This window comes from Longimicrobium sp. (assembly GCF_035474595.1).
Lineage (GTDB): Bacteria > Gemmatimonadota > Gemmatimonadetes > Longimicrobiales > Longimicrobiaceae > Longimicrobium.
In genome coordinates this window covers 57,672-114,482 of the sequence record NZ_DATIND010000091.1, presented here as the reverse complement: position 1 = coordinate 114,482, position 56,811 = coordinate 57,672, and the positions used below count along the sequence as shown (strand labels likewise).

Sequence of the window (56,811 nt, the reverse complement as noted above, 5' to 3'; positions counted from 1 at the left end):
CCGCCGAAGCTTTCCTTCTGGCAGAAGCTCCGCGGCGGCCAGATGCGCAAGCTCCTTCCGCGCCTCCGCCCGCACAAGGGGGCGCTCGCCATCGCCACCGTGATGCTGCTGGCCAGCACCCTGCTGGGGCTGGCCTTCCCGTACGTGGTGGGGCAGATCTTCGACGGCGCGTTCCTGCGCGCCAGCCGGGTGCAGCTGAACTCGGTGGCGCTGCAGCTGTTCGGGCTGCTGGCCATCCAGGCGCTCGCCAACTTCCTGCAGAGCTACCTCCTGAGCGCCACCGGCGAGCGGGTGATCGCCAAGCTGCGCAGCGACCTGTTCGGGCACCTGCTGAGCCTGCCGCCGGCGTTCTTCGCCGACCGCCGCACCGGCGAGCTCACCAGCCGCCTGGGCGCCGACGTGCAGATGCTGCAGGGCGTGCTCACCATGGCGGTCACCTCCATGGTGCAGTCGGTGCTCACGCTGCTGGGCACGGTCATCATCCTCTTCACCATGCAGCCGTTCCTCACCCTCGTCACCCTGGGCGTCGTCCCCGTCGTCGTGGGGAGCGGGCTGTGGCTGGGCGAGCGGCTGAAGAAGAACTCGCTGGGGGTGATGGACCAGGTGGCCGAGGCCACCGCGGTGGCCGAGGAGGCGTTCTCGCAGATCCGCGTGGTGCAGAGCTTCGCGCGCGAGGACTTCGAGCGCGCGCGCTACCGCTCGCGCATGGACAACGCGGTCACGGTGGCGCTGCGGCGCGCCGTCACGCGCGGGCTGTTCAACAGCGTGAACTCGTTCGCGGTGTTCAGCGCCTCGGTGCTGGTGCTGTGGCTGGGCGGGCGGATGGTGCTGCAGGGCACGCTCACGCCGGGAACGCTGGTCTCCTTCCTCCTGTACGCCGGCTCGGCGGCGGGCGCGGTCGGGGGCATCGGGCAGCTGTGGGGGATGTACCTGGAGGCGATCGGCGCCGCCGGGCGCGTCTTCGAGATCCTGAACTCGCGCCCCAACCTGCGCGACCCCGACCACCCGAAGCCGCTCCCCGTCCCCGTCCGCGGGGGCGTGGAGTTCCGCGACGTGTGGTTCCGCTACGAGAAGCCCACCGAGCTGCCCATGCTGAACCAGGGCGGCGGGCAGGTGGCGATGGCCTTCCTGCGCATGCTGGGCGCCGCGCCGCTCGAGTCCGACCCGGCGGCCGCGGCCACGCCCGAGTGGGTGCTGCGCGGCGTGTCGCTGCGCATCGAGCCGGGCGAGACGGTGGCGCTGGTGGGGCCCAGCGGAGCGGGAAAGACCACGCTGGCCGCCATCATCCCACGCTTCTGGGACGTGCAGCAGGGAAGCGTGTCGGTGGACGGGATCGACGTGCGCGAGCTGCGCCTCGCGGAGCTGCGCAACGCCGTGGGGCTGGTGCCGCAGGAGACGCTGCTGTTCAGCGGCAGCATCCACGAGAACATCGGCTACGGGCGACCGGAGGCCAGCGCGGAGGAGATCGTGGCGGCGGCGAAGGTGGCGCACGCGCACGAGTTCGTGCAGCTCCTTCCCGACGGGTACGACACGCGCGTGGGTGAGCGGGGGATCAAGCTGTCGGGCGGGCAGCGGCAGCGCATCTCCATCGCCCGTGCGATCCTGAAGGACCCCACGGTGCTGATCCTGGACGAGGCCACCAGCAGCCTGGACAACGAGAGCGAGGCGCTGATCGAGGACGCGCTGAACCACCTCCTGCGCGGCCGCAGCACGCTCATCATCGCCCACCGGCTGTCCACCGTGCGGCGCGCGGACCGGCTGCTGGTGCTGGACGGCGGCGAGATCGTGGAGGAGGGAACGCACACCGAGCTGCTGGCCCGCAACGGCCTGTACGCGCGCCTCTACGCCCACCAGTTCCGCGAAGACGACGCCCGCCCGGTGGACCTGCTCATCTCCAACGAGACCCTCCCCGCGGACGAGGATTCGGCCGCGACGGTCGTCGGCTGAGGGGCCGGTAGCCAGGATCTGGTGAGGTCGTCGCCCAGGGTGGGGGCCCTCACCCGAAAAATCGAGGGGGAGAAGACAAAACCGCCGTCTTCTCCCCCTCGATTTTTCGACCTCTCCCAAAACAGCCTGGGGCGCTGCACGCGTCGAGGGAGCATGAAACGAGAGGCGTCCTCTGAACCCCGGGGCCAGCTTCCGGGCTGAACAGCCTCGCGCAGTTTGCGAGGCTTCCCGTGGTTGTTGCTGCGACTTCAGTCGCCGGTGAAGAGCCCTGTCCAGCACGTCAGGTGGGAAGCGCGTCGGGGTTTCCTCCGATCCGGTGGCCACGGACGGTGAGACGGGGATCGGGAGATGCGGATTCAGTAACCCGCATCCATCCAACCATTTGAACGCGGAGATCCGCGCCGGTGGCAGGCTCCCGGCGCGGATGGTTATATTGCCACGCTTCGCACCCGCCCCATCGCTCGGGAGACGCAGAGGAATGAGCTCCGCAGGGAACAGCAGCAGCAAGGCCGAGACGCTGGTGATCATCGGCTCCGGGCCGGCCGCGTGGACCGCGGCCATCTACGCCGCGCGCGCCAACCTGGACCCGCTGGTCATCGAGGGCGAGCCCTCGCGGGAGATGATCCCCGGCGGCCAGCTGATGTACACGACCGACATCGAGAACTTCCCCGGCTTTCCCGAGGGCGTGGGCGGGCAGGAGATCATGGAGCGGATGAAGGACCAGGCGGTCCGCTTCGGCGCGCGCACCATGATGGAGAACGTCGCCTCGGTCGACTTCTCGCGGCGTCCGTTCGTCCTGCGCCCCTCGTGGTCGCCGGAGATCCGGGCGCAGGCGGTGATCGTGGCCACCGGCGCGCGCGCCAACTGGCTGGGGCTGCACAACGAGGAGCGGCTGGCGCAGGCCGGTGGCGGCGTGAGCGCCTGCGCGGTGTGCGACGGCGCGCTCCCCGCCTTCCGCAATCAGCGCCTCGTCGTCGTCGGCGGCGGCGACTCGGCGATGGAGGAGGCCACCTACCTCACGAAGTTCGCCAGCGAGGTGGTGATCGTGCACCGCCGCGACAGCTTCCGCGCCTCGCAGGTGATGCAGGACCGCGTGCTGGCGCACGAGAAGATCAAGGTGCGCTGGAACACGCAGGTGCTGGACGTGCTGGGCGACGACGCGATCACCGCCGTGCGCCTGCGCAACACGGTGACGGGCGAGGAGGAGGACTTTCCCGTGGGGGGGATGTTCGTCGCCATCGGCCACACGCCGAACACCGCGTTCCTCGAGGGCCAGGTGGAGCTGACGCACAACGGCTACGTCCGCCTCCCGCACGCGTGGCGCACGGAGACATCGGTCCCCGGCGTGTTCGCCGCGGGCGACGTGATGGACGACTACTACCGCCAGGCGATCACCGCCGCTGGGACGGGGTGCATGGCCGCGCTCGAGGCGGAGCGCTGGATGGCGCACCACGGCGTCACCGAGGCCGAGCCGCCCGTGCTGGAGACGGCGGAGAGCTCCATCGGCCTCGGCGAAGGCGAGTAGGCGCGATCTCCATCCCGACGAAAGAAAAAGGGGCCGCAACCCAGCCGGGTCGCGGCCCCTCGTTCTTCATCTCCGTCCCCCATTCGTTACCGCGGCACGGGGACGGGCGGATAGTTCTTGCTCCGCGGTTTGTCGCGCGGCGCGGGCGGCGGCTCCTGCTGGCCGTCGTCGCCACTGCCGCCGAAGAGGCCGCCGACCGCCTGCACCGCCTGCCCGAACCAGCCGGGCTCGCCGCCCACGCCGTCCAGGTGCACCGGGCAGCTTTCCGTGGGCTCCGTGCCGCTCAGGAAGTACTCCGTCACCACGTCCTCGCGCGGGCACATCGGCGTGGCCAGCTTGCCCGTCGTCCGGTCGATCTCGCGCGCCTGCAGGTCGGGCGGCGGGCTCCACGCCACCGGCGCCGGGTGGCGGCGGTAGTAGTCGGCCACCACGCGCCCCCACACCGGCGCCGCCAGCCCCCCGCCCGACGCGTCGGCCAGGATCGCCTGCGGCCGGTCGAAGCCCATCCACACGCCGGCCACGATGTCGGGCGTGACGCCGATGAACCACACGTCGGCGCCCTCGTCCGTCGTCCCCGTCTTCCCCGCGGCGGGGATCGTGGCCGGGAGCGCCGCGCGCACGCCGCTGCCGGTGCCGCGGTCCACCACGTCGCGCAGCAGCGAGGTGGTGAGGTAGGAGACGGCGGGAGAAAGGGCGAAGCGGCGCGTGGTCGTGGCCCGGTAAACCTCCTGCCCGTCCGCGTCCACCACCCGGCGGATGAGGCGCGGCTTCACCAGCGTTCCTCCGCTGGCGAAGACGGAGTACGCCGCCACCAGCTCCATCGGCACCACCTCGGCCGCGCCGAGGAACGACGACGGATAGGGATGGACGGGCGTGCTGATCCCCAGGTCCTTCGCCTCGGCGGCCACGCGGGTGACGCCGATCATGTTCCCCAGCACGACGGTGGCGCGGTTGGACGAGAGGCGGAGCGCGTCGCGCAGGTCCACGTCCACCGAGTCGGAAACGTGGTCCGCGGGGCGGTAGTCGCCCAGCTGCCCCGTGGCGTCGGGCCCCAGCAGCGGCGTGGTGACGGGGATCCCCTGCGCGATGGCGGCGGCGTAGACGATGGGCTTGAAGGCCGATCCGGCCTGCCGCCTGGCCTGCGTGGCGCGGTCGAACTGGCTCAGCGCGTAGTCGCGCCCGCCCACCAGCGCCAGCACGTCGCCGCTCGCGGGGTCCATCGCCACGAACAATCCCTGCAGGCAGTTGCCGGGATACGCGGGCGGGCGCGCGGAGCAGGAGACGTGGCGGAAGCGCCCCATCCGCCCCGACTCGACGGCCGCCACCTGCCGCACCAGCTCGCGCTCGGCCGTGGCCTGCAGCGCGGGATCGAGCGTCGTGTACACCTTGTATCCCCGCGTCTCCGCCTCGGGCCCGAAGCGCTGCAGCAGCTCGCGGCGGACGGCGGCCACGAAGTACGGCGCGGCGCCGCTGGCCTCGCGCGGGGCGGCCAGCTTCAGCGGCTCGGCCTTCGCGCGCGTGGCCTCGCCGGCGTCGATCACCCCGGCGTGCGCCATCTGGTCCAGCACCAGGTCGCGCCGCCTGCGCGCCGCGTCGGGGTTGCGGCGGGGGTCGTAGAAGCTGGGCGCCTTGGGGAGCGCGGCCAGCGTGGCCGCCTCGGCGTTGGTGAGGTGGCCGGCGTCCTTGCCGAAGTACCCTTGCGCGGCTGCCTGCACCCCGTACAGCCCGTTCCCCAGGTAGATCTGGTTCAGGTACATCTCCAGGATCTGGTCCTTGGAGAACGACGCCTCGATCTTCCGCGCCAGCACCACCTCGGCCAGCTTGCGGCGCACCGTCTTGGCCCGCGACAGCTGCTCGGGAAAGACGTTGCGCGCCAGCTGCATGGTCAGCGTGCTGAACCCCTCCTTCCACGACAGCGAGCGGACGTCGCGGGCCAGCGCGCCGAACGCGCGGCGCCAGTCCACGCCGTGATGGCGGTAGAAGCGCTTGTCCTCGACCGCCAGGAAGGCGCCGGAGACGTGCGCGGGGATGCGGTTCAGGGGGACCACGAAGCGCCGCTCGGGGGCCAGGTTGGCCACCAGGCGGCCGCGGCCGTCGAAGACCTGCGTGGCCTGCGGCGGCGTGTAGGTGCGCAGCGCCGCCACCGACGGGCAGCCGCCGCCGGAGCAGCGCGGCCACATCCACGCCAGCGCCGCCGCCACCGCGGCGAAGCCGATGCCGGCGGCGATCAGCGCGGCTTTCAGCATCCCGCGCAGAACCGGGCGCCCGCGCGCCCTGCGGCCGCGGGAAGGGCGTCGCTTTGCTGCTGCCACTTCGATTTCGGGGATCGGGGATGAGTGCACCCGCGCCTTCGGGGGCCGCGGTGCGTACCGCAGCAATATAACCGAAGTTCCGGCGCGCGCGCAGCTTTCGTCGCTCGGCCCCTGCTTCCGCTGGTCTCACGCGGAGACGCGGAGCCGCGGAGCCGCCGGGACATTTCTCCGCGCCCCCACCCGGCATCGGGATGGAGACGCCGCCGAGGCGCGGGGAGCGCGCGAAGATGCCGGGGTCGCGAGTCCGCAGGCGGACTTCGGGCCGTTGTTGCCGCGAATTCATTCGCCGGGTGGCCTCGGGGAGCGCAGATGCTGGCGGGTGGATGGGAGATCGAGTCGCGGACGATTCCCGAACGCCGGAGCGCGCAACGAGTTAGCACAACGGCGGGGCGGAATGCCGCCGGTCCGGTACGGGATATGCCCCTTCCGCTGCCGCCCCGGTGAGGTCTGCCGGAGGCGGGCGCGCTGCCGCGCCCGGCATGTTTTCGTGTACGGAGGCGAGAGATGCGGATCCTGGTTGCCGACGACGAGCCCGCGAGCGCAGAGGCGTTGAAGGACCTGCTGGAGATCATCGGCCACCAGGTGGTCGGGCCCGCGTGCGACGGCGCCGAGGCGGTGCGGCTGGCCCGGTGCGAGCACCCGGACCTGGCCATCCTCGACATCGACATGCCGCGGCTGTCGGGGCTCGACGCCATCGACCAGATCACCCGCTCGCGCCCCATCCCCGTGATCGTGCTGACCGCGCACTGCGACGCCGAGTTCGTGGACCGCGCGGCCGAGCTCCCCGTGTTCAACTACCTGACCAAGCCGGCCGGGGCGGACCGCATCGTCCCCGCCATCCGCATGGCCACCGCGCGCTTCCGCGAGTGGAGCGCGCTGAACGGGCGGGTGAGCGAGCTGAGCCAGAAGATGGACGAGCGCAAGACCATCGAGCGCGCCAAGGGAATCCTGATGGAGGTGCGCGGGATCAACGAGGGCGACGCCTACCGCCTGATCCAGCGCGAGAGCCAGCAGCGCAGCCGCAGCATGATCGACGTGGCGCGCAGCGTCGTGGCCGCGCAGGGCGTGTTCCGCCGCCCCGCCGCGCCCGCGCCGAACGCGCCACCGGCGACCATGCCCGTGCCGCCGAACCTCACCGCGCCCGTGGAGCCCGCCGCCTGAGCGCCCCCGACGCACGCCTTCCGCGCCGCCGGCTGGAGATCGTCCCCGCCGGCGGCGTTTCCGTGGAGCTCCTCGCCCGGCTCGGCCGCGAAGTCGATCTGCGGCTCGGGACGGCGCATCACGTTGCCGCGCCGCTGGAGTTTCGGGCTTCGAAGGACGGGAAGCTCGCTTCCGCGGCGCTGCTGGACGCGCTCCTGGACCGCGCGGAAGCGGAGGATGCCGCGCCCGGCGAGCACTGGATGCTGGCCGTGGCGGACGCGCCGCTGCACGCGCCGGGGCACGGCCGCGTCTTCGGCGAGGCGGCCATCGGGAGCGGCTGCGCGGTGATGGGATTGGGCGCACTTGACGGCGGAAAGCGTTGCGATGCAATGACTTTGCTGGGGCGGGCGGTCAAGGAGGCGGTGCACGAGCTGGGGCACGCGGCGGGGCTTGCGCATTGTGCCGACCCGCGCTGCGTCATGTATCCCTCGCGCCACATTGCCGACACCGACCGCAAAGCCGAACGTTTCTGCGCCCGCTGCCGGGATGATTTCGCGCACGTAACCCTTGATGCGGCGCGGGGCTGAGGTTACGTTACCCGCAACCGCACGTGGTAATTCGTCCATCCACCCCAGCCGCAACATTGCACCGGCACCCTTCAGCATGCCGCCTGGCGGAGGCACGCCCATGAGCCTGCAATCTCCACGCTCTCTGCGCCGCGCCTACCTGGAGTGGGTCGAGGAGCAGGTGGAGGACTTCAAGGACGCCATCCCCCGTTCCCGCCTTCTCGCCATTGCGGACGAGGTGGTGGAGGAGCTGCGGCTCTCGCGCGGCGGGCAGTACCAGCTGACCGAGATCCTGCTCTGCGATGCAATGAACCGGTACCTCTTCCGCCTGCTGAAGCTTCCCGGCTACCGCGCCTGGTGCGAGCAGCGGGCCACGGACCGCGAGGAGCCGCGCGAGACGCGGGTGATCCCCTTCCGCGAGCTGGCGCCGGCGCCCACGGTGGTGGCGGTGCGCACCGCCGCCGTGGCGGACGCGGACGAGCCGGTGGCGTGTGTCGGTTAGACGCGGCGCGCTGCCCCTTTTTTGACACGGAAGGGGCAGGCCGATAGGTTTACGCGATCCGGAAGTCGTTGGCTGGATTAGACTTCCGCTGGAGCCGCGGCTGGGCACGCGAAGTGCCCCCGGCCGCGGCGTGCGCGTTTATGCGGGGCGCGCGCGTCCGGATACATCCTTGGCCGGGGCGTGACCGATGGCGAACGACGATACGAGCGGCGGCGACCTGTCCGCCGAGGATATGGGGATGATGGGGATCGTGGTGCAGGGCGGGCGGGTGGCTCCGTCTCATCCCCACCTCGATTTCGTGTGGGGCCCGCCGGAGTTCAAGGCGGCGCCCAGCCTTCCCTTCGGGCGGTGGAAGCCGGGCGCGAAGGCGGCCTGAGCAATCGGGCACACCATCACCACAGAGTGCGACAGAGCGGGGGGACTTCGGTCTCCCCGCTCTTCTTCTATGCAGCTTGCCCCTGCTGGAAGGTGCTTGCCTGGCTGGAAGGCGCTTGTCCGGCTGGAAGGTGCTTGCCTGGCTGGGAAAGGCGAATAAATTCGCGGCAACAACTGCACGAAGTCCCTTCGGGACTGCTTCCATGCTTCCTGCCGTTTCACCCGCTTCCGTGTGAACGATGCGCAGTCCATGGACACAGCTTTACCTGCATCTCGTCTGGGCTACCTGGCAGCGGGCGCCGCTCCTGGTCGAGCCGGTTCGGTCGGAGGTGTATGACCTGATTCAGGCGGATTGCACCCGGCTGCGCGCGGACGTGCTGGCGATCGGGGGCATGGAGGACCACGTGCATCTCCTCGTGCGTGTTCCGCCTACGATTGCTCCGGCGATGCTCGTCAAGCAGGTGAAGGGCTCGTCCGCGCACGCGGTGAATCATTCAACCGGCATCTACAAGACCTTCCGGTGGCAAGGGGGCTACGGCGCATTCAGTGTCTCGAAACGCCATGTGCCGCTCATCACCGACTACATCCTCCGCCAGGAGGAACATCATCGGGACCAGCGCCTCTGGCCGCTCCTCGAACCTCCCCCAGCCGAACCAGCGGAAGCAAAACCGTTGGGCTGACAGCAGGATGCCGAGGTTGCAGTCCCGAAGGGACTTTGTGCTGTTGTTGCCGCGAATTCATTCGCCTTCCCAGGCCCGGAGCCGAGTCGGCCCGGACTCGAGCGCAAGCCCGAGCCTGCGCCCGAGCTCACCACCGCTGCATCCGGTGACGAAGCAGACTGTGGAAGCAGGCCGGGGAAGCAGGCCCGGGAAGAATCTCCCCTGAAGCGGTTGCCCGGGGCCGCCTTGCCCGCCTACATTGCGGCGAATCCCCACGACAACTCGCGAGCAGACATGGCAAAGAACTCGACGTTCGACATCACCTCCAGCGTGGACATGCAGGAGGTGGACAACGCCGTGAACCAGGCGCGCAAGGAAGTGCTGCAGCGCTACGACTTCAAGGGCGCCACGGCCGAGATCGACTTCGACAAGAAGGCGGGCACGCTGAAGCTGCTGGCCGACGACGACTACAAGCTCACCGCGCTGGTCGACATCATCCAGAGCAAGCTGATCAAGCGCGGCGTGCCCATCCGCAACATGGACTACGGCGAGGTGGAGCAGGCCTTCGGCGGCAAGGCGCGGCAGACGATCACCCTGGTGCAGAGCATCAGCACCGAGAAGGCCAAGGAGATCGTGAAGTCGATCAAGGACGCCGGCTTCAAGAAGGTGAACGCGCAGATCCAGGACGAGCAGGTGCGTGTGACCTCGCCCTCGATCGACGAGCTGCAGGCGGTGATCGCGCACCTGAAGAAACAGGACTTCGGGCTGGAGCTGAGCTACGGCAACTTCCGCTCGCAATGAGCCGGCGGGAGACATCGTCCGCGCTCTTCCGCCGCGCGGTGGAGGTCACGCCCGGTGGCGTGAACTCGCCGGTGCGCGCCTTCCGCTCCGTCGGCGGCGAGCCGTTCTTCGTGGACCGCGCCCAGGGCGCGCGGATCCGGGACGTGGACGGCAACGAGTACATCGACTACGTGCTCTCCTGGGGCCCCATGATCCTGGGCCACGCACACCCGGCGGTGGTCGCCGCGGTGTGCGACGCGGCGCGGAACGGGACCAGCTACGGCGCGCCGACGGAGCGCGAGGTGGAGCTGGCGGAGCTGGTGCGCGAGCTGGTGCCGAGCATGGAGCGCGTGCGCTTCGTCAGCAGCGGCACGGAGGCCACGATGAGCGCCGTCCGCCTGGCGCGCGGCTTCACCGGGCGCGAGTTCATCCTCAAGTTCGACGGGTGCTACCACGGCCACGGCGACTCCTTCCTGGTGAAGGCCGGCTCCGGCGTCGCCACGCTTGGCCTCCCCAACTCGCCCGGCGTTCCCGCGGAGCTGTCGAAGCTCACGCTCACCGCGCCGTTCAACGACGTCGAGGCGGTCGAGGCAGTCTTCCGCGCGTACGCCGGCAGCATCGCCGCGGTCATTCTGGAGCCGGTGGTCGGCAATGCGGGGTTCATCCCCCCGGACGACGGGTTTCTTCCGATGTTGCGGCGGATCACCGAGGAGGACGGGGCGCTGCTGGTGTTCGACGAGGTGATGACGGGGTTCCGCGTGGCCCGCGGCGGGGCGCAGGAGCGCTTCGGGGTGCGGCCGGACCTGACCACGCTGGGAAAGGTGATCGGCGGCGGACTTCCGGTCGGCGCGTACGGGGGACGCAGGGAGATCATGGACCGGATCGCCCCCGTGGGCCCCGTCTACCAGGCGGGGACGCTCTCCGGCAACCCGCTGGCGATGGCGGCCGGGCTGGCGCAGCTGCGCATCCTGCGCGACGAGGATCCCTATCCCGCGCTGGAGCGGCGGACCGCGCGGCTGGTGGCGGGGATGCTGGAGGCCGCGGGGGAGATGGGCGTCCCGGCGAGCGGCGGGAGCCTGGGCTCGATGTGGGGTTTCTTCTTCACCGCGGGGCCGGTGAGGAGCTTCGACGACGCGAAACGGAGCGACGTGCCGCTGTTCAACCGCTTCTTCCATGCGATGCTGGACCGCGGCGTGTTCCTGGCGCCCAGCCAGTTCGAGGCGGGCTTCACCTCCACCGCGCACGGCGACGCGGAGATCGAGGAGACGATCGGCCGGGCCGGGGAGGCGCTGCGTGCGGCGCTGGGCTGAGGCGACGATCGTGCTGGCGCTGGCCGCGATGGCCGGGTGCCGCACGCAGGAGATCCGCTACGGGCCGGTGCCCATCCACAACCCGCCGCGCCCCGCGCCCGCGCCGGAGCCGCCCCCCGTCCCCGCGCCGCGCGACGAGCCCGCGCCGCCGCCCGCGTCCCGCGCGCCGGCGCTGAAGGTGGGCCTCATCGTCGACACCCCCGCGGGCACCGTCACCTCGCCGTCGGGGATGACGGTGGAGACGGAGGGCGGCGGGAACATCGACGAGCTGGCGGCGGGGCAGGGGCTGGCATTCTCGGCCGACGCGGACGGCGGGATCGCGATGACCGTTCTCGGCGCGAATGGCGACCCGGCCGGGCGGACGCGCCACGGCCTGGAATCTCCCGTCGTGGTGCGCGCGGCGGACGGGGGGGTGGTGGAGGTGCGCGGCGCGCCCTACCGCGGCGCCATCCTGGTGCAGAACTCCGGGCGCCGCGGGCTGACCTTCGTGAACCGCCTCGACATCGAAAGCTACCTCCTGGGCGTGGTGCCCAAGGAGCTGGGGGATGTCGGCGAGGGCGTGTTCGAGGCGATCAAGGCACAGGCGGTGGCGGCGCGGACCTACGCGGTGAAGAACATGGGCCGCCGCACGTCGCTGGGGTTCGACGTGTATCCCGGCACGCAGGACCAGGTGTACGGCGGGGTGAACGCGGAGCGCGAGCTGGTTTCCCGCGCGGTGCGCGAGACCGCGGGCGAGGTGCTGACGTACGGCGGCGAGCCGATCAACGCCTACTACCACTCCACCTGCGCGGGGCGAACGGCGGCGATCGACGAGGTGTGGAACGTGTCGCCCGTGCCCTACCTGGTCTCGGTCGTGGACGTCGACCCGCGCACCGGCGAGGCGTGGGACCGCGCCAGCGGCAAGTTCCAGTGGACCGAGCGCTGGTCGGGAACGCAACTCGTCTCCATCCTGAACCGCACGCTGGCCGATTCGCTGCGCGGGCGCCGCATCCGCGACGTGTACGATATGGACGTGCTGTCGCGCACGCAGTCCGGCCGCGTGCGCGCGATGCGGATCGACACCGACGCCGGCTCGTTCATCGTGGGGCGCGACCGGGTGCGGTGGATCCTGGCGCCGGCGCGCGGCGGGATTTTGAACAGCGCGAAGTTCGACGTGCGGGTGGAGCGCTCCGGCGGGCAGGTGGTTTCCGCGGTGGCCGAGGGCGGGGGATGGGGCCACGGCATCGGGATGTGCCAGTTCGGCGCGATGGGCCGCGCCCGCGCGGGGCAGGATTACCGCACGATCCTGGATGCGTACTACCCCGGCGCCCGGTTGTCGCGGATGTATTGAGCGGCGTCGGCGGCGACGCCGGGTGCGACACAGCGCGGGGCGGAATCCTGCTCGCCCATCCGGCATCGCGCCCTCTCCGGCCGGCTCGGGCCGTCCATCTCTCCCGTACCGGGAGAGGTAGCCCGGGCGGGATTGGTGCTCGGGGGCTGCCTTGTGCCCGCCCGGCTGGACTCCTCCGCGGAGAGGGGAGAACTCACGGCAGCACGGAACTTTGCGCCTCGTGGAAATGCCGGGGCGGGAGTCCGCGAAGGCGGACTTCGGGCCGTTGTTGCCGCGAATTCATTCGCCGGGGCCGGGCCAGCAGGGATGCTCGATGGGCGCACCTGCGTGAGGGATGCGCGCCCGGAGGGCCGGGAACCCGGCGGGGCGGCGGCGCCGATGCTTTCACGGTGCGATGATGCTCCGGCCGTGACGAATCCGCCGGGGGCCCGGCGCAGTTGGCAACGGTAGTATCGTTGCCTACGGCGCGCGCAGCCCGGTTTGGCGCCTCGGCGCCAAACACGCCCGAAACCCGCTGTTCTCCCTTTTGTTCATGCGATTCTGGACCCACTCGACGAGGAAATCGTGACCGTCCATCGTCCTCCCATCCGCGTTGCCGTGATCGGCGCGGGCGCCATCGCGCAGGTGGTGCACCTGCCCATCCTGAGCCGCATGCGCGGGGTGGAGATCGCCGCCGTGAACGACCGCGACGCCCACACCGCGCGCACCATCGCCGACCGCTACGGCTCGCGCGCCATGGACGCGGAGCGCATCTGGGGCGATGCGTCGATCCAGGCGGTGGTCGTCTGCACGCCCAGCCACCGCCACGAGGAGAACGTCCGCGACGCGCTGGCCGCCGGGAAGTACGTGCTCTGCGAGAAGCCGCTCGCGCTCACGCCCGACGCCGTGGAGCGCGTGCTGGCGGTGGACGGCGCCGCCGACCGGCTGATGGTGGGGATGAACCAGCGTTTCCGCCCCGACGCCCGCGCGCTCCGCTCCTTCGTCGTCAGCGGCGAGCTGGGCGACGTGTACTACCTGAAGACGGGATGGCTTTCGCGCACCAAGCCCACCGGGCGGCTGCGCTCCTGGCGCCAGATGCGGCACACCGGCGGCGGCGCGCTGATGGACCTGGGGCTGCAGATGCTGGACATGGCGATGTGGACCTTCGGCTATCCGAAGCCGCTGCGCGTGTCCGCCCACACGCACACGCCCGCCGGCGCCGAGGTCGAGGACTCGGCGGCGCTGCTGCTGCGGCTGGAGGGCGACCGGCTGATCAACCTGGAAGTCACCTGGTCGCTCATCTCCCGCCGCGACCGGCAGTTCATGCACCTGCTGGGCACCGCCGGCTCAGGCTCGCTCTCGCCGCTGCAGGTATTCCGGCAGATGGACAGCGGGCTGGTGGACGTGGCCCCCGCGCTGCCGCCGGGCACGGAGAACATCTTCACCGCCAGCTACCGCAACGAGCTGCAGAACTTCATCGAGGTGGTGCGCGGCGAGCAGAAGGCGGGCGCGCCCGGCGAGCACGTGCGGCTGATGCGCATCATGGAGGGCGCCTACCGCTCCGCCGCCGAGGGGCGCGAGATCGACCTCACCGGCGAGTGAGGCATCGTTCCCGCGGCTGATACCGGAGCGGCGGGGTTCACGCAGAGACGAGAGGAACACACGCGCATCCACGCAGATGGAGAAGAGGTGGGACGATGGCCGAGGCGAGCGAGCTGATCGCGGGGCTGAACGAGGACCTGGCGGCCGAGTACCAGGCCGTGGTGATGTACCGCACCTACGCGGCGCTGGTGAGCGGGCCGTGGCGGCGCGACCTGCGCGCCTTCTTCGAGGGCGAGATCCCCGACGAGCTGGGGCACGCAGCGTTCCTGGCCGACAAGATCGTGGCGCTGGGCGGCACGCCGACGGTGGACATCCCGCCCCTCCCCATCCCCCGCGACGCGCGCGAGATGCTGGAGAACGCGCTGCAGGCCGAGGTCGACACCATCGAGCGCTACACCCGCCGCATCGGCCAGGCCGACGCCTGCGGCGAGATCTCCATCCGCGTGGAGCTGGAGAACATGATCTCCGACGAGAGCCGCCACCGCGACGAGATCCGCCGCATGCTGATGGACTGGCGGTAGGGGCGCGACGGCCAGATTCGTCCGTCGAGAAAGATCGACACGGAAACGGCCGTGCTGGATGGACTTCGACGCGGCCGTCCGGCATCGCGCCCTCTCCGGCCGGCTTAGGCCGTCCACCTCTCCCGTACCGGGAGAGGTAGCTTGGCGCCATCCTGCTGGTTGACGGCGCCCCGGTCAGCCTGGCTCGGCTAGCGCGGCCTGGATTCGCCTGACCACGAGGTGTAGCGCGTTCATCACCTCGTCGTTCGTGAAGCGCAGCACGCGGAAGCCGAGGGCTTCGAGATACTCCGTTCGCGCGGAGTCGCGCTCCTGCTGCTCGTCGTGGATGGGGCCGTCCACCTCGATGCACAGCTTCTTCGAGGTGCAGCAGAAGTCTACGATGAAGCGTTCGACCGGGTGCTGCCGACGAAAGTGAAGACCGTTCTGCCGCTCCTTCCGCAGCGCGCTCCAGAGCACCCGCTCCGGAATCGTCATGTTCGCGCGCAGCTCCTTGGCGCGCTCTTCAATCTCCGGCGTCGTTCCGCGCATCCGGCGTTGCTGTTGCACACGTCCTCCTCGTTCGGGGGATGAGGCGTAGAAACCCGCAACTTTACAGTCCGGTTCGTCCGCAGGCCCACGCGCGGCACCGCAACAAAGCGCACAGATGCCGACGCGCGGATGTGGAATGCACCACAGCGTTCCGCGAGCGCGGATGCTGCCTAGCTACCTCTCCCGGTACGGGAGAGGTGGACGGCCTAGGCCGGCCGGAGAGGGCGCGATGCTGCGGCCGCGCACCGAACCTCGCTAGCGGTGTATCAAACATGCAGCCTGAGATGATGCTCGTCTCGCACGGTTCGGCCGGCCCGCCGCGGGTTGCCCGAACCGCGCGGTTTGGCTATACTTCAGGCTTCCTTAGCGCAAAGCGGCCGGGCGGCTGCGCCCGGATTCGATTGCCGAAAACCGATCTTGAGGCAGGTGCGGCATGAAGGCCGATATCCATCCCAAGTACCAGACCGTTACGGTGCACTGCGCCTGCGGCAACACGTGGCAGACCCGTTCGACGAGCAAGGACATCCACGTCGAGGTCTGCTCCAACTGCCACCCGTACTTCACGGGCAAGCAGAAGCTGATGGACAGCGCCGGCCGCATCGAGCGCTTCCGGCAGCGCTACGGCGGCGCCGAAGCCGCGAAGTGACGAAAGAGCCGGGGCTTCGACCCCGGCTCTCTCTTCATCTGCCATGGAAGACCGTCTCCGCGAAGCCCGGCAGCGCTACGACGACGTTTCGGCGCAGCTGTCCGACCCCGCCATCCACGCCGACCCCAAGCGCCTCCGCGACCTGAGCCGCGAGCACTCGCAGCTCGCCCAGATCGTGGAGGCTTCCGCGCGCCTTGACAAGGCGCAGGAGGATCTCGCCGGCGCCCGCGCGCTCCTTGCCGAGAGCGAGGGCGACCTGGAGATGGCCGCCATGGCGCGCGCCGAGATCGAGCAGCTCACGGCCGACGTGGAGCGGCTGGAGGGCGAGCTGAAGCGCCTCCTGGTCCCCCGCGACCCGCTGGACGACCGCGACGCCGTGGTCGAGATCCGCGCCGGCACCGGCGGCGACGAGGCGGCGCTCTTCGCGGGCGACCTGTTCCGCATGTACCAGCGCTACGCCGACCGCCGCGGGTGGAAGACCGAGCTCGTCTCCGTTTCCGAGGGCACCGCGGGCGGGTACAAGGAGGCGGTGTTCAACGTCCGCGGCGCCAACGCCTTCGGCGACCTGCGCTGGGAGAGCGGCGTGCACCGCGTGCAGCGCGTCCCCGCCACCGAGGCACAGGGGCGCATCCACACCTCGGCCGCCACGGTCGCCGTCCTTCCCGAGGCCGAGGAGGTGGACGTGCAGATCAACCCGGCCGACCTGAAGATCGATGTCTACCGCAGCTCCGGGCCCGGCGGGCAGTCGGTGAACACCACCGATTCGGCCGTGCGCATCACCCACCTCCCCACGGGGCTGGTGGTGACCTGCCAGGACGAGAAGAGCCAGCACAAGAACAAGGACAAGGCCATGGGCGTCCTCCGCTCGCGGCTGCTGGACGCGCGCATCGCCGAGCAGGAGGCGGAGCGCGCCCGCGACCGGCGCCTGCAGGTGGGCACCGGCGACCGCTCGGCCAAGATCCGCACCTACAACTTCCCGCAGAGCCGCGTGACCGACCACCGCATCGGCTTCACCACGCACGCGCTGCCGCAGGTGCTGGACGGCGACCTGGAAGAGCTGCTGGAGGCGCTGAAGATGGCGTCGGAATCGGAGCGCGCGGCCTGATTCTGCGTCTCCGCCGGCGCGACCGGCAGCCGCATCCGGAGGAGCGGAGGAGCCTCCGCGCGGTTTCCCCGATCCGCCCGCGGCGATAGTTTCCTTCGTCCACCCGGTCGACCCGAAAACCCCACGAGCCGCTGCGATCCGTGTCGGAAAAGCGCTGGACGGTGATGGAGCTGGTCGGGTGGACGGCGAACTATCTGAAGGAAAAGGGGTTCCATAACGCGCGGCTGAACGCCGAGCTGCTGCTGGCGGGGTCGCTGGGGGTGAAGCGGCTGGACCTGTATCTCCAGTACGACCGGCCGCTGAAGGCCGAGGAGCTGGCCGCCTTCAAGGCGCGGCTGCTGAGGCGTGCGAAGCGCGAGCCGCTGCAGTACATTGAGGGACACGCCGCCTTTCGCGACCTGACGCTTCGCGTGGACCCGCGGGTCCTGATCCCGCGCCCCGAGACGGAAACGCTCGTCCAGGAGGTGCTGGACTGGGCCGAGGGGCGCGACGCGCTTTCCGCGCTGGACGTGGGCACCGGCTCGGGCGCCATCGCGCTGGCGCTGGCCACCGAGGGCGCCTTCCGCCGCGTGGTGGCGGTGGACGTCTCGGCCGACGCGCTGGAGGTCGCGCGCGCGAACGGCGCCGCGGCCGCCCCCGACGCGCCGGTGGAGTTCCGGCTGGGGAGCCTGTACGACGCGGTCGCGGGCGAGCGCTTCGACGTGATCGCCAGCAACCCGCCGTACGTGGGCGACGAGGAGCGCGGCGGGCTGGACGCCGAGGTGCGCGACTGGGAGCCCGCGGGGGCGCTTTTCGCGGGGACCGGCGGGCTGGACGTGATCCGCCCCCTGGTTGCCCAAGCGCCGGAGCACCTGGCCCCGGGCGGCCTGCTGGCGATGGAGATCGGCGCGAGCCAGGCGGACGCGGTCTGCGCCCTCGTCCGCGCCACCGGCGCGTTTGCCGAGCCGCGCGTGCGGCGCGACCTGGCGGGCCGCGACCGCATCGTGCTGGCGGAGCTGGCGGGGTAGTCGCGGGGGCGCATCGACGCGGCGCTCGCGGCATCGCGCCCTCTCCGGCCGGCTTAGGCCGTCCACCTCTCCCGTACCGGGAGAGGTAGTTCGGTGGCATCCACGCTTCGGGCCAGCATCGGCGTGAGCGAGGGTTCTTGCTGGCGCCGATGCTGGATCGCCACCCTCTCCCGGGACGGGAGAGGGTCGCGCCCTCCGGCGCGGGGTGAGGGCGGCGCGAGGCCGCGGAGGCGCACCTGTGTGGGGGACACGCCCGCATCCCGCTGTATCCGTTGAAGTTGTCGTTGTCTTTAAAGATTCTTGAGACGAAGGATGGATTGATGGACGTGCTCTGGGAGAAGGCCCGGGAGATCGGGCGGCTGGTCGCGCAGAGCGACGAGTACAAGGTGCTGAAGCGCGCCAACGAGCGCCTGTCGGACGACCGCGATACCGTGGCCGGGATCAACCGCCTGGGCCAGCTGCAGGAGAGCATCGGGCAGGCGCTGCAGGCCGGCGAAGAGCCCGCCGAGGCCGAGCGCGAGGAGTTCGAGCGCCTGGCCGGCTCGGTGCAGACCAGCAGCACCTACCAGGCCTTCGAGGCCGCCCGGTCCAACTTCGACCGCCTCATGATGCGCATCGACGAGGAGATCGCGAAGGGGATCGAGGCCGGCGAGCAGAGCCGCATCATCCTGACCTGACCTGACGCAGTGCTGAAGTTCCAGCCCTCCGCCTACCGGGCCGAGATCACCGCCGTGCTCGCGCGCCCGCTGGACGTCCTGGTCCGGCGGCGCGTGAACCCCAACTGGATCACCACCGCCGGCGTTCTGGTGAACGTGCTGGCGGGCCTGGCCTTCTTCCTGTTCCACATCCAGCTGGGCGGCGCCCTGGTGCTGCTGGGCGGCTTCGTGGACATCGTGGACGGGCTGGTGGCCAAGCGCGGCGGGATGGTCACGGTCTTCGGCTCGTTCTACGACAGCACCACCGACCGCATCGCCGAGATCTGCGTGATGCTGGGGGTGATGTCGCTGTACCTGGGCAACGAGCCCAACATCGGCGACCCGCGGATGGCGTACGTGGTGTGCGCCGCGCTGGCCGGGTCGCTGATGGTGAGCTACACCCGCGCCAAGGCCGAGTCGCTGGGGATCGACTGCAAGGTGGGGCTGATGCAGCGCGCCGAGCGGATCATCCTGCTGGGCGGCGCCACGCTCTTCTTCGGATCGTGGCACCGCGGCGCGGTGCTGACGTTCGTGATGATCGCCATGGCGGCGCTCACGAACCTGACCGCCATCTACCGCATCTGGTGGGTGGCCCGCTACCTCCGGAATTCCCAACCCGTGCCTTCCGCGCCGGCCCCGGGCCGGAGCGTTCCCGAACCCGTCAACAGGTAGACCCATCGTGCGCACCGACCAGTACGCGCCGCGCCCCGCCGAGGGCCGGCTTGGCATCCTGCTTCCCGGCCTCGGCGCCGTGTCGACCACCTTCATCGCGGGCGTGGAGCTGGCGCGCCGCGGGCTGGCGCGCCCCATCGGCAGCGTGACCCAGTACGGCACCATCCGCCTGGGCAAGCGCACCGAGAACCGCGCGCCGAAGATCAGCGACTTCGTGCCGCTGGCGGGGCTGGACGACATCGTGTTCGGCGCCTGGGACCCGTTCCCGCAGGACGCCTACGAGAGCGCCCTGAACGCCGGCGTGCTGGACCGCCACGAGCACGTGGAGCCCATCAAGGACTTCCTGCAGTCCATCAAGCCCATGCCCGCGGCCTTCGACCAGCGCTACGTGAAGAAGCTGGAGGGGATCAACGTGAAGCCCGGCACGAGCAAGCGTGCCTGGGCCGACGCGCTGCGCGAGGACATCCGCCGCTTCAAGGAGGAGAAGGGGTGCGACCGGCTGGTGATGGTGTGGTGCGGCTCCACCGAGATCTTCATCAAGAAGGGCCCGGCGCACCAGACCATCGAGACCTTCGAGGCGGCGATCGACGCGAACGACGAGTCGATCGCGCCGAGCATGCTGTACGCCTACGCGGCGATCATGGAGGGCGTGGCCTACGCCAACGGCGCGCCGAACCTGTCGGTCGACTTCCCCGCGCTGGTGAAGCTGGCCGAGGACCGCGGGGTGCCGGTGGCCGGCAAGGACTTCAAGACCGGGCAGACGCTGATCAAGACGATCATCGCCCCCGGCCTGAAGGCGCGCATGCTGGGGCTGGACGGCTGGTTCAGCACCAACATCCTGGGCAACCGCGACGGCGAGGTGCTGGACGATCCCGAGTCGTTCAAGACCAAGGAAGAATCCAAGCTCTCGGTGCTGGAGCACATCCTCCAGCCGGGGACGTACCCGGACCTGTACAAGAACTTCTACCACAAGGTCCGCATCAACTACTACCCCCCGCGCGGCGACGCGAAGGAGGGGTGGGACAACATCGACATCCGCGGGTGGCTGGACTACCCGATGCAGATCAAGGTGGATTTCCTCTGCCGCGACAGCATCCTGGCCGCGCCGATCGTGCTCGATCTCGCCCTCTTCCTGGACCTGGCGCAGCGCAGCGGGCTGGGCGGGATCCAGGAGTGGCTCTCGTTCTACCTGAAGAGCCCGATGGCGGCCGAGGGGCTGTACCCGGAGCACGACCTGTTCATCCAGCAGATGAAGCTGAAGAACACGCTCCGCTGGCTGATGGGCGAGGAGCAGATCACGCACCTGGGGCTGGAGTACTACCTCGAGGAGGCCGAGGCGCACGCGGGGGTTTGAGGACCGCGAGGTGCCTGGTGCTGAGTGCTGAGTGCTGAGTGCTGAGTGCTGAGTGCTGAGTGCTGAGTGCTGAGTGCTGAGTTGGACGGCCCTGCTTGCCTTCGGGTGAGCGGGGCCGTCTCTTTTTGCGCGAGCCGGAGATTGGCGGCAATCCCGGCATGCCGCCCCGCTCCCCCGGCGTTTTTCTCGATCTAGATCGATGTCTCCCGACGACTTCCTGACCCTCGCCGCTTCCGCGGAGGCGCAGACGCGCGTGAAGGCGTCGGTGTTCCTCGCGTCCGCGCATCCGGCCGGGAGCGAGGAGGAGGCGCGGGCGATCCTGGCCGCGCGCGAGAGGGCGATGTGGGACGCCACGCACCACTGCAGCGCGTGGAAGCTGCGCGGCGGCATCTCGCGCGCGAACGACGCGGGCGAGCCGAACGGGAGCGCGGGGGCGCCGATCCTGGCGGCGATCGAGGGCGCGGGGCTCACCGACGTGATCGTGATCGTCACGCGCTGGTACGGGGGAACCAGGCTGGGCGTGGGCGGCCTCGTCCGCGCGTACGGCGAGGCGGCGGCGCTGGCGATCGAGGCTGCGCCGCGGCGCGTGGGCACGCTCGCGGTGCGGCTGCGCGTGCGCTACCCGTACGCGCACACGGCGGCGGTGATGCGCGTGCTGGAGCGTGCCGGCGCGGCCGAGGTGGAGCACGGCTACGCGGAGTCGGGGGATGCGGGGATCGCGGAGTTCAGCGTCCCCACGCAGGCCGCGGCGTTCGTGCGCGACGAGCTGCGCGAGGCCACGGCGGGGGCGCTGGCGCCGGAGCCCATCGGCCCGCGCGTGCTGTACCGGAACGCGGATGCCTGATCGGCGTATTCATCGGCACACGCGCCGCGGCAGGGTCCGCCACGGCGCAGAATCTCCCGGCGCCCCGCGCCTTTCCTGTCCGAACCGCCGGCCCCGCGAACTCGCCGCGGGCGCTGTCCCACGAGGTCGATGAGATGGATGGAGCCGTGTTAGCCGATCCGATCATGGAGCGCCTGCGCCGGCGTTATCCCATGTATCACGAAACGGCCTACCTCTTCATCCTCGCGGCGCTCCACTTCACCATCCAGCGCCTCGGCGAGGCGCGCCACATCACCGGCCGCGAGCTGGTGCTGGGATGCCGCGACCTGGCGCTGGAGCGCTACGGACCCATGGCGCGCAGCGTGCTCGACTACTGGGGGATCCGCGAGACGCGCGACTTCGGCGAGATCGTGTTCGCGCTGGTGGAGCTGGGGATCCTGGTGAAGCAGGAGGGCGATTCGCTGGACGACTTCGACGGCGTGTTCTGCTTCGCCGACGCGTTCGAGCAGAACTACCCCTGGGCCTGCCCGCCGCGCATCGAGGGCGCCTGATCCGTCTCGGGACGGGCCTTGGAACACGCCTTGCGGCGCCGAGTGGCCGTGTCCGACGAGCGGGGCGTGAGGGCACGCCCGGGAGAGTAGACCGACGAGGGGAGGGGACGCCATGCCGGACGAACGTGAGTTTCCGCAGTGCCTGAAGTGCAAGCAGGGGCTCCTGCTGCCGCTGTCCGACTACGGACGCGACGGCGCGCCGATCACCTACAAGGCCTGGGTCTGCACCAACCCCGACTGCGGCTTCAACATCCGCATCGACAACGGCGAGATCAGCTACGGCCGCACCATCGGGCAGAGCTTCAAGTAGCGCAGTAGATTCCGCGCAGACCCGCGCGCAGTGCCCACGGCGGAGCCTCCGCCGTGGGCCTCGCGCTTCCGGACCCCGCCCGCCCATGCCGAACCGGCAGCCCGCTCCGAAGTCTTCTTCTCCCGACCGCGCCTTCTTCGAGCGCGAGACTGTTCCCGTGCTCACCGCGGACGAAATGCGCGCGTGGGACCGGCGCGCCATCGACCGCACCGGCGTCCCCGAGCGCGTGCTGATGGAGAGCGCCGGCCGCGGCGTCGCCACCGTCATCCAGCGCCTGCATCCGGAAGGCCGCGTCCTCGTCGTCTGCGGGAGCGGGAACAACGGGGGAGACGGACTGGTCGCCGCGCGGACGCTGCGCGCGTGGGGGCGTGACGCGCAGGTGCTCGCCGTCGGCAGCCGCCCGCCCGACGACGTGCTGCGCCACGGGTGGGAGATGGAGATCGCCTCGCTCGACGAGCTGGACGCCGCGATCGCCTCGGCCGGCGTGCTGGTGGATGCGCTGCTGGGGACGGGCTCCACCGGCGCGCCTCGTCCGCCGTACGACCAAGTGATCCGGGCGATGAACGGGGCGGGGAAGCCGGTCGTCGCCGTCGACGGACCGTCGGGGATCGACTTCACCACCGGCGCGGCGGCGGGCGAGGTCGTGCACGCCGGCGTGACGGTGACGTTCGGCGCGCCCAAGCGCGGGCTCCTCCTCTTCCCCGGCCGCGCGCACGCGGGACGGATCGTGTGCGTGGAGATCGGGTTCGACCCGCTCGCGGACGGCTTCGGCGCGCAGCTCATCACCCCCGCGTGGGCCGCCGCGCATCTCCCGCCCGTGCCGCCGAACGCGCACAAGGGGCAGATGGGGCGCGTGGTGATCGTCGCCGGGCGCGCGGGGATGGCGGGCGCCTCCGTGCTCGCGGGGATGGGCGCGCTGCGCGCGGGGGCGGGGATGGCCGTGCTCGTCGCCCCCGACGCGAACCGCGCCATCATCCAGACCGCCATCCCCGAAGCGCTGTACGAGGACCGGGAGACGGTGGACGGCGAGGTCTTCGCGCAGGCCGGCGCAATCGTCGCCGGGCCGGGGATGGGGACGGACGACGGCGCGCTCGCCCTGCTGCGGAAGATCGCCGCCGCGGCCGATTGCCCGCTGCTGCTGGACGCGGACGCGACGACGCTTCTCGCGCGGAATCCCGGTCTCCGGGACGAGATCCGCCAGCCGCTAATCCTCACCCCGCACCCCGGCGAAGCGTCGCGCCTGCTCGGCCGGGCGACGAAGGACATCACCGCTGACCCGTTCGCCGCGGCGGCGGAGATGGCGGAGCGTTATCGATGCACGGTGCTGCTGAAGGGCGCGCCCTCGCTCGTCGCGTCGCCGGGAGATGCGGCGCTGGTGAGCGTTTCCGGCCACAGCGGCATCGCCACCGGCGGGATGGGCGACACGCTGAGCGGCGTCACCGGCGCGTTCCTCGCCCTCTGCCGCGATCCGCGCACCGCCGCCGGTCTCGGCCTCTGGTACTGCGGCCGCGCGGCGGAGATCGCCGGTCGCGGTCGCGGCCTCATCCCCCGCGACGTGGCCGGCGCCGTGCCGGACGCGCTGCTGGAATCCCCCTCCCCCGAAAGCGAGCTCGGCATCGCCGGGCTGACGCTGGACCTGCACGCGGCGTACTGATCGCCGTACCTCACGCGGAAACGCGGCGAGATCTGAGCCGATCGCACTTCGCGTCTCCGCGTCTCCGCGTGAGTCCATCGATGCCCGCCGCGCGCGCTTCACACCGAGCGACGATCACGGTCGATGCGCGTTGACACACCACCTCCCGAACCCTACGTTCCGCCCGCTTTCCCGCTGCATTTCTCCAACGAAACCAACGCGTTCCGGGCAGATATCCGATGTCGACCATCCAGCAGGTCCGCGCCCGCGAGATCCTCGACTCGCGCGGCAACCCCACCGTCGAGGCGGACGTCGTCCTGGCCTCGGGCGCCGTGGGCCGCGCCGCCGTTCCCAGCGGCGCCAGCACCGGTGAGCACGAGGCCGTGGAGCTGCGCGACGGCGACAAGGGGCGCTACGGGGGCAAGGGCGTGCGCGACGCCGTCGAGAACGCGAACGGCGAGATCGCCGACGCGCTGGCCGGCCGCGACGCGTACGACCAGGTGGGGCTGGACCGCGCGATGATCGAGCTGGACGGCACCCCCAACAAGGGGCGGCTGGGGGCGAACGCCATCCTCGCCGTCTCCCTGGCCGCCGCCCGCGCCGCCGCCGCCGACTGCGGCCTCCCGCTCTACCGCTACCTGGGCGGCCCGCTGGCGAACGTCCTTCCCGTTCCCATGATGAACATCCTGAACGGCGGGGCGCACGCGGCCAACAACGTGGACTTCCAGGAGTTCATGGTGATGCCCGTGGGCGCCACGACCTTCAGCGAGGGACTGCGGGTGGGCGTGGAGATTTTCCACTCGCTGAAGAAGGTGCTGGCCGGGCAGAAGAAGGGGACCAACGTGGGCGACGAGGGCGGCTTCGCGCCGGACCTGGCCACCAACGAGGAAGCGCTGGAGGTGATCCTCCAGGCCGTCGACCAGGCGGGATACCGCGCGGGCGAGGATGTCGTCCTGGCGCTGGACGTGGCCGCGAGCGAGCTGTACCGCGAAGGCGCGTACGTCTTCCACAAGAGCACGGGCGAGAGGAAGACGGCGGCGGAGATGGTCGAGTTCTACCGCCACTGGACGGAAGCCTACCCCATCCGCTCCATCGAGGACGGGCTGGCCGAGGACGACTGGGACGGGTGGAAGCAGCTCACGGTCGCGCTGGGCGGCACCACCCAGCTGGTGGGCGATGACCTGTTCGTGACCAACACCGAGCGGCTGTCGCGCGGCATCGGGCAGGGCGTGGCGAACGCCATCCTGGTGAAGGTGAACCAGATCGGCACGCTGACCGAGACGCTGGAGTCCATCGAGATGGCGCGCAAGGCCGGCTACAACGCGGTGATGAGCCACCGCTCGGGCGAGACCGAGGACACCTTCATCGCCGACCTGGCGGTGGCCACCGGCGTGGGGCAGATCAAGACGGGCAGCGCCAGCCGCACCGACCGCGTGGCCAAGTACAACCAGCTCCTGCGGATCGAGGAGGAGCTGGGCGCGGCCGCGCGCTACCCGGGCAAGAGCCTGTGGCGGTGAGGCCGCGCGGACGGCACCTGCTGGCGGGCGCCGTCCTGGCGGTGGCGCTGTACTACGCCGTGTGGGGCGGCGAGTTCTCGGCGTTCGACCTGGGGCGCGTGCAGCGCCAGCGGCAGGCGGCGCAGGACTCGGTGGCCCTCATCCGTCGCGAGGCCGACTCGCTGCGCGTGCAGGCGAAGAAGCTGGAGAGCGACCCGGCCACCGTGGAGCGCGTGGCCCGCGAGCGTTTCGGGATGATCCGGGACGGCGAGACGCTGTACCGCTTCGTCCCCGCGGACTCGCCCGCGGTGGCCGCCAAGCCTTGACCCGGGGCGGCCAAAGGCTTAAATTCGTTGCTCTGTCGCGGGGTGGAGCAGCCTGGTAGCTCGTCGGGCTCATAACCCGAAGGTCGCGGGTTCGAATCCCGCCCCCGCTACTCTCGCGAAGGCCGGTCCTCGGGCCGGCCTTCTGCGTGGCAGGGTAGCTCAGCCGGTTAGAGCGTACGACTCATAATCGTAAGGTCGGGGGTTCGAGTCCCCCCCCTGCTACTGCCAAGTGAAGGCCCCGCAGCGTTTACGCCGCGGGGCCTTTGCCGTCTGGCATAACAGTCACGACGGACCGCGACGTCTTGAGCCGGAATTCGAATTCTACTTCGCTCGGAAGGGTCCGCGCGGGAAGGCAGCGTAGCCGCCGCTCTTCCTTCGCCAGCACTCAGGGACAGACGTACACGCAGGATTCCTGCTGGCAGTTCGTCTGGCAGGTGTCGCAGGTGACGTTGCAAGTGGCGTTGCAGGTGCCATAGCACGAGTTGCCGGTGCAGTTGCAACTCCAGTCGCAGGTGCCGTTGCAGCTGGCGTCGCAGGTACCGCCGACGCTGTTGTCGCAGCCGGGGTCGCAACTGATGCCGCAGGTGCCGCCGCCGGAGCAGAGGCACGTGTCGAAGAGCGTTCGAGCGAGCCCCTGTACGGTTCCGCGCCGCGCACCCTCGGACGGATTCGTATCGAACGATTCGACGGCGAGGTGGTCCAGATCGAGCTTCAGCTTGCGCATGGTGTCTCCCGGAGAGCATGGGTTGCCGCAGCCGCAGCCGGCCTTTGCCGACCCGGTACACACAGTCTACGCTGACACACCCATACTGTCTACGCCAATCTCTTCGATTTGCCCCTCTCTTCTACGGACACGAGGAGTTGCAGACTCCGTAGGGGAATGATCCCGGTCGCCAGAACCACGGGAGGGCGGTGCTTCGATGCGCCGCCTCTTTATCGTCATCACATTGCGAGGGATCAGCGTCTCGGGTCGTAGCAGTCACCAGCGGCGGCCGCAGGCGGTCTCGCGCTCCCAGCCGATGGCTGGATAGCCGGGTAACCGGAGAAGTCGATCGTCCCAGCGCTGGCGCGGAGGTGATGCGGCGCGCCCGTTCCGCGTCAAATCTGGCGGGGTGGAGCGGTGGCCCGTATTTTCCCGTCCACTTCCGTAGGGTCCCATCCCAAGAGGAGCGAAGCGTGGTTCTCTGCCGAAAGTGCGCCCACACCGTCACTGCGGCCATGCTGAGCTGCCCGCGCTGCGGGTACTCGCTTCCGTACTGGCGCTCGCGCCGGTGGCGCATCCGGATGAACCTGGCCGGCGCCACCCACGGCAAGACGTGCCCGCGCTGCCAGCGGCCCACCACCCGCCGCCCCTCGCCGGCGTGGGTGAAGCCGATCCGGCTGGCGACCGGGCACCGCTGCAGCTACCGCAACTGCGACGGGTGCGGATGGCACGGCGTGGCCTTCCACGCCCGCACGGTGACGCGCCAGCGGCGGCCGGCGTAGCGAGATCCATCGGTCGACGGACGAAGAAGCGGGGCCGCCGGATCGTTCCGGCGGCCCCGCTGTCGATCTTTCATCCCCCCAACGGCCTCACTCGGGAAGGCGCACGTTCAGGATCGAGCGCTGCTGGCCGGCCTGCACCTGCAGCGACACGATGTCGCCCGCGCGCTTGCGGGCCATCGCCGCGCGGAAGGCGGCGACGTCGTTCACCGCCTGCCCGTCCACCGCCACAATGCGCATCCCCTCCTGCAGCCCGCCGCGTGCGCCGGGGCCGTACGGCTGCACGTCGGTGACCACCAGGCCCCCGGCGGTGGTGTACCCCAGCCGGCGCGCCACGTCGGCGGTGAGCGGACCCACGGCCACGCCCAGCTTCCCGCCCTCGGCATCGGGCGCGGCGGCGGGCCGGTCGTCCTGGGCCACGCGCCGGGTGGAGTCGGTCTGCGCCTGGATCAGCGTGACCTTCAGCTGCCGGCGCTGGCCGTAGCGGATCACGTCCAGCGTCACCTGGTCGCCCGGGTGGTAGCCGGCGATCACGCGCTGGAACTGGCCCACGCGCTGGATCGGCTTCCCGTCCACCGCCACGATCACGTCGCCCTGCCGCATCCCGGCGCGCTCGGCGGGGGAGCTGGGGGTGAAGTCCTGCGCCACCACGCCCTGGATGCGCTCGAGCCGGAAGACCTCGGCGTCCTCGGGGGTGACCTCGGTGATCTGCACGCCCAGCGCGGGGCGGCGCACCTCGTGGTAACGGATCAGGTCGTCGGAGATGCGGCGCGCCAGGTCCACCGGCACCGCGAACCCGTACCCCGAGTAGAACCCGGTGCGCGAGGCGATGGCCGAGTTCACGCCCACCACCTCGCCGCGCAGGTTCACCAGCGGCCCGCCGGAGTTGCCGGGGTTGATGGGGGCGTCGGTCTGGATGAAGTCCTCGATGGCCCAGCGGCTCCCCGACGTCTGGCCGATGATCCCCAGCCCGCGCCCCTTGGCGCTGATGATCCCCGAGGTGACCGTGGTGCCCAGGTCCAGCGGGTTGCCGATGGCCAGCACCCACTCGCCGATGCGCGCGTTCTCCGAGCTTCCCAGCCGCACCGTGGGCAGCCCCGACGCCGAGACCTTGATCACCGCGATGTCGGTCAGCGGGTCGCGGCCCACCACGGTGGCGTGAAGGTGCCGGTTGTCCTGCAGCACCACGTCGATCTTGTCGGCCCCCTCCACCACATGGTTGTTGGTGAGGATGTAGCCATCGGGCGAGATGATGAAGCCGGAGCCGCGCGACTCCTGCGGCGCGTTCTGGTCGGGGCGGATTCCCGGGAACATGCGCCGGAACTCCTCGGGGATCTGGCTGTCCTCGTCGCCGCCTCCGCCCCTGCGCGGCTCGCGCTCGGTGTCGATCGACACCACCGCCGGCGTCACCGACTCGGCGATGGAGATGAAGGCGTCGCTCAGGTCGGCCACCGGCTTCACGTCGGAGCGGCTGGGCGCCTCCTGCAGGAACGCCGCGGCGTGCCCGCCGGGGGTAAGGTTCAGCCCGGATGCCAGCAGCACGCCGCCGGTGAAGGCCACGGCGGTGGCGGCGATCAGCGTGAGCTTGGTGCGAACGGGATCGGGCATGGGGTCTTTCGGGTTGAGCGGTCTCGATGATTCGTGCGCGGCGCATTGCACCGCATCTAAACTGCTCGCGGCGGCGCAAGCGCGGTAGGGGGCCCCATTAGCGGAGGATTAGCCGGGCTAAGAAATTAGCCGGACTCGCTGCCTCCGATCCGGGCAGATACGCGTCGTTCGACCACGACATCCCTCGATCTCACGCGGAGACGCGGAGACGCGGGGAATTCGTCACGGCGCGCAGTTCTCCGCGACTCCGCGTCTCCGCGTGAGAAATCACCGTTGGGCAGACGCGGAGATGGATGGACTTACGTCCGCATGGAATCTCCCGTACTTCCGTACTCTCGTACTGAAGAAAACCGGCCCCGCCTCCCAACCCGGGAAGCGGGGCCGATCTCCATCACCCGCGCGAGGACGGATTACTTGTTGTCGTCCACGATCTCGTAGTCCGCCTCGACCACGTCGTCCTGCGGGCGGGCGCCGGCCTGCGACGTCGCGTCGCCCTCGAAGCCCGCGCCGGCGGTGGCGCCGCCGCTGAAGCCCGCGTCGGCGCCGCCCTGCGCGCCGGCCGCCTGCTGCGCGGCGTAGATCTGCGCGCCGGCCGCGCTGTAGGCCTGCTGAAGCGCCTCGGTGGCGCTGCGCACCTCGCCCACGTCGTCCTGCTTCAGCGCCTTGCGCGCGCGCTCCAGCGCCTCGTCGAGCGAGGTGCGGGTGGGCTGGTCGAGCTTCTCCTCCCACTCCTTCTTGTTCTTCTCCACCTCGTAGACCATCGAGTCCAGGCGGTTGCGCGACTCCACCTGCTCGCGCCGCTGCTTGTCCTCGCCGGCGTGGCTCTCGGCGTCCTTCACCATCCGGTCGATCTCGCCCTCCGACAGCCCGCTGCTGGCCTCGATGCGGATCTTCTGCTCCTTGCCGGTGGCGCGGTCCTTGGCCGACACGTGCAGGATGCCGTTGGCGTCGATGTCGAACGTGACCTCCACCTGCGGCATCCCGCGCGGCGCCGGCGGCAGGCCGGCGAGCTGGAACTTGCCGATGGTCTTGTTATACATGGCCAGCTCGCGCTCGCCCTGCAGCACGTGGATCTCCACCGTGCTCTGGTTGTCCTCGGCGGTCGAGAACACCTCGCTCTTCTTGGTGGGGATGGTGGTGTTGCGCTCGATGAGCTTGGTGAACACCCCGCCCAGCGTCTCGATGCCCAGCGACAGCGGCGTCACGTCCAGCAGCAGCACGTCCTTCACGTCGCCGGCCAGCACGCCGCCCTGGATGGCCGCGCCCACCGCCACCACCTCGTCGGGGTTCACGCCGCGGTGCGGGTCCTTGCCGAAGAACTTCTTCACCTCTTCCTGGATGCGGGGGATGCGGGTGCTCCCGCCCACCAGGATGACCTCGTCGATGTCGCCCGGCTTCAGCCCCGCGTCGTCCAGCGCCTTCTGCATGGGGGGGATGGTGCGCTGCACCAGGTCGTCCACCAGCTGCTCGAAGCGGGCGCGGGTGAGCGTCACGTTCAGGTGCTTGGGCCCCTCCTGCGTGGCGGTGATGAAGGGCAGGTTGATGTCGGTCGACGCGGTGGTCGACAGCTCCATCTTGGCCTTCTCCGCCGCCTCCTTCAGGCGCTGCAGCGCCATGGGGTCCTTGGACAGGTCGATCCCCTGGTCCTTCTTGAACTCCTCCACCAGCCACTCGATGATGCGCTGGTCGAAGTCGTCGCCGCCCAGGTGCGTGTCGCCGTTGGTGGCCTTCACCTCGAACACGCCCTCGCCCAGCTCCAGGATCGAGATGTCGTAGGTGCCGCCGCCCAGGTCGTACACGGCGATCTTCTCGTCCTTCTTCTTGTCCAGCCCGTACGCAAGCGCGGCCGCGGTGGGCTCGTTGATGATGCGCAGCACTTCGAGGCCGGCGATCTTGCCGGCGTCCTTGGTGGCCTGCCGCTGTGCGTCGTTGAAGTACGCGGGAACGGTGACCACGGCCTGCGTGACCGTCTGCCCCAGGTAGTCCTCGGCGGTCTGCTTCATCTTCTGCAGGATCATCGCCGAGATCTCGGGCGGGGAGAAGGTCTTGTCGCCCGCGTTGGGCACCTTCACCATCGCCAGCCCGTTGGGGCCGCTGACGACCTCGTAGGGGACGATCTTCTCCTCGCTCTTCACCTCGGACTCCTTGCGTCCCATGAAGCGCTTGATGGAGAAGAGGGTGTTCTTGGGGTTCGTGATCGCCTGGCGGCGCGCCACCTGCCCCACCAGCCGCTCGCCGTCCTTGGTGAACGCCACCACCGACGGGGTGGTGCGCCCGCCCTCGGCGTTGGGGATGACGACGGGGTCGCCGCCTTCCATCACGGCGACCACGGAGTTGGTGGTACCCAGGTCGATCCCAATGACCTTGGCCATGGGTTCTCCTTCGGATTGTCGGATTCGCGGTTGAAGTGCGCCCGCGGGCAATCTCATCCCCCGGGCGCGGAATTGCTGCCCGGGTGAAGAGCAACGCATATGCCAAGTGTTTGTGCCCGTTTTCCTGCGATTCCGACAGTTCCGCACCCCGCCACCCGCCATTTCGGCGGTGCCTCCGCCGCCCCGGTCCGGAACGGCGAGCGGCGCCCCCGTCCGAAGGCGCCGCTCTGATCTCCATCGTTGTCGATGCCATCACTCTCGCCGCATCAGTTCCCCGGATACAGGTTGTGCTCCGGGTCGAGCCAGCGGACGTAGAAGGTGTCCTCGAAGAGAAATCCGTGAACCCTGCCGTGCGCGTTCGCCGAAAGCGCGAACTGCCAGGCGATCTCGTCCGCGCGTACACCGCGGATCCCGAATCCCGGCACGGCAACGCGCGGGTCGCTGAAGTCAATCGGGTGGACGCGGAGCGTCCCGGACCGCCGGGCGCGGAACTCTTCGGCCGAGAGGGAGGACAACTCGTGGAGCCGCTTCAGCAGCAGGTGGAAATACCCGGCTCCGCATCGGGCGAGGCTGAAGGCGGGATGCGTAGTGTCCAGGTAGCGGAACGAGAACCGGAGGCGCTCCGGCTCTACCATGCGCACGAGCTCCAGCCGCCGGCGCATGTCAGGCGGCCTCCGCGAGCTGGCGGAAGTATTCACGCATCTCGGCCTCGTCGAGCTCCACCTCGCAGGGGTCGGCGAGATCGAACCCGTGGTGCGCGCTCGCCCACGGGGACTCCCGGTGCGTCATCGAGCCGAGCTGATACTCGTCGAGCGAGCCGTACTGCTCGACGACGTTGCGGAGGAGCGGCTCGAGCGCCGCGGGAATCTCGGGCGCGGCGCCCAAGGCGATGTCGCGGATGCCGAACGGCTTGAACTTCCAGTAAAGACGGGGGATGGCGGGCCCGGTCATCCACGCCTGGAACTTCTCGGGGAAGAGGGGCTCGTCGTGCAGGGCCAGGTGCCAGGCCTGCGCGTAGTAGAGCAGCGCCTGCAGCTTCAGGTTGTTCACCGGCTCGCCGCGCTGGTGGGCGAGCGCGATCAGGTAGTCGGCGACGGCGTCCGCGCTGGTCATCGTTCCACCGGATTGAAGATGAACGAAGGAGCGGAAGGGAGGGCGAATCCTAATCACCCGCCCGGCGGCGGTCAAGACGCGCCGTCGCGTGCAGCCGGAAGCGGCCACCGGCGGCACATCCAGCGTTGACGGTGGCGCCGCCCGCGGCTATCGTGCCGCCCTCACCCGCAACCGAGGACGCATGACGCACCCGGCCCCCATCCACGACACGGTCCACTTCCTCCGCGAGCGCATCACCCGCGCGCCGCACGCCGTGCTGGTGCTGGGCAGCGGGCTGGGCGGGCTGGCGGACGAGATCGAGGACCCGGTCGCCATCCCCTTCGACCAGATCCCCGGCTTCCCGCGGCGGACGCAGGAGCTGGCCGGGCACGCGGGGCGCCTGGTCGCCGGGCGGCTGGAGGGCGTGGAGGTGGCGGCCATGCAGGGGCGCTTCCACCTGTACGAGGGGTGGTCGCCGGCGGACGTGGCGCTTCCCGTGCGCGCCCTCGCCGCGCTGGGCGCGGAGGTGATGCTGCTGACCAACGCCGCCGGCGGGCTGCGGCCGGGGATGCAGCCGGGCGACCTGATGCTCATGGCCGACCACATCAACCTGATGTGGAAGAACCCGCTGGCCGGGCAGGTGGTTCCCGGCGAGCAGCGCTTTCCCGACATGTCGGACCCGTACGACCGCGGCTTCCGCGCCGAGGCCGAGGCCGCCGCGCTGGAGCTCGGCATCCCCATCACCCAGGGGGTGTACGCGGCGCTGCTGGGGCCCAGCTACGAGACGCCGGCGGAGATCCGCATGCTGGGCCGCCTGGGCGCCGACGCGGTGGGGATGTCGACCGTGCCCGAGGTGCTGGTGGCGCGGGCGATGGGGATGAAGTGCCTGGGGATCTCGTGCATCACCAACCTGGCCGCGGGGCTGGGCGGCGCCGTGCTGAGCCACGACGAGGTGATGGAGGTGGGCGCGCGCGTCCGCGACCGCCTGGCCGCCCTGGTCCGCGGGGTGCTGCCGCGCGTGGCCGGGCTGAACCTGGCAAGCGAGGCCGCGGCGTAGCGGGATCTCCATCCCGTCGCCCTCCCCGCCGTCCGTCCGTTCGCGGCGGCGCGAAGAGTTGGGCCGCAACGACTTCCCCCCGCATCACCACTCTGGCGTCCGGCGGCGCGCGGCGGCAGATTGCGATTGTGCGCCGCATCTCCCGCCCGGCGCAGCCGCAAACTTTCCCGCCGTACCATCCGTAGCGGTGCCCGACGCCTCGTTCCGCGTCCATCGCCGACCACCGGATATCGCGAGATCCCGATGATTCCTGGAGAGCTTCTGGGCCTGACCGCCATTGTCATCGGCGGGCTGGCCATCCTCATCCCCATTGCCGGCCTCACCGCCCGCGTGGCGCTGAAACCGATCGTGGAGGCCATGGCGCGCTACCGCGAGCTGAAGGGCACCGAGGACACCGTCGACCTGCTGGAGCGCCGCATCGGCCTGATCGAGCAGCAGCTGGATGGGGTGGACCGGTCGCTGCGCGTGCTGGTGGAGGATGCCGACTTCCGCCGCCGGCTCGAAGCCACCTCCCCCGCGGCCGCAGCGGCGCTCCCGTCTTCGTCGTCTCCCGAGCGAGTGGCGTAGGCGATGGCGGACCCGCAGCTCCGGTCGAAGCGGCTGCGCAGGCTGGGGCGCGGCGCCGCGGTGGGGCTGGCGACCTCGGTGCTCGTCCTGGCGCTGCGCGGCACCTCGCTGATGCGCCAGTCGGAGGGCGCGGTATACGACGCCATGACGCGCACGCTGGCCGACCCGTCGCGCGCGTCGAAGGACATCGTCATCGCCGCGATCGACGACCGCAGCCTGGCCGAGCTGGCGCCGAGCGTGGGCAGGTGGCCCTGGCCGCGCAGCGCGCACGCCGAGGCGCTGCGCTTCCTGAACTACGCCGGCGCGAAGCTGGTCGTCTACGACGTTCAGTTCCCCGAGGCCGACCTGGATGCGGCCAGCGACTCGGACTTCGCGGAGGCGATGGCGGAGGCGGGGAACGCGGTGCTGCCGATGGCGCTGGCGCCGGAGCGCCCGTCGTCGGAAGGGGTCCGCGCCGGCGCGTCGGGCGAGGCTGAAACGGAGCGGTTCGCGCTGCGGGTGCGCGGGCGACTCCGTCCCGCCGAGCAGGCATTCGAGCTGGCGCCGACGCCGCTGCTGGCCCGCGGCGCCGCCGGGATCGGCTCGATCGCGCTGAACCAGGGCGCGGTGGGCGCCACCGTGCGCCACGAGCGGCTGGTGTGGCGCCACGGCGGACGCCTCTACCCGTCGCTCGCGTACGCGGCGGCGCGGCTGGCCGATTCGGCGCGCTACGGCGGTCCGCTCGTGCTGGGTGCGGACCGGCTGGCGGCGCGCGAGCGGCCGGACGGGCGGGGGACGGCGGTGCCGCTGGACGCGGGGGAGATGCTGCTGCGCTGGCGCGGCCCCTTCGCGCGGCAGACGTACCCCGTGTACTCGTACTCGCGGCTGGTGCTGTCGTACGAGGACGTCTTCCACGGCCGCCCGCCCGCGATCCCCCCGGCGGAGCTGAAGGGGAAGATCGTGCTGGTGGCGGTGACGTCGAGCGGGCTGTACGACCTGCGCCGCACACCGTTCGGGGGCACGGAGCCGGGGGTGATGATCCACGCCACCGCGCTCGACAACCTGCTCCGCGGCGACTTCATGCGCCGCGCGGACGCGTCGTGGAACTGGCTCGGCGTGGTGGCGGCCGCGATGGCCACGGCGATCGCGGTGGCGGTGGTGGGCTCGGCGGTGTGGGGGACGCTGGCCGCGGGGCTTCTCCTCCTCTTCGCCGTCGGCGCCAGCGCGCTGGCCTTCGCCGGCGGCGTGTGGCTGGATGCGGCGGCCCCCGCGCTGGGCGGCGCGCTGGCGTACGCGGGGGCGATGGCGATGAACTACGTGACCGAGGGGCGCGAGCGGCGCCGCGTGCGCGACATGTTCAGCCGCTTCGTGGACCCGCACGTGGTGGGCCGGCTGGCGGACGCCGGCGAGTCGCTGAAGCTGGGCGGGCAGCGCGTTCCGCTCACCATCCTGTTCAGCGACATCCGCGGCTTCACTTCGCTTTCCGAGCGGCTTCCCGCCGAGACGGTGGTGGCCACGCTTAACGAGTACCTGGGGGCGATGACCGACATCGTGTTCAGGCACGGGGGGACGATCGACAAGTTCATCGGCGACGCGGTGATGGCGTTCTGGGGCGCCCCGCTTCCCGCGGCGGACCACGCGCGGCGCGCGGCCGACTGCGCGCTGGAGATGATCGAGACGCTGGAGCGGCTGAACCGCGGGTGGGCGGCCGACGGGCGGGGTGCCGGGCTGGCCATCGGCATCGGCATCAACACCGGCGAGGCGGTGGTGGGGATGATCGGCTCGCTGAAGCACAAGCTGGACTACACCGCCATCGGCGACGCGGTGAACCTGGCCAGCCGGCTGGAGTCGCTGAACAAGGACATGGGGACCACCATCATCATCAGCGACGCCGTTCGTACCTATCTCGGCGACGGCTACGACGCGGCGCCGCTGCGGGAGGTTCACGTGAAGGGAAAGGAGCAGGCCGTGCTCGTTCACGAACTGAAGGGCCGCCGCCGCGCGGCACCCGCGACCCTGCCCGGAGCCGCGAAGGCGGTGGTGACGGCGGGGCTCGCCGCTCTGCTGCTGGCGCTGGCGCCGCACGACGCCGCCGCGCAGGGCAAGCAGCGGTGGACCGACCGCGTGTACCAGCCCGGGCGCTGGCAGCGCGGACAGCTGGTGGCCATGAGCGTCACCAATCCCGCCGCGGCGGACTCGCTGGCCCTGGTCGCGCAGGTGGAGGGGTACGCCAAGGCGCCGCGCTGGCGCGCCGAGGTGCGCCGCGTGGGCGCCAACGGGCAGCTGGGCGAGCCGCTGGTGCTGGTGGCAGAGCGCAACCGCGTGCAGGTGGTCACCGGCGTGGCCGCCGCGCCGCTGGAGCAGAACGCGGCCAAGGACGACCCGCTGGTGCAGGCGGTGGTGGCGCAGTTCGACGCGGCCGGCGCGCTGAGGCAGCCCGGCGCGGGGCGGATCGTGCAGCGCGCCGCGGGAAAGGTGGCGCGGGTGATGGTGCGCCGCCCCGCGCTGCAGAGCGACTTCCCCGACGCGCTGCTGGCCATGAGCCGCGGCCGGCGGACGATGAACGACCTGGTGCAGCGGACCACGGGGAACGTGGCCGCGAACCGGACCGCCAGCCTGGCGCCCACGGCCGGGGCGCGCGGCGTGACGGTGCAGACGCCGTCGGGCTCCATCAACGTCACCCCGGATCCCGCCGCCGTCGCGGCGATGGACCGGCGCACCACCGACGCGGTGGCGATCGACGACTTCGTGCGCCAGGGACACCTGGAGCAGCCGGTTCCCGTGAAGGAGGACACGCAATGAGACGCGCGATTCTCATCTCCGCCGCGGTCGTCCTGGCGATTCCCGCCGTGGGGACGCCGGGCGCCGCGCAGCGCGGGGTGCTGGGCTCGGTCCGGCGCGCGGCACAGGGCGCGGCCGTGGGCTCGTTCGCCATCGGGCTGGACAAGGAGCGCGAGATCGGGCGCGGCGTGGCGGCCACCGTGGCCGGGCGCTGGCACGTGGTGAACGACGCCGCGCTGAACGACTACGTGAACAGCGTCGGCACGGTGGTGGCCCAGCAGTCGCCGCGCTTCACCGAGCTCCCCTTCCGCTTCGCGGTGCTGGACACGGACGAGATCAACGCCTTCGCCACCCCCGGCGGCTACGTGTTCGTTACGCGCGGCGCGCTGGAGCTGATGGAGAGCGAGGCGGAGCTGGCCGGCGTCCTGGCGCACGAGGTGGCGCACGTGGACCGCAAGCACGTGCTGGAGCAGCTGCGCAAGCAGAACATGCTGCAGGGCGCGCAGAGCGAGGCGGACCTGAACGGGTTCCTGCTGGACCAGGCGGTGGGCCGGCTCACCAGCGTGATCTTCACCGGGCTGGGGCGCGGCGACGAACTGGAGAGCGACTCGATCGGGATGATCTACGCAGCGGCCTCGGGCTACCGTCCCGACGGGCTGGTGACGTTCGTCCGCAAGCTGCAGCAGAACGAGACCAATCCGCGCCGCGGCCGCTTCCTGGCGGAGATGAAGGCGACGCACCCAGCCGCTTCCGAGCGTGTCACCGCGCTGGAGCGGCAGGCCGCCGCCGCCCACCTGGACCCCGGCAGCGGCCAGCTGCTGGCGGACCGCTTCCGCCGCTTCGTCCGGCGCCGGTAGGGACGAACCGGAGGATTCCACGCAGAAAAGCAGGGCAGCGGAGAGAACTCCTCCGCTGCCCTGCTTTTTCGTGTAACCCTGCGTTTAGAGGCCCGGGCCCGCGACCATGTGGTTCAGCGGTCCGTGTCCGCCGCCGAAGCCCGGCGCGGCGGCGATGGCGCGCTGCACGTACTCGAGCGCGTCCTCCACCGCGCGGGCGAGGGGGCGGCCGTGCGCCAGCCCCGCGGCGGCGGCGGCGGAAAGGGTGCAGCCGGTGCCGTGCGTGTTGCGCGTCGCCAGCTTGGGGCGGCGCCAGGTGTGCCACTCGCGCCCGTCGAAGAGCACGTCCACCAGCTCGTCGGCGCGGAGGTGGCCGCCCTTCAGCAGCGCGGCCTTCGCACCCATCTCCACCAGCGCCTCGGCGGCGCGGCGCATGGCGGGCTCGTCCTCCACCGGCGCGCCGACCAGGATCGCCGCCTCGTCCAGGTTGGGGGTGACGAGGGTGGCGAGCGGGATCAGCTCCTCCACGATGGTCCGCTCGGCGTCCGCGTCCAGCAGCCGGTCGCCGCTGGTGGCCACCATCACCGGGTCCAGCACGTAGTTCGGGAGATGGTGTTCGCGGATGGATTCGGCGACGGCGCGGACGAGGGCGGCGGTGGCGAGCATCCCCGTCTTGCAGGCGGCGGGCGGAAGGTCGGTCGCGACTGCGCGGATCTGCGCCTGGACGACGTCGATGGGGATGGGGTGCACGCCGGTGACGCCGAGCGTGTTCTGCACGGTGATGGCGGTGATGGCGCTGGTGCCGAACACGCCGAAGGCGTGGAAGCTCTTCAGGTCCGCCTGGATCCCCGCGCCGCCGCCGGAATCCGAGCCGGCGATGGTCAGGGCGATGGGAATCACGCTCATCCGCGGCTTTCGTCGGGTGGATCGATCGGGAGCGGGGAAGAGGGACGATGGACGGTGCGCGCGCAAGGGCTCCCCCATCTACCGAAGCAGTTCCCAACCCTGAAAGTGCGCGGGCTGGCCTTCGTCACCGGCGGCTGAAGCCGCAGCAACAACCACGGGAAGCCTCGCAAACTGCGCGAGGCTGTTCGGCTCGGATGCTGGTTTCGGCCGCGGGGGAACGCCTCCCCTCTCATCGGGGAAGCGCAATTCGGACTCCGGATTCTGCTTCATCTGCCGAAACACCCCGCGAGCAGCCGCCCGTGGGGTGTTCCGGTTCATCCGGTGGGAGGCGGGCGGCGGCGGGGACTCCAATCCGTTGCGACCCCCGCCGATTGCTCGACGGGCGCCGCCGCCCGCCTCCAGAAGCTCATGTCAGGGCGTGGTGCCGGTGCCCGTGCCGGTGGTTCCGCCCGAGCCGGTGGTGCCGGTGCCCGCAGGCCCAGTGCCGGTGGTTCCCGTAGTGCCCGTCCCGGTCGTGCCGGTAGCGCCGGCGCCGGTCGCGTCGGTGCCCGCGCCCGTGGTGCCGGTGCCGGTGGTGGCGCCGGTCGCGGCGGTGCTGTCCATCGGCGGGGTGGTGACCGTGCCCGGGGCGCCGGCGCCGGTGCTCGCTCCCGCCGCGGCGCCGCTCATGCTGCCGGTGGTGTCGGCGCCGGTGCCCGTGTCCGAGCCGCCTCCGCTCTGGTCATCGCCCTTGCCGCACGCCGCGATGGCCACGAGCGAGGCCAGGGCGAACGTGGGGACCATCCGCTTTACCTTCATGCGTGCTCCTGTGTAACGAGTGGTGAGTTCGTGCCGCCGAATCGGCGCGCTCCCTCGCGCAGGCCCCGCTCCCGGCGCGGTGCAGGCCGTCCGGCCCCGAAACGGAGTGCTACAGCCGTTTGCCATGAACCCATGACGGACAGAAAAGCGCGGAGCCGCGGAGAAAGTCGGGGCTTTCTCCGCGGCTCCGCGTGGGTCCGAAGCGGCGTTTCAGTTCCGCGCGTCGCGGGGGAGCATGTTGGCGCGCACCAGCAGCCGCGCCAGCGTCCGCACCGAGACGGGCGCGACGAAGTGCGTGGCGGGAACCAGGAGCCGCAGCTTGCGCGACACCTGCTCGCGCGCGGCCAGGGTGGCCAGCACCGGCGTGTCCAGGTCGAGCTGCTCCACCGCCGCGTGTTCGGAGGCCGGGACCACCTGGATCGCGGCGCCGCCCGCCAGCGCGCGCAGCCGCTCGCCGAAGGCGGGGTCCGCCACCAGCGCGGTCAGCGGCCGCCTGGAGACGCACTCCTCGACCGCGGCCACCACCTCGGGGCTCAGCCGCGCGATGACCAGCGGCTTCCCTTCGGCCTGGCAGGCGGCGGCCAGCTCGTGCCCGTGGAAGTGCGTGGTGACCACCAGGTCGGCATCGCGCAGCGCCTCGGCCAGCTCGCGGCGGCCGTCGGCGCCGGGGCGCAGGGCCACGGGCACCGGCTGCATCCCCCACTGGTGCTCCATCTCGTGGCAGAGCGCGGCGCGGGCGTCGGTGGTGGCGTCCACGCAGGCGCAGCGGAGCGGGACCGCGGCCGTCCACCGCCGCACCAGGTCCGGCAGCCCGGGAACGCGCACCTGCAGCCCGGCCGCCTGCTCCAGCACCCCGGCCAGCCACTCGGCCGTCTCGCCCAGCTCCGGATCGCACTCCGACGGCGGGGCCGCCACGCGCACGCCCTTGCGGTAGCGTACCTCCACGAAGCCCGCGGCCGACAGGCGGCGGTACGCGCCGGCCACGATGCGGTGGTCGATCCCGGTCTCCTGCGCGGCGTCGCGGATGCTGGGAAGGCGGTCGCCCGCGCGCAGGTAGCCGGCATGCAGCCCCGCGGCGATCCCGTCGCGCAGGCGGTCGGCCAGCGTGCCCACGGTGGCGCCTTCCAGCAGCACGCGGCGCATCTCCGCCTCGGTCCAGCGCTGCTCGGGCGGAGCGCCGCCGGCGGCCGGGCGGATCACCGACACGGTGCCGCGTGCCTTGCCGCCCGCGTCCACCAGCGGCGCCAGGAAGAGCTCCACGGGAAGCGGGTCGCCCTCGCGGCGCTCGGCCACCGCGGCCACGCGCGACGGGGCGGCGGCCTCGCTGCGGGCGCCCGAGCGCACGGCGGCCAGCACCGCGGCCACCTCGTCGCCCACCGCGGGGTTCTGGCGGCCCACGACCTCGTCCTCGCCCCACCCCAGCAGCGCCGCGGCGGCGCGGTTCCAGACGAGGACGGTGCCGTCCAGGTCCATGGCCGCCACGGCCTCGGGAAGCGAATCCATCGTGGCGCGCAGCACCGCCGTCTGCTCGCGGAGCCCGGCCTCCTCGGCGCGGCGCTCGGTGACGTCGGCCAGCCGCCAGCCGAACGACATCCCGTCGGACTCGGGGACGGGCCAGACGCTGGCCTCCACCTCCAGCGGGAGGCGGGCGCGGGGCTGCAGCGTGAGCGTGCAGGCGCGCGGCGCGGCCTCGCGCGAGAGGTGGTTCAGCAGGGTGCGGAAGGGCTTGCGCGCCTCCTCGGCCACGAACACCGCCAGCGGCTTTCCGGCCAGGTCGGGCGGGCGCACGCCCAGCAGCGCCCCCGCGGCCGCGTTCGCGTACAGCAGCATCCCCATCCCGTCGGTCAGCACCAGCGGGAAGGGCGCCGCGGTGAAGGCGTCGCGCAGCCGGGCGGCCTCGGCCTCTTCGGGGGTGCGCGCGGCGTGGCTGGTCTCCAGCGCCTCGGCCACCTCCTCCTGCGTCACGCGAAGCTCCTCCACCGCCACCCGCAGCTCCTCCACCGTCTGCTCCAGCAGGTGATGGAACACCACCGGCTCGCGTGGCCCGGCTCCCCGCATGCGGGGCTCTATGTCTCTCAGGAACTGGTCGAGGGAATGATAGTCTTGCATGAGTCGGGTTCTGCCGGAGCTGGAAGGACCGGCGGAGAACGGCAGCGGTCCGCGGGCCAGGGTAGACAAAGGGACGCGCAAGAAACCGGCCATGAAACAGGCCGGAAGCCCCTGTCTGCTCCGTGCATGTGGAATGCAAACAGATGGTTGTGGGGAAGCTCCCCGACACGGAACGGGAGCGGCTTCGCCACCCGTGCCCGCCTTCCCCGAATCCGTCACCCGGGGATGGGGAATAATCCTGACGCGGGCCGCTTCGATCCCGGCGGACTCAGCCCCAGCCGTCCGCGGCGACTTCCGCGGTGTGCTCGCCCAGCGCGGGGGGCGGGCGGCGGAGCGAGGGCGGCGTGCGGGAGAAGCGGAAGGGCGGGGCGATGGTGGCGATGGCGCCATAGGTGTCGCCGCGCGCGGGCCACACTCCGCCGCGTTCGGTGAGCACCGGGTCGGACAGCGCCTCGCGCACCGACTGCACGGGGGAGCAGGGGACGCCCGCGGCCTCGAGGATGCCGAGCCACTCCGCGGCGGTGCGGGTGAGGAAGAGGGCGGCGAGCGGCGCGACCACCTCGGCGCGGTGCTCCACGCGGCCGGGGTTCCCGGCGAAGCGCGCGTCGGCCAGCAGCGCCTCCGCGCCGACGGCCGCGCAGAGCCGCCGCCACTGCCCGTCGTTGCCCACGGCCAGCACGAAGGGGCGGTCGGATGCGTCGAAGGTCTGGTAGGGGACGATGGTGACGTGCTGGTTCCCCCAGCGCGCCGGCTCGCGCCCCGTGACCAGCGCCGCCTGCGCCACGTTGATGAGCCCGGCGACGGCGCTGTCGAACAGCGTGACCTCCACGCGCTGCCCGCGCCCGCTGCCCTCCCGCTCGCGCAGCGCCGCGAGGATGGCGATGGCCGCGTTCTGGCCGGTGAGCACGTCCACCACGGCGACACCCACCTTCATCGGCGCGCCCTCCGGCTCGCCGGTGATGGCCATCCACCCCGCGCGGGCCTGCACCGCGAAGTCGTAGCCGGGCCGCCCCGCCTCGGGGCCGTCGCTCCCGTAGCCGGTGATGGTGCACCACACCAGGCGCGGGTTGGCGGCGGCCAGGGCGTCGTATCCCAGTCCCGCGCGCTCCATCGTCCCCGGCGCGAAGTTCTCCACCACCACGTCGGCGTCCGCGGCCAGGCGGCGGACGATCTCCCGCCCCTCCTCCGTCTTCAGGTCGGCGGCCAGCGAGCGCTTGTTGCGGTTCACGCACAGGTAGTAGGCGGCCTCGCGCCCGGCCGGGCCCTGGGCCCACGGCGGGCCCCAGGTGCGGGTGTCGTCGCCGGTGCCGGGGCGCTCGACCTTCACCACGTCGGCGCCCAGGTCGCCCAGCACCATCGTGCACAGCGGCCCCGCCAGCACGCGGCTGAGGTCGAGCACGCGCAGCCCGGCGAGCGGGGCGGGGGATTCGGCCATCTTCGATGGAGTACGAGAGTACGAAAGTACGGGAGTACGGAACCGCATCCCGCGGGCGGGCGGAGGATAGAGCGGGCGGAGACGGGGGCGCAAGCGCGCGAACAGACGAAGGGGCGTGCGCGAGCGGACGCCTGGAGCGAGCAGGAGGGCAGCGCGTCGGCCGGCTCAGCCTACCGCGAGCAGGACTCCCGAATGCAGGCGCGGAGAATCGCCGAAAGCGGCCGCGCTCCGCGGCTTACGGGATGGAAATCTCCGCGTACGATCCAGGGTCGGCCGCAGCAATGGCGGCCGCAACGGCTTCCGCCGCGGCGCGGATGCGCGGCCAGCTCGTCGTCCCGAGCACGAGGATCGCGCATGGATCGGGACGCGAGGTTCTGCTGGTATCGAAGGTTCTGGTCGGTGGTGACCAGAACGTGGAACCCCTGCACCTCGGCGGCCGAGAGGAGCTCGCCGTTCTTGAGCGTCGACCAGCCGCGCTCGTACGCAGTGGATACCTCGTGCCCGGGCAGCAGCTGGCGGAGGGGAACCGGCGTCTCCTGATCGAAGAGGACGCGCACTACGCCGCGACTGCGCTTCGAGCGGCGTGCTCGAGCACGGTCCGCACCTGGCCTAGCGTGACCCCGGGAAAGAGGGTCACGAACTCACCGACCGCGATCCCGTTCTCCAGGTTCTCGAACAGGGCCGCGACCGGCACCCGGGTCCCCCGAAAGATCCAGGCTCCGCTCACGCGCTCGGGATCGCGCTCCACCGCGGCACAGGTAGACCAGTCCATCATCACGAAACCTCCGCGTCGGAAATCGCAGAAGGGCGTTCATACGCTGCCGGTACGCGCTCACCGAATATAACAGAATATAAGAGACGAAAGCCCGGCCCGGACAGCGCCTGTCTCTCCCCGCCGAGAAGCCTCTGGCTCGGGATGCCCGGCACCCGGCACAACGGATGGGAACGGAGAACTGCCCGTCCACCCGCCGTTCCTTCCGTTTCCTCCGTATGATTCCCTGCTGTTCGTCCGGCCGAAAAAGAAGGAGCCTCCCGCACGCGGAAGGCTCCCTGCTTCATCGTTCGGCCCGCGGGACGGTCAGCTTTCGACCGCCGCGGGGGCGAGGCTGATCTGGCGGTCGTGGAGGACGGGGATCACGTCGAGCTGGTCCACGCGGGCGCAGAAGGCCAGGTCCTCGCCCAGCCCCGCGTCCGCGATCTGCTTCCCGGCGCCCACCTGCCCGAAGAGCTCGTCCAGGTCGCCGTAGCGGTCGGCCAGCGCCAGCGCGGCCAGCGCGCCGTCGTTCAGCTCCCACGCGGCGTCCTCCGCCTGCTCCATCAGCGCGGCGGCCATCTTCCCCGCGCAGACCGCGTCCTCCAGCCCGAACTTGGTCTCGCGCCCCGAGCAGAGGAACACCGGCTCGGCGCCGGTGCGCGCCAGCTCGTCGACCACCGCCTGCAGGTTCAGGAACGAGCCCACCACCACGCGCGACGCGGCCGCGGCGGCCATCATCGCCCCCGTCCCGTTGGTCGTGCTCATCACCAGCGTCTTCCCGCCCACCCGTTCAGGGGTGAAGTCGCCCGGCGAGTTCCCCAGGTCGAACCCCTCGATGGGAAGCGACTTGCGCTCGCCGCAGAGCAGCACCTCGTCGCGCCCCAGCGTGTTGGCCAGGCGCAGCGCCTCCTCGATCGACGCTACGGGGAAGAGCGCCTTCGCGCCGGCGGCCAGCGCCTGCACGATGGTGCTGCTGGCGCGGAGCACGTCGATCACCACCACCGTGCGCTCGGCGATGTCGCCCGGCATCAGCTCGCCGGGGGTCAGCAGTACGTCCAGCTTCATGCCGCGGCCCGCTCGCTCATCATCCGCTCCAGGAACTTCGTGTCCACCTCGCCCGCGATGAACGCGGGGTGGTCCATCACCGCCTGGAGGAACGGGATGGTGGTGTGCACCCCCTCGATCACCGTTTCGGCCAGCGCCCGCCGCATCCGCGCGATGGCCTCGCCGCGGTTGGAGCCGTGCACGATCAGCTTCATCAGCAGCGAGTCGTAGTACGGCGGCACGCGGTACCCCGCGTACATGTGCGTGTCCACCCGCACGCCGGGCCCGCCCGGCGGGTGGAAGGTGGCGATGGTCCCCGGGCTGGGGGCGAAGTTGCGCGCCGGGTCCTCGGCGTTGATGCGGCACTCGATGGCGTGGCCGCGCAGGGAGATGGGCAGGTCGGGAAGCGAGAGCGGAAGCCCCGCCGCGGCCCGGATCTGCTCCTTCACCAGGTCGAACCCCGTGCACATCTCCGTCACCGGGTGCTCCACCTGGATGCGGGTGTTCATCTCCATGAAGTAGAACGACCCGTCGTCGTTCAGCAGCATCTCGATGGTTCCCGCGCCCACGTAGTCGATGGCCTGCGCGCCGCGCACCGCCGCGTCGCCCATCTCGCGCCGCAGCTCCGGGGTGAGCGCCGGCGAGGGCGCCTCCTCGATCAGCTTCTGGTGGCGGCGCTGGATGGAGCAGTCGCGCTCGCCCAGGTGCACGATCCGCCCGTGCGAATCTCCGAGGATCTGGAACTCGATGTGGCGCGGGCGGGCCAGGTACTTCTCCACGTACACGGTGTCGTCGCCGAAGGCGGCCGACGCCTCGTTGCGCGCCATGGAGTACTGCCGCTCGAAGTCGTCGGCGTCCTGCGCCACCCGCATCCCCTTGCCGCCGCCCCCGGCCGCCGCCTTGATCAGCACGGGAAAGCCGATCTCGCGCGCCTGCGCCAGCGCCTCGTCGGGGTCGCCGATGGCGTCGGTGCCGGGCACGATGGGCACGCCCACCTCGCGCATGGTGCGCCGCGCCGCCGCCTTGTCGCCCATCAGGCGGATCTGCTGCGGGGTGGGGCCGATGAAGGTGAGCTCGCTGGCCTGGCAGATCTCGCTGAACTCGGCGTTCTCGGCCAGGAAGCCGTAGCCCGGGTGGATGGCGTCGGCGCCCGTCACCTCGGCCGCGGCGATGATGCGGGGGATGTTGAGATAGCTCTCGCGGGCCTGCGGCGGGCCGATGCACACGTCTTCGTCGGCGAAGCGCACGTGCAGGCTCTCGCGGTCGGCCTCGCTGTACACGGCAACCGTGCGGATCCCCAGCTCGCGGCAGGCGCGGATGACCCGCAGGGCGATCTCGCCGCGGTTGGCGATCAATACCTTTCTGAACACTTCAGGACCGGACCGTCACTTGAGGGTTTCGGGCGCACCCTGCCAGACCTCCTGCTCCCCCGGACTCACGCCGGAGACGCGCAGGGCGAACTCGCTGGGGTTGGACGCGTAGTGCATGGCCCAGGCGTAGCTGATCCACCCTTTGGAGTACAGCTCCAGCAGGCTCTGGTCGAAGGTCTGCATCCCGTACTGCACCCGCCCCTCGGCAATGTGGTCGGGGATGGTCACCAGGTCGTCGCCCTTGCGGATCAGCTCGCTGATGGTGGCGGTGTTCACCAGCACCTCGGCCGCCGGCACGCGCCCCGGTTTGTCGGCGCGGGGGATCAGGCGCAGCGAGACGATGGCCTTCAGCGCGTTGGCCAGCACCTGCCGGATCTCGGCGTGCTGGTGGGGCGGGAAGAACGAGATGATGCGGTTGATGGTCTGCGCCGCGTCGGTGGTGTGCAGCGTGCTCATCACCATGTGCCCCGTGTCGGCGGCCTTCAGCACGGTCTCCATGCTCGGGCGGTCGCGGATCTCGCCCAGCATGATCACGTCGGGGTCCTGCCGCAGCACGTGGCGCAGCGCGTCGTGGAACGAGAGCGTGTCGGCCCCCACCTCGCGCTGGCTGATCATGCTCTTGATGTCGCGGTGCAGGAACTCGATCGGGTCCTCGATGGTCACGATGTTCACCGCGCGCTGCTCGTTCAGCTTGCGGATCATCGCGGCGAGCGTCGTCGACTTCCCCGAGCCCGTGATCCCCGTCACCAGCACCAGCCCGCGGGGAAGCTGCGCGATCTCCTCCAGCGCGGCGGGAAGCTCCAGCGTTTCCAGCGAGGGCACGTCGACGGGGATGGCGCGGAAGGCCATCCCCAGCGTGCCGCGCTGCTGGAAGATGTTGGTGCGGAAGCGCCCCAGCCCCTGCACGCCGATGGCGAAGTCGATCTCCTTCCGCTCGGCGAACACCTCGCGCTGCTTGGGGCTCAAGGTCTGCTCGGCGCAGCGCTTGATGTCCTCGGGGCGCAGCACCGCGAGCGGGGTTTCCTGCAGGTCGCCGTTCACGCGCACCACCGGGGGGCGCCCCACCTTCAGGTGCAGGTCGCTGCCCCCGCGGCGCACCAGCTCCTCCAGCGCCTCGCGCAGGTTGAACTCGCGGCCCGCGGCGGGCTTCGGCGCGGCCTCGGCGGTGGAGATGGTCATCGTCAGGCCGCCGGCTCGATGCGGAAGAGCACCTGGCCGTACTCCACCGGCTCGCCGTTCTCCACGCACACCTCGCGCACGGTGCCGGCCACGTCGCTCTCCAGCTCGTTCATCAGCTTCATCGCCTCGAGAATGCAGAGCGTCTGGCCCTTGCCGACCTTGCTCCCGTTCTCCACGTACGGCGGCGCCTCGGGCGCGGGGGCCCGGTAGAAGGTGCCCACCATCGGCGACTTGATCTCCACCAGGTTGCTGACCGGGGGCGCGGCGGCGGGGGCGGCCGCTTCCTGCGCGGGCGCGCCGCCGCCGGCCGGGCGCTGGATCCCCACCTCGTGCACCGGCGGCATGTGCATGTGCGCGGGCGCCGCGGACATGGGCGCGCCGGCCGACACGGGCGCGGGCGGCGGCGTCTTGGAGATGCGGATGCGGGTGCCGCCGCGCGAGATCTCCAGCGAGTCGATCCCGCTCTCGTCGACGGCGCCGATCAGGCCGCGCAGGAATTCGAGGTCGATCATTTCGCGCGCTCGATGTACTTGTCTTCGCGGCGGTCGACGCGGATCACGTCGCCCTCGTTCAGGAACAGCGGCACCTGCACCACGGCGCCGGTCTCCAGCTTGGCCGGCTTGGTTCCGCCGGTGGCCGTGTCGCCGCGCACGCCGGGGTCGGTCTCCACCACCTGCAGGGTCACGAAGTAGGGGAGCTCCACCGAGATCACCTTCTCGTTGTGCACCAGCCCCTCGCACTCCATCCCCTCCTTGAGGTACTTCAGCTGGTCGTCGCCGATGACCTCGGCGTTGATCGGCACGTCTTCGTAGGTCTGGGCGTCCATGAAGTGGTACAGGTGCCCGTCGCTGTACGTGTAGGTCACGGGCCGGTGCTCCAGCCGCACCTCGTCGATCTTCTCGCCCGCGCGCCACGTCTTCTCCAGCACCGCGCCGGTGAGCACGTTCTTCATGCGCGAGCGCACCACCGTGTTGCCCTTGCCGGGCTTGTGGTGCTGGAACCAGAGGAGGGTGAACAGCGTCCCGTCGATGCTCAGGGTCATGCCGTTCCGGAAGTCGGCCGTAGTCGCCACGTTTTTCGTCTCTCCGAAGTTCTAAGTCGAAAACCAAGTGCTAAGTCCTAAGTCCTGAGTCCCAAGTTGAAAAGAACACGTCGCTGGGACGATGCTCCCCACTTAGGACTTAGGACTTGGGACTTAGGACTTCTGTTGCTTCCTGCTTTTCTTCCTGCCCCTGCAGATGCTCCACCAGCGCCCTGAACCCCAGCCGATAGCTGTCCAGCCCGAAGCCCGAGACCACTCCCACCGCGTTGCCGGCCAGGTACGACCGGTGGCGGAAGCGTTCCCGGGCAAAGACGTTGCTAACGTGCACCTCCACGTACGGGCGCGCAACTCCCGCCAGCGCGTCGGCCAGCGCGATGCTGGTGTGCGTGTACGCGCCCGCGTTCACCACGAATCCATCCACCCGCCCGGCCGCCTGCTGGACGAAATCCACCAGCTGGCCCTCGTGGTTGGACTGGTACGCCTCGGCCTGCACGCCCAGCTCGCGCGCCAGCACGCCCAGCGCGGCGTTCACGTCGTCCAGCGTCTGGCGCCCGTACACCTCGGGCTCGCGGCGCCCCAGCAGGTTCAGGTTGGGGCCGTGCAGGACGGCGATCCTCACCGCTTCAGGCTCTGCAGCCACGCCTGGAAGCTCTCCAGGTCCTCGTCCTCCTCGCCGCCGGCCTGCTGCTGCGGCGCGGGCTGCGCGGGGGGCGTGGCCGGCGCGGCGGTGATGGGCTCGGGCAGCGCGGGCGGCGCCGGCTCGGGGACGGGCGCCGCTTCCGGCTCGGCGGGGCGCTCGGCGAAGAAGTCCTCGAAGCTGAACCCGCCGGCGGGCTCCACCGTGGGCTCCTGCCGCGGCGCGGGGCGCTCGGCCGAGGGCTCCTGCGGCACCTCGGGCGACAGCTCGAAAGGCGCCTCCCACGGCATCGGCTCCTCGCCGGCAGAGGGCTGCGCGGGGGCCGCAGGTTCCGTTCCCGCTTCCGGCTCGTCCGCGCCGGTGCCGAGCCAGGGAAGATCTTCCGCCTCCTCCGCGGACGTCTCCTCCGCCGCCCAGGGCTCGGCCTGCGGCTCCGCGTCCGCGCCGGCGGATGCGTCCACGCCGGGGGGGACCTGCTCGGGCATCAATCCCCACGGCTCCAGCTCGGACGGCGCCTCTTCCTCGGCGGGGACGGCCCACGGCTCGTCCGCATCGGCGTCCGCGGCGGGGGCGGAGGTGAAGACCTGGTCCGGCTCGGAGGGCTGGTCGGCGACGGCGGGGCCGGTGGCGATCCACGGCTCGTCCATCGGCGGCTGCTCTTCCGCGGCGCCCAGCGTCTCCTCGTCCCACGGGCGCCCGGCGGGCGGCGCATCGTCGGCCGGCGGCGCGGCGAACGCGGCCTCGGCGGCGGGGGATTTGGGAGATGCGGGGGCGGCCGCGCCCGGGCGCCAGGTGAGGATCGCCGTCAGGTAGGCGGAGATGGTGTGGCCGCCGTGCGCGGGCTCCTCGGCAGCCCCGGCCGCGGGAGACGGCTCCGCGGCGGGCGCCTCCTCCATCGTGCTCGCGAACGCGGCGGCGGATGCCAGCTCGGGGACGGCCTCGCTCTCCTCGACCGTGGGCGCTGCCCACTCCTGGCGCCCGCTCTCCGTCGCAGCCGTCGCCTCCGCGCCCTCGAAGCCGTTGGCGAACGAATCGGCGAACGCGTCGCCCGTCGGCTCGGCGGCGGCGAACGCGTCTTCGTTGGATGCGGCGGCGGCGGGCTCCGGCGTCTCGCCGGAGGGGAGGTCGAGGCCGGCGGGGAGGTCGATCGCGGAGAAATCGGCGGCGCCCGCGTCCGCGGTGACGTCTTCGGAGATGACGTCGGCGGATCCGGCGTCTTCCGATGCCGCGCCGTGCGATCCGGCGACGACGGCGTCCACCGTCTCCAGCCAGGAGGTGGCGCCGGGCTGCTGATCTACCGATCCCGATTCATCGGCCGACGCGGTGGCGGGCTCGTCATCTCCCATCAGCGGGAGGTCGATGGCGCCGAAGCCGTGCGCGTCCTCATCGATGGGTGACTCGCCGCCGCCGGCCATCTCCCGCTCCAGCTCTTCCAGCCTGCGGACGAGCGCGGGCTCCTGGCCGCGGCGGGCGATCAGCTCGCGGTAGACGCCGGCCGCGCGGTCGGGGAACCCCTGCCGCGCGTACAGCTCGGCGATGGTCTCGGTGACCACCTCCTCGTGCTCGTCGTGCTCCTCGTGGGGCTCGGCGGGCGCGAGGCCGGCGTCCATCCCGGCCTCGCCGAAGCTCTCCAGCGGCAGCGGCTCCACGCCGGACGGGTCGATGTCCAGCTGCCCGTCGTCCACCGACCCCCAGGCGTCGAACCCGCCCGAGGCCGGGGCCGGCGCGTCCGCCGCGGGCCCATCGATCAGCGCGCCCCCGGCGGACGCCGCGTCGAGATCGACGGCGCCGAAGTCCAGCGCCTCGAAGGTGTTCCCGGCGGGCGGCTGCGGCGCGGCTTCGGGCGCGGGGGAGGCGAGCGCGGGCTCGTCGAGCCGGAGGTCGCCCCAGGTGCCGGGGTCGGCGTGCGCGGCGGGGTGGTCGGCGGCGTGCGACACGCCGGAATCGATCTCCACCATCCCGAAGGCGTCCTGCTCGGTCGCGGGCGGTGGCGCGGGAGCGGCGGGCTGCGGGACGCCCTCGAGCGCGGCCAGCGCCTGCCGCGCCTCGGTGTTCATGGGGTCGACCGAGAGGAGCTCGCCGTACCAGCGGCGCGCCTCGGCGGGGTCGCCGCCGGTGGCCGACATGTCGCCCAGCGTGCGCAGCGCGATCAGGTTCTGCGGGTCGACCGAGAGAACGTACTGGAACTCGTTGCGCGCCTCGGCTTGCGCACCCCGGTCGGCCAGGCACCGCCCCAGCAGCACGTGCGCGCTCAGGTAGCCGGGGTGGCGCTTCAGGTTCTCGCGCAGCAGCTCCTCGGCCTTCCCCGTTTCGCCCGCCTCGCGCAGGGCGCTGGCCAGCGGCATGAAGAACCGCGCCGGATTTTCGGCGTGGCTGGCCCTGAGGCTATCGATGCGCGCGGCGAGCTCGGGGGAAGTTTCGGGCATGAGCAGAGACGCGACTCGAGTGGCGCGTGCGAGAAGTTCACGGGCGAGGCCGGGGAGACAGGGGGAGCAACTTACACGTGGCCCAAGCGCACTGTCAACACGCGCGCGGGCGCGGGTTGCGTGGCCGGACCCGTCTAAGTATCTTTGGCGGCTTCACTTCGCGACCCCGGGTCCAATCCCCCTCAGACAGGCGCCCCACACGGGCGCCACTCTTGTACGGAGTCTGTAACGCGCCATGATGCAGATGATCCGCAGCAATGCCGGGAAGTTCATGACGATCATCATCGTCGGCGGCTTCCTGGCCTGGATGGTTTACGGCATCGGAATGGAAGTCACCGGCGCCAGCGGCCCGGGCGACCTGGGAAGCGTGAACGGCACGCCCATCACCCTGGCCGCCTGGCAGCAGCGCGTGCAGCAGCTCGAGGAGCAGGCGCGCGCGCAGGGCGGCGGGCGCCTTACGGCCGAGGACACCAGGCAGATCGAGGACCAGGCCTGGAACGACCTGGTGAACCAGATCCTCATGCAGCAGGAGCTCGACCGCCGCGGCATCCGCGTGACGGACGACGAGATCCGCTTCATGGCCATGAACGTGCCCGCGCCGCAGATGGCGCAGCAGGAGATCTTCCAGAGCAACGGGCAGTTCGACATCAACAAGTACCGCCAGTACCTGTCCAGCCCGCAGGCCAGCGACGAGCTGCTGGCGCAGCTGGAGCAGTACTACCGCTCGGTGATCCCCGAGAGCAAGCTGCGCGAGCAGATCGGCGCGGGGACCTTCGTGCCCGACGCGCAGCTCTGGCGGATGTTCCGCGACCGCAACGAGACGGCGACCGTGGAGTACGTGGCGCTGGACCTGGCCAGGCTGGCGCCGCGGACCCCCGCGGTGACCGAGGCCGAGATCCGCCGCTACTACGACGGGCACGAGGACGAGTTCAAGCGCCCGCGCACGGCCCGCTTCACCGTGGCCGTGCTGCGCACCGCGGCCGACGACGCCGACCGTCAGGCGGTGCTGGCCCACGCGCAGCAGGTGCGCCAGCAGCTGGCCGCCGGCGGCGACTTCGCGGCGATCGCGAAGGCCGAGTCGTCGGATTCCGTGAGCGCGCGGCAGGGCGGCTCGCTGGGCACCGTGCGCAAGGGGCAGATGGTGGCGCCCTTCGACAGCGCGGTGTGGGTGCTGCCGGTGAACGAGATCTCGCAGCCGGTGCTCACGCAGTTCGGCTACCACCTGATCCAGGTGACCGAGCGCGGCGGCGACACGGCGGTGGTGCGCCACATCCTGCTCCCGGTGAAGAAGGACGACCGGGTGCTGGAGACGCTGGACGCCAAGAGCGACACGCTGGAGCGCGTCGCCCAGTCGTCGCAGGGGATCGAGCGCGCGGCCCGCACGGTGGGCGCTGCGATCCGGCAGGGGGTTACGGTGACCGACAACCTCCCCTACATCCCGGGCGTGGGCCCGGCGATGGAGGCGCTGAACTGGGCCAGCGGCGAGGCGCGCGACCTGGAGCCCGGCGCGCACCCGGTGAGCGACGTGATGGAGGGCGAGCAGGGGCTGTACCTGGTGCGGCTGGACAGCTACCTCCCCGCGGGGCAGATGACGCTGGACGAGGCGCGCCCGCAGATCAACTCCATGCTGATCCTGCAGAAGAAGCGCGAGCAGGCGCGCGCCGAGGGCGAGAAGATCGTGGCCGCGGTGCGCCGCGGCACTCCGCTGCAGCAGGCCGCCGCCGCCCGCGGGCTGGCGGTGCAGACGGCGGGGCCGTTCTCGCGCGTGGAGGGGAACCCGGCGCTGGGCCAGGCCACCCCGGCCGTGGGCGCGGCGTTCGGCACCCCCATCGGGCAGGTGAGCAGCGTCGTAGAGTCACCGGGCGGGCTGTTCATCGTGCGGCCCACCGCGCGCACCGCCGCCGACGCGCAGCAGTTCGCGCAGCAGAAGGAGCAGATCCGCTCGGTGCTGGGCCAGCAGCTGCGCCAGCGCGCCACCGCCCGCTGGCTGGACAGCGTGAAGAAGGCCGCCAACATCAAGGACAACCGCGCGCAGGTGCTCGGCCGGGCGTAATTCCGCCGGGCCGCCCGCGGCGGCTGACAGTATTAGATGTACACGAGGCCCCGCTCTCCTGATGGAGCGCGGGGCTTCGTGCGTGGCGAGGGGATCGCAAGTTGTGTTTCGAGACGGGTCTGCCCGCGTCTCCATACACGGCGGGAGATCAACCGGGGCTGGGAGAACGCGCGACCGACCGACGGCGCGGAAGAGTGTTGCGCCGGGAGACATGATGTGCGGAAACGAGACGGCGCCCGTCCCCTGCCGGAGACGGGCGCCGCCGAATCTTGCGGACGGAGGCTCGATCAGTTGTAGACTCTCCCGTGCTGGTCGGCGCGCGTGGCGCACCGGCGGCAGAGAAGGAGCGGATGGCAGAGCTTGCGATCCCACTTCCTGGCCTTGCAACGGGGGCAGGCCGGAAGCATGAGCTGGCGAAGGACCAGCCATCCAACGAACACCGCGATGGCGCCTGCGACGATTCCCATGGTTGCTTTTACAGGGTGAACAGACCCACTCGGCAGGCAGCGCCCACCGCGCCCGCCGGGTGGACGGCGGGCTTACCGGCATCCTGTGCGTCAAGATCGGTGCCACGCCCCGCCACAGCCCGCTCGCTCGCATCGGCCGAACAACGCATCGAGCCGCGGGATCGTGACACACCGGATTCCGGCGCGTTCCGGCACGGTAGCCCGCGCCATGGGATTTCGCAAGGGCTCCCATGCATCTACCCCGGATGCGGCGGAGGGTTCGCGGGTCCACGTCTGGCGCGTGGGGGATGGAGGAGTAGAATCCTCCATCCGTTTCGCCGCACTCCCGTTCCGAGGTCCCGGATGTCCCGTCGTCCCCTCGCGCTGTCCGCCTGCGCCGCTCTCGCCGCCGCGTGCGCGCCCGCACCGTCTCCCGTTCCCGCGCCGGCGCCCGCGTCACCCGCGCCCGCGCCCGCCGCAGCGCCGGCTCCCGCGCAGGTGCGGGTGTCTGCCGATTCGCTGCGGCCGCGGCTGCCGACGGGGGTGACGCTGGATCCGGCGGCGCCGATGCGCGACGTGGGTCCCATGCCGCTCGCCATCCTCCCCGCGCCGGAGGGCGGGCGCGTGGTGATGCTCCTTTCCGGATGGGGGAAGCAGGGGGTGCAGGTGGCGGGGATGGACGGCGCGGTGGTGCAGACGCTGGAGCAGGCCTCGGCCTTCGTGGGCCTCGCGTTCTCGCCGGACGGGCGGACGCTGTACGCGAGCGGCGGCAACCAGGACGTGGTCTACCGCTACGCCTGGGCGAACGGCGCGGCCACGCTGCGCGACAGCCTGGTGCTGGCGCGGAAGGAGCCGGGGAAGAACGGGACGCGCTATCCGGCGGGGATCGCCGTGTCGCCCGACGGGCGGTGGGTGTACGCGGCCGAGAACCTGGCCGACTCGCTGGCGGTGATCGACGCGGCAACGGGGCGGGTGGCGGCGCGCTTCGCGACGGAGCGGTATCCGTACGGGGTGGCCGTGGGGCCGGAAGGGACCGTGTACGTTTCGGCGTGGGGCGGGAGCACCGTCTCGGTCTTCACCCCGCGCGCGGGGCGGCTGGTGGCGGCGGGGCGGATCGCGGTCGGCCGGCACCCGTCGGCGCTGCTGCTGAACCGCGCGGGGACGCGCCTCTTCGCCGCCAGCGGGAGCACCGACCGCGTGGCCGTGGTCGACACGCGCGCGCGGCGGGTGATCGCGCAGCTGGACGACGCGCCGCCATCGGGCCCGCGCGAGGGAAGCACCCCCAACGCGCTGGCGCTCTCGGCCGACGGCACGCGCCTCTTCGCCGCGGAGGGCGACGCGAACGCCGTCGCCGTGTTCGACCTTTCCGCGCGCATCTCCGGCGTCGCCGCCGCGCGGGGGGACGACCGGCTGGCCGGACGCATCCCCGCGGGGTGGTATCCCTCCGCCGTCGCCGTGGCGGGAGAGACGGTGTGGGTGGCGAGCGGGAAGGGGCGGGGGACGATGGCGAACCCCGACGGCCCGCAGCCGACGCAGACCACCATGCACCAGGGGAGCGGCGGCAACACCACGCTGCGTCAGATCTCGGGGACGCTGATGGCGGCGCCGCTGGCCCGCGCATCCGGGGCGGAGCTGGCGGCGCTCACCGCGCGCGTGGTGCGGGCGAACGGGTGGGACCGGCCGCGCACCGCTTTCACCTATCCCCCCTTCACCCACGTGGTCTACGTCATCAAGGAGAACCGCACCTACGACCAGGTGCTGGGCGACCTGCCCGAGGGGGACGGGGATACGACGATCCTGTTCTTCGGCCCGCGCTCGGCGCCCAACCACAAGGCGCTGGCGCGGCGCTTCGGGCTGTTCGACCGCTTCTTCGTGAACGCCGAGGTGAGCCCCGACGGCCACAACTGGTCGACCGCCGCGTACACGACCGACTATCTGCAGAAGACCGTCCCCTCCCAGTACTCCGGGCGCGGCCGGCCCTACGACTACGAGGGGACGAACCGCGGCTGGGAGGCGCGCGACATCCCCGACGACGACGTGAACGAGCCGGCCAGCGGCTACCTGTGGGACCTGGCCGTGCGGCGGGGGATCACGCTGCGCAACTACGGCGAGTTCGTGGTGCCCATCCGCGGCGACAGCAACCGCGTGGTCGGCTACCGCGGCACCAAGCGGGCGCTGGCGGGGACCACGAACCCCGACTTTCCCGGCTTCGGGCAGACGATCCCCGACCAGCGGCGCGCGGACGTCTGGATCGCCGAGCTGCAGCGGTACGTGCAGCGGGGAGAGATGCCCGCGCTGGAGATCGTGCGCCTGCCGAACGACCACACCTCGGGCGCGCGGGCGGGGCTGCCCACGCCGCGCGCCGCCTTCGCCGACAACGACCTGGCGCTGGGGCGGATGGTGGAGGCGCTCAGCCGCTCGCCGTTCTGGCGCAACACCGTGATGATCGTGCTGGAGGACGATGCGCAGAACGGCCCCGACCACGTGGACTCGCACCGCTCGCCGCTGCTGGTGATCAGCGCGTACAACCGGCCGGGAACGATCCACCGCTTCGCCAACACCACGGACGTGATCCGCACGATGGAGGAGATCCTGGGGCTCCAGTCGCTCTCGCAGTTCGACGGCTTCGGGCGGCCGCTGCGCGAGATCTGGGCGGCGGAGCCGGACCTGGCGCCGTACGTGGCCCTGGTCCCCGAGCAGCGGCTGGACGAGCTGAACCCGCCGAACACGCCGGGCGACCGCGCCTCGGCGATGCTGGACCTGCGCACCGAGGATGCGGCGGACGAAGATCTCTTCAACCGCGTGCTCTGGGAGGCCATCAAGGGTCCCGGCGTCCCCTATCCCGGCCCGCGCCGCATGCCGGCCTCGGAGGCGGTCGTGCGGTAGCGCGTTTCTCCAAGGCCAGTCGGATCTCACGCGGGGACGCGGAGGCGCGGAGGTGCTTTCCCGGCTCCTCCGCGTCTCCGCGTGAGATCCCTCGAGATCTGGAGACTCGGAGAAGTCCGTTTCGTCGCTGATGCAAAGGTTGGAACCGCCTTTGCAAACGCTCCGCGGGCTCGGAAGCGAATGACGGGAACGGCGGCGGAAAGGTGACGGATGAAGCTGAGCGGAAAAGAAGCATTCCAGCTGCTGAAGAAGTCGGCG

General features: G+C 71.3%; 51 protein-coding genes and 2 tRNA genes (2 of these 53 running past the window's edge). 34 read left to right on the top strand and 19 right to left on the bottom strand.

Annotated elements, in window-relative coordinates; translation table 11 throughout:
* On the top strand, positions 1-1,947 hold the 3' portion of the coding sequence (locus VLK66_RS16810) for an ABC transporter ATP-binding protein (protein WP_325310609.1). It extends 48 nt beyond the left edge of the window; 1,947 of the gene's 1,995 nt are visible here — the last part of the coding sequence; its start codon lies beyond the left edge, outside the window; the stop codon is at positions 1,945-1,947.
* Positions 1,948-2,425: 478 nt separating this feature from the next.
* Positions 2,426-3,472 (top strand): thioredoxin-disulfide reductase, encoded by a 1,047-nt coding sequence (gene trxB, locus VLK66_RS16805; protein ID WP_325310608.1) that lies wholly within the window; start codon positions 2,426-2,428, stop codon positions 3,470-3,472.
* Between the two features lie 86 nt (positions 3,473-3,558).
* Here trxB and VLK66_RS16800 read toward each other — a convergent pair whose 3' ends face one another.
* Entirely contained in the window at positions 3,559-5,718 is a 2,160-nt protein-coding gene (locus VLK66_RS16800) for a PBP1A family penicillin-binding protein (RefSeq protein ID WP_325310607.1), read from the bottom strand.
* A gap of 570 nt (positions 5,719-6,288) precedes the next feature.
* On the opposite strand from VLK66_RS16800, the gene VLK66_RS16795 reads away from it, so the two are divergent.
* The 10 genes from VLK66_RS16795 to VLK66_RS16750 all read left to right on the top strand — a co-directional run bounded on the left by VLK66_RS16795 (position 6,289) and on the right by VLK66_RS16750 (position 14,548).
* A complete protein-coding gene (locus VLK66_RS16795; RefSeq protein ID WP_325310606.1) occupies positions 6,289-6,945 on the top strand; it encodes an ANTAR domain-containing response regulator in 657 nt (218 codons plus the stop codon).
* Positions 6,946-7,007: 62 nt separating this feature from the next.
* Complete coding sequence (locus VLK66_RS16790; protein WP_325310605.1) at positions 7,008-7,511, top strand: matrixin family metalloprotease; 504 nt, start codon at positions 7,008-7,010, stop codon at positions 7,509-7,511.
* Positions 7,512-7,611: 100 nt separating this feature from the next.
* Positions 7,612-7,992, top strand: coding sequence for a hypothetical protein (locus VLK66_RS16785; protein ID WP_325310604.1), 381 nt, complete (start codon positions 7,612-7,614; stop codon positions 7,990-7,992).
* A 187-nt stretch (positions 7,993-8,179) separates the two neighbouring features.
* A complete protein-coding gene (locus VLK66_RS16780) occupies positions 8,180-8,368 on the top strand; it encodes a hypothetical protein (RefSeq protein ID WP_325310603.1) in 189 nt (62 codons plus the stop codon).
* 238 nt (positions 8,369-8,606) lie between these two features.
* Positions 8,607-9,047 (top strand): IS200/IS605 family transposase, encoded by a 441-nt coding sequence (gene tnpA / locus VLK66_RS16775; RefSeq protein WP_325310602.1) that lies wholly within the window; start codon positions 8,607-8,609, stop codon positions 9,045-9,047.
* 273 nt (positions 9,048-9,320) lie between these two features.
* Positions 9,321-9,827: a YajQ family cyclic di-GMP-binding protein gene (locus VLK66_RS16770; protein ID WP_325310601.1), complete on the top strand. Its 507-nt coding sequence runs from the start codon at positions 9,321-9,323 to the stop codon at positions 9,825-9,827.
* On the top strand, positions 9,824-11,116 hold the full coding sequence (hemL, locus tag VLK66_RS16765; RefSeq protein WP_325310600.1) for a glutamate-1-semialdehyde 2,1-aminomutase: 1,293 nt from the start codon (positions 9,824-9,826) through the stop codon (positions 11,114-11,116). The genes VLK66_RS16770 and hemL overlap by 4 nt, the downstream gene beginning before the upstream one ends.
* Complete coding sequence (locus VLK66_RS16760) at positions 11,100-12,446, top strand: SpoIID/LytB domain-containing protein (protein WP_325310599.1); 1,347 nt, start codon at positions 11,100-11,102, stop codon at positions 12,444-12,446. The genes hemL and VLK66_RS16760 overlap by 17 nt, the downstream gene beginning before the upstream one ends.
* 564 nt (positions 12,447-13,010) lie before the next feature.
* Positions 13,011-14,027 (top strand): Gfo/Idh/MocA family oxidoreductase, encoded by a 1,017-nt coding sequence (locus VLK66_RS16755; protein ID WP_325310598.1) that lies wholly within the window; start codon positions 13,011-13,013, stop codon positions 14,025-14,027.
* A 95-nt stretch (positions 14,028-14,122) separates the two neighbouring features.
* Entirely contained in the window at positions 14,123-14,548 is a 426-nt protein-coding gene (locus tag VLK66_RS16750) for a ferritin-like domain-containing protein (RefSeq protein WP_325310597.1), read from the top strand.
* 174 nt (positions 14,549-14,722) lie between these two features.
* On the opposite strand, the gene VLK66_RS16745 is transcribed toward VLK66_RS16750, so the two are convergent.
* Entirely contained in the window at positions 14,723-15,094 is a 372-nt protein-coding gene (locus tag VLK66_RS16745) for an endonuclease domain-containing protein (RefSeq protein ID WP_325310596.1), read from the bottom strand.
* 415 nt (positions 15,095-15,509) lie between these two features.
* On the opposite strand from VLK66_RS16745, the gene rpmE reads away from it, so the two are divergent.
* The 14 genes from rpmE to VLK66_RS16675 all read left to right on the top strand — a co-directional run bounded on the left by rpmE (position 15,510) and on the right by VLK66_RS16675 (position 25,916).
* Positions 15,510-15,722 carry a 50S ribosomal protein L31 gene (gene rpmE / locus VLK66_RS16740; RefSeq protein WP_325310595.1) on the top strand — a complete coding sequence of 71 codons (213 nt, stop codon included), beginning with the start codon at positions 15,510-15,512 and terminating at the stop codon, positions 15,720-15,722.
* Between the two features lie 43 nt (positions 15,723-15,765).
* Positions 15,766-16,827: a peptide chain release factor 1 gene (gene prfA / locus VLK66_RS16735; RefSeq protein WP_325310594.1), complete on the top strand. Its 1,062-nt coding sequence runs from the start codon at positions 15,766-15,768 to the stop codon at positions 16,825-16,827.
* A 140-nt stretch (positions 16,828-16,967) separates the two neighbouring features.
* A complete protein-coding gene (prmC, locus tag VLK66_RS16730) occupies positions 16,968-17,834 on the top strand; it encodes a peptide chain release factor N(5)-glutamine methyltransferase (RefSeq protein ID WP_325310593.1) in 867 nt (288 codons plus the stop codon).
* Positions 17,835-18,154: 320 nt separating this feature from the next.
* A complete protein-coding gene (locus VLK66_RS16725) occupies positions 18,155-18,511 on the top strand; it encodes a YlbF family regulator (RefSeq protein ID WP_325310592.1) in 357 nt (118 codons plus the stop codon).
* 9 nt (positions 18,512-18,520) lie between these two features.
* Complete coding sequence (locus VLK66_RS16720; protein ID WP_325310591.1) at positions 18,521-19,201, top strand: CDP-alcohol phosphatidyltransferase family protein; 681 nt, start codon at positions 18,521-18,523, stop codon at positions 19,199-19,201.
* 7 nt (positions 19,202-19,208) lie between these two features.
* Positions 19,209-20,555, top strand: a complete 1,347-nt coding sequence (locus tag VLK66_RS16715; RefSeq protein WP_325310590.1) for an inositol-3-phosphate synthase — start codon at positions 19,209-19,211, stop codon at positions 20,553-20,555.
* Positions 20,556-20,754: 199 nt separating this feature from the next.
* Complete coding sequence (locus tag VLK66_RS16710) at positions 20,755-21,399, top strand: YigZ family protein (protein WP_325310589.1); 645 nt, start codon at positions 20,755-20,757, stop codon at positions 21,397-21,399.
* 134 nt (positions 21,400-21,533) lie between these two features.
* Complete coding sequence (locus VLK66_RS16705) at positions 21,534-21,929, top strand: Minf_1886 family protein (RefSeq protein WP_325310588.1); 396 nt, start codon at positions 21,534-21,536, stop codon at positions 21,927-21,929.
* 112 nt (positions 21,930-22,041) lie between these two features.
* Positions 22,042-22,239, top strand: coding sequence for a hypothetical protein (locus VLK66_RS16700; protein WP_325310587.1), 198 nt, complete (start codon positions 22,042-22,044; stop codon positions 22,237-22,239).
* Positions 22,240-22,324: 85 nt separating this feature from the next.
* The gene (locus VLK66_RS16695; RefSeq protein WP_325310586.1) at positions 22,325-23,893 is read left to right on the top strand and encodes an NAD(P)H-hydrate dehydratase; all 1,569 of its coding nucleotides are present in this window, start codon (positions 22,325-22,327) and stop codon (positions 23,891-23,893) included.
* Between the two features lie 218 nt (positions 23,894-24,111).
* Positions 24,112-25,389, top strand: a complete 1,278-nt coding sequence (gene eno, locus VLK66_RS16690; protein WP_325310585.1) for a phosphopyruvate hydratase — start codon at positions 24,112-24,114, stop codon at positions 25,387-25,389.
* The gene (locus VLK66_RS16685; protein WP_325310584.1) at positions 25,386-25,694 is read left to right on the top strand and encodes a septum formation initiator family protein; all 309 of its coding nucleotides are present in this window, start codon (positions 25,386-25,388) and stop codon (positions 25,692-25,694) included. Before eno ends, VLK66_RS16685 begins: the two co-directional genes overlap by 4 nt.
* Positions 25,695-25,730: 36 nt before the next feature.
* Positions 25,731-25,804: transfer RNA gene (locus VLK66_RS16680), tRNA-Met, on the top strand.
* 38 nt (positions 25,805-25,842) lie between these two features.
* Positions 25,843-25,916 (top strand) — tRNA-Met (locus tag VLK66_RS16675).
* 163 nt (positions 25,917-26,079) lie between these two features.
* On the opposite strand, the gene VLK66_RS16670 is transcribed toward VLK66_RS16675, so the two are convergent.
* Positions 26,080-26,418, bottom strand: coding sequence for a hypothetical protein (locus VLK66_RS16670; protein ID WP_325310583.1), 339 nt, complete (start codon positions 26,416-26,418; stop codon positions 26,080-26,082).
* A gap of 452 nt (positions 26,419-26,870) precedes the next feature.
* Here VLK66_RS16670 and VLK66_RS16665 point away from each other — a divergent pair, with 452 nt between their 5' ends.
* Positions 26,871-27,179: a hypothetical protein gene (locus VLK66_RS16665; protein WP_325310582.1), complete on the top strand. Its 309-nt coding sequence runs from the start codon at positions 26,871-26,873 to the stop codon at positions 27,177-27,179.
* 87 nt (positions 27,180-27,266) lie between these two features.
* On the opposite strand, the gene VLK66_RS16660 is transcribed toward VLK66_RS16665, so the two are convergent.
* The 4 genes from VLK66_RS16660 to VLK66_RS16645 form a co-directional block, all read right to left on the bottom strand.
* A complete protein-coding gene (locus VLK66_RS16660; RefSeq protein ID WP_325310581.1) occupies positions 27,267-28,784 on the bottom strand; it encodes a trypsin-like peptidase domain-containing protein in 1,518 nt (505 codons plus the stop codon).
* Between the two features lie 410 nt (positions 28,785-29,194).
* Entirely contained in the window at positions 29,195-31,156 is a 1,962-nt protein-coding gene (gene dnaK / locus VLK66_RS16655; RefSeq protein WP_325310580.1) for a molecular chaperone DnaK, read from the bottom strand.
* Between the two features lie 266 nt (positions 31,157-31,422).
* Complete coding sequence (locus VLK66_RS16650) at positions 31,423-31,818, bottom strand: hypothetical protein (protein WP_325310579.1); 396 nt, start codon at positions 31,816-31,818, stop codon at positions 31,423-31,425.
* Between the two features lies 1 nt (position 31,819).
* Positions 31,820-32,269 (bottom strand): Panacea domain-containing protein, encoded by a 450-nt coding sequence (locus VLK66_RS16645; protein WP_325310578.1) that lies wholly within the window; start codon positions 32,267-32,269, stop codon positions 31,820-31,822.
* Between the two features lie 181 nt (positions 32,270-32,450).
* Between VLK66_RS16645 and VLK66_RS16640 the strand changes: the two genes are divergently transcribed.
* The 4 genes from VLK66_RS16640 (at position 32,451) to VLK66_RS16625 (ending at position 37,489) form a co-directional block, all read left to right on the top strand.
* Complete coding sequence (locus VLK66_RS16640) at positions 32,451-33,305, top strand: purine-nucleoside phosphorylase (protein ID WP_325310577.1); 855 nt, start codon at positions 32,451-32,453, stop codon at positions 33,303-33,305.
* A gap of 243 nt (positions 33,306-33,548) precedes the next feature.
* The gene (locus VLK66_RS16635) at positions 33,549-33,872 is read left to right on the top strand and encodes a hypothetical protein (protein ID WP_325310576.1); all 324 of its coding nucleotides are present in this window, start codon (positions 33,549-33,551) and stop codon (positions 33,870-33,872) included.
* Between the two features lie 3 nt (positions 33,873-33,875).
* On the top strand, positions 33,876-36,653 hold the full coding sequence (locus tag VLK66_RS16630) for an adenylate/guanylate cyclase domain-containing protein (RefSeq protein WP_325310575.1): 2,778 nt from the start codon (positions 33,876-33,878) through the stop codon (positions 36,651-36,653).
* On the top strand, positions 36,650-37,489 hold the full coding sequence (locus tag VLK66_RS16625; RefSeq protein ID WP_325310574.1) for a M48 family metalloprotease: 840 nt from the start codon (positions 36,650-36,652) through the stop codon (positions 37,487-37,489). Before VLK66_RS16630 ends, VLK66_RS16625 begins: the two co-directional genes overlap by 4 nt.
* Positions 37,490-37,573: 84 nt before the next feature.
* On the opposite strand, the gene thiD is transcribed toward VLK66_RS16625, so the two are convergent.
* The 12 genes from thiD to VLK66_RS16565 form a co-directional block, all read right to left on the bottom strand.
* On the bottom strand, positions 37,574-38,374 hold the full coding sequence (thiD, locus tag VLK66_RS16620) for a bifunctional hydroxymethylpyrimidine kinase/phosphomethylpyrimidine kinase (protein WP_325310573.1): 801 nt from the start codon (positions 38,372-38,374) through the stop codon (positions 37,574-37,576).
* A 411-nt stretch (positions 38,375-38,785) separates the two neighbouring features.
* Positions 38,786-39,172, bottom strand: coding sequence for a hypothetical protein (locus VLK66_RS16615; RefSeq protein ID WP_325310572.1), 387 nt, complete (start codon positions 39,170-39,172; stop codon positions 38,786-38,788).
* Positions 39,173-39,382: 210 nt separating this feature from the next.
* Positions 39,383-41,230: a PAS domain S-box protein gene (locus VLK66_RS16610; RefSeq protein WP_325310571.1), complete on the bottom strand. Its 1,848-nt coding sequence runs from the start codon at positions 41,228-41,230 to the stop codon at positions 39,383-39,385.
* 319 nt (positions 41,231-41,549) lie between these two features.
* Positions 41,550-42,716, bottom strand: a complete 1,167-nt coding sequence (locus VLK66_RS16605; RefSeq protein WP_325310570.1) for a CoA transferase — start codon at positions 42,714-42,716, stop codon at positions 41,550-41,552.
* 556 nt (positions 42,717-43,272) lie between these two features.
* Complete coding sequence (locus VLK66_RS16600) at positions 43,273-43,491, bottom strand: DUF433 domain-containing protein (RefSeq protein ID WP_325310629.1); 219 nt, start codon at positions 43,489-43,491, stop codon at positions 43,273-43,275.
* Between the two features lie 303 nt (positions 43,492-43,794).
* Positions 43,795-44,535 carry a 2-phosphosulfolactate phosphatase gene (locus VLK66_RS16595; RefSeq protein ID WP_325310569.1) on the bottom strand — a complete coding sequence of 247 codons (741 nt, stop codon included), beginning with the start codon at positions 44,533-44,535 and terminating at the stop codon, positions 43,795-43,797.
* Positions 44,532-45,884 carry an acetyl-CoA carboxylase biotin carboxylase subunit gene (gene accC, locus VLK66_RS16590; RefSeq protein WP_349260511.1) on the bottom strand — a complete coding sequence of 451 codons (1,353 nt, stop codon included), beginning with the start codon at positions 45,882-45,884 and terminating at the stop codon, positions 44,532-44,534. The genes VLK66_RS16595 and accC overlap by 4 nt, the downstream gene beginning before the upstream one ends.
* Positions 45,885-45,899: 15 nt before the next feature.
* Positions 45,900-47,063: a type IV pilus twitching motility protein PilT gene (locus tag VLK66_RS16585; protein WP_325310567.1), complete on the bottom strand. Its 1,164-nt coding sequence runs from the start codon at positions 47,061-47,063 to the stop codon at positions 45,900-45,902.
* A 2-nt stretch (positions 47,064-47,065) separates the two neighbouring features.
* On the bottom strand, positions 47,066-47,572 hold the full coding sequence (accB, locus tag VLK66_RS16580) for an acetyl-CoA carboxylase biotin carboxyl carrier protein (protein ID WP_349260512.1): 507 nt from the start codon (positions 47,570-47,572) through the stop codon (positions 47,066-47,068).
* Complete coding sequence (efp, locus tag VLK66_RS16575) at positions 47,572-48,135, bottom strand: elongation factor P (protein ID WP_325310565.1); 564 nt, start codon at positions 48,133-48,135, stop codon at positions 47,572-47,574. Before efp ends, accB begins: the two co-directional genes overlap by 1 nt.
* A gap of 109 nt (positions 48,136-48,244) precedes the next feature.
* The gene (gene aroQ, locus VLK66_RS16570) at positions 48,245-48,724 is read right to left on the bottom strand and encodes a type II 3-dehydroquinate dehydratase (protein ID WP_325310564.1); all 480 of its coding nucleotides are present in this window, start codon (positions 48,722-48,724) and stop codon (positions 48,245-48,247) included.
* Positions 48,721-51,087 (bottom strand): tetratricopeptide repeat protein, encoded by a 2,367-nt coding sequence (locus tag VLK66_RS16565; RefSeq protein ID WP_325310563.1) that lies wholly within the window; start codon positions 51,085-51,087, stop codon positions 48,721-48,723. The genes aroQ and VLK66_RS16565 overlap by 4 nt, the downstream gene beginning before the upstream one ends.
* A gap of 316 nt (positions 51,088-51,403) precedes the next feature.
* Here VLK66_RS16565 and VLK66_RS16560 point away from each other — a divergent pair, with 316 nt between their 5' ends.
* The 3 genes from VLK66_RS16560 to VLK66_RS16550 all read left to right on the top strand — a co-directional run.
* Positions 51,404-53,221, top strand: coding sequence for a SurA N-terminal domain-containing protein (locus VLK66_RS16560; RefSeq protein ID WP_325310562.1), 1,818 nt, complete (start codon positions 51,404-51,406; stop codon positions 53,219-53,221).
* A gap of 809 nt (positions 53,222-54,030) precedes the next feature.
* Positions 54,031-56,553, top strand: a complete 2,523-nt coding sequence (locus VLK66_RS16555) for a bifunctional YncE family protein/alkaline phosphatase family protein (RefSeq protein ID WP_325310561.1) — start codon at positions 54,031-54,033, stop codon at positions 56,551-56,553.
* 210 nt (positions 56,554-56,763) lie between these two features.
* Positions 56,764-56,811, top strand: partial view of a YihY/virulence factor BrkB family protein gene (locus VLK66_RS16550; RefSeq protein WP_325310560.1) — the start only. Its footprint extends 1,167 nt past the window's final position; 48 of the gene's 1,215 nt are visible here — the first part of the coding sequence; the start codon lies at positions 56,764-56,766; the stop codon falls past the right edge of the window.

What these genes read in the sequence shown, in the direction of transcription:
- trxB (WP_325310608.1), top strand. Translation starts at nt 2,426, where the DNA reads ATGAGCTCCGCAGGGAACAGCAGCAGCAAGGCCGAGACGCTGGTGATC.
- VLK66_RS16800 (WP_325310607.1), bottom strand. Translation starts at nt 5,718, where the DNA reads ATGCTGAAAGCCGCGCTGATCGCCGCCGGCATCGGCTTCGCCGCGGTG.
- VLK66_RS16795 (WP_325310606.1), top strand. Translation starts at nt 6,289, where the DNA reads ATGCGGATCCTGGTTGCCGACGACGAGCCCGCGAGCGCAGAGGCGTTG.
- VLK66_RS16785 (WP_325310604.1), top strand. Translation starts at nt 7,612, where the DNA reads ATGAGCCTGCAATCTCCACGCTCTCTGCGCCGCGCCTACCTGGAGTGG.
- VLK66_RS16780 (WP_325310603.1), top strand. Translation starts at nt 8,180, where the DNA reads ATGGCGAACGACGATACGAGCGGCGGCGACCTGTCCGCCGAGGATATG.
- tnpA (WP_325310602.1), top strand. Translation starts at nt 8,607, where the DNA reads ATGCGCAGTCCATGGACACAGCTTTACCTGCATCTCGTCTGGGCTACC.
- VLK66_RS16770 (WP_325310601.1), top strand. Translation starts at nt 9,321, where the DNA reads ATGGCAAAGAACTCGACGTTCGACATCACCTCCAGCGTGGACATGCAG.
- hemL (WP_325310600.1), top strand. Translation starts at nt 9,824, where the DNA reads ATGAGCCGGCGGGAGACATCGTCCGCGCTCTTCCGCCGCGCGGTGGAG.
- VLK66_RS16750 (WP_325310597.1), top strand. Translation starts at nt 14,123, where the DNA reads ATGGCCGAGGCGAGCGAGCTGATCGCGGGGCTGAACGAGGACCTGGCG.
- rpmE (WP_325310595.1), top strand. Translation starts at nt 15,510, where the DNA reads ATGAAGGCCGATATCCATCCCAAGTACCAGACCGTTACGGTGCACTGC.
- prfA (WP_325310594.1), top strand. Translation starts at nt 15,766, where the DNA reads ATGGAAGACCGTCTCCGCGAAGCCCGGCAGCGCTACGACGACGTTTCG.
- VLK66_RS16725 (WP_325310592.1), top strand. Translation starts at nt 18,155, where the DNA reads ATGGACGTGCTCTGGGAGAAGGCCCGGGAGATCGGGCGGCTGGTCGCG.
- VLK66_RS16710 (WP_325310589.1), top strand. Translation starts at nt 20,755, where the DNA reads ATGTCTCCCGACGACTTCCTGACCCTCGCCGCTTCCGCGGAGGCGCAG.
- VLK66_RS16705 (WP_325310588.1), top strand. Translation starts at nt 21,534, where the DNA reads ATGGATGGAGCCGTGTTAGCCGATCCGATCATGGAGCGCCTGCGCCGG.
- VLK66_RS16700 (WP_325310587.1), top strand. Translation starts at nt 22,042, where the DNA reads ATGCCGGACGAACGTGAGTTTCCGCAGTGCCTGAAGTGCAAGCAGGGG.
- VLK66_RS16695 (WP_325310586.1), top strand. Translation starts at nt 22,325, where the DNA reads ATGCCGAACCGGCAGCCCGCTCCGAAGTCTTCTTCTCCCGACCGCGCC.
- eno (WP_325310585.1), top strand. Translation starts at nt 24,112, where the DNA reads ATGTCGACCATCCAGCAGGTCCGCGCCCGCGAGATCCTCGACTCGCGC.
- VLK66_RS16670 (WP_325310583.1), bottom strand. Translation starts at nt 26,418, where the DNA reads ATGCGCAAGCTGAAGCTCGATCTGGACCACCTCGCCGTCGAATCGTTC.
- VLK66_RS16660 (WP_325310581.1), bottom strand. Translation starts at nt 28,784, where the DNA reads ATGCCCGATCCCGTTCGCACCAAGCTCACGCTGATCGCCGCCACCGCC.
- dnaK (WP_325310580.1), bottom strand. Translation starts at nt 31,156, where the DNA reads ATGGCCAAGGTCATTGGGATCGACCTGGGTACCACCAACTCCGTGGTC.
- VLK66_RS16650 (WP_325310579.1), bottom strand. Translation starts at nt 31,818, where the DNA reads ATGCGCCGGCGGCTGGAGCTCGTGCGCATGGTAGAGCCGGAGCGCCTC.
- VLK66_RS16645 (WP_325310578.1), bottom strand. Translation starts at nt 32,269, where the DNA reads ATGACCAGCGCGGACGCCGTCGCCGACTACCTGATCGCGCTCGCCCAC.
- VLK66_RS16640 (WP_325310577.1), top strand. Translation starts at nt 32,451, where the DNA reads ATGACGCACCCGGCCCCCATCCACGACACGGTCCACTTCCTCCGCGAG.
- VLK66_RS16635 (WP_325310576.1), top strand. Translation starts at nt 33,549, where the DNA reads ATGATTCCTGGAGAGCTTCTGGGCCTGACCGCCATTGTCATCGGCGGG.
- VLK66_RS16630 (WP_325310575.1), top strand. Translation starts at nt 33,876, where the DNA reads ATGGCGGACCCGCAGCTCCGGTCGAAGCGGCTGCGCAGGCTGGGGCGC.
- VLK66_RS16625 (WP_325310574.1), top strand. Translation starts at nt 36,650, where the DNA reads ATGAGACGCGCGATTCTCATCTCCGCCGCGGTCGTCCTGGCGATTCCC.
- thiD (WP_325310573.1), bottom strand. Translation starts at nt 38,374, where the DNA reads ATGAGCGTGATTCCCATCGCCCTGACCATCGCCGGCTCGGATTCCGGC.
- VLK66_RS16615 (WP_325310572.1), bottom strand. Translation starts at nt 39,172, where the DNA reads ATGAAGGTAAAGCGGATGGTCCCCACGTTCGCCCTGGCCTCGCTCGTG.
- VLK66_RS16610 (WP_325310571.1), bottom strand. Translation starts at nt 41,230, where the DNA reads ATGCGGGGAGCCGGGCCACGCGAGCCGGTGGTGTTCCATCACCTGCTG.
- VLK66_RS16605 (WP_325310570.1), bottom strand. Translation starts at nt 42,716, where the DNA reads ATGGCCGAATCCCCCGCCCCGCTCGCCGGGCTGCGCGTGCTCGACCTC.
- VLK66_RS16600 (WP_325310629.1), bottom strand. Translation starts at nt 43,491, where the DNA reads ATGATGGACTGGTCTACCTGTGCCGCGGTGGAGCGCGATCCCGAGCGC.
- VLK66_RS16595 (WP_325310569.1), bottom strand. Translation starts at nt 44,535, where the DNA reads ATGAAGCTGGACGTACTGCTGACCCCCGGCGAGCTGATGCCGGGCGAC.
- VLK66_RS16585 (WP_325310567.1), bottom strand. Translation starts at nt 47,063, where the DNA reads ATGACCATCTCCACCGCCGAGGCCGCGCCGAAGCCCGCCGCGGGCCGC.
- VLK66_RS16565 (WP_325310563.1), bottom strand. Translation starts at nt 51,087, where the DNA reads ATGCCGCTGGCCAGCGCCCTGCGCGAGGCGGGCGAAACGGGGAAGGCC.
- VLK66_RS16560 (WP_325310562.1), top strand. Translation starts at nt 51,404, where the DNA reads ATGATGCAGATGATCCGCAGCAATGCCGGGAAGTTCATGACGATCATC.
- VLK66_RS16555 (WP_325310561.1), top strand. Translation starts at nt 54,031, where the DNA reads ATGTCCCGTCGTCCCCTCGCGCTGTCCGCCTGCGCCGCTCTCGCCGCC.